Here is a 50,416-nt window from a genome sequence, read left to right as displayed (position 1 = left end):
TGGTGATTTCTCCAATTGATTTTCCGGTGTAGCGGTTTCCGACGTCTCGGAAAACCAAGTAGTTCTCTCAAAGTTACCTCTATTAACGACACCAAATTCAGAAGCTTTAGAAAAAAGTTTAAAAAAATAACATTGCGAGATTTAGCTAATAAAATTGAAGAAAAGTAAGAAAAAGTGCTCAAGTTTCCACAAATCGAGCCGAGAGGGCCAAATTGTATAGAAAACCAGCGAAAGGAAACAATTGAAGATAAGTTCGCAGACGATAGACGTAAGAATTAGAAGAGAAAAAGCCCCTTTTCCTTTGAGAGAACTGGGGCTAGGTTGGTCGCCAGAGCCTATGTGGAGATCAAGAGAAATGAACACATTTCCGGCATACCGAGTGCAACTTTACATTGAAAATGATTGGCAGGTGAGAGATGAGAGAGCCGCTCATTCTATTGTAAAGTTGCTTGCCAAAAGCCTGCATTCCCATCCACGTCTGAATGTATTGAGCACAGGCTAAGTAAACTACTGCAATAGTGACATTGCAGAGTTTGGCAACTGTTTCGCTTGAGCAAGAATCGATGTTCCTGCTTGTTGCAAAATTTGTGCTTTGGTCATTTGCGTGGTTTCTTTCGCAAAATCTGTATCTTTAATTCGGCTGTTCGATGCGTCAACGTTTTCTTGGATATTCGCCAAGTTGTTGATGCTGTGACTCAAACGGTTTTGCTTCGCACCTAAGTCTGCACGTTGCGAGTCTACGTATTTCAGTGCCGAATCCAGCACAGAAATCGCGTTTTGAGAACCTTGTACCGTGGTCATATCAATATCTTGTACTGACGTTCTGATAGGTTCATCACTCAGGCCAAGCTCAGATGCTAATCCACCAGAAATAGAAATCTCACCCTGAACGTTTGGATGCGCGACAAAAACTTGCAACTTGCCATCTTCACTTACAGACGCATTAATCATATCAGACTGACCATTAATGTAAGTGGCAAGCTCTTCGATGTCGTCGCCCGCTTTGGCATTAATGTTGATTTCTAGATCATCAACATTGCCGTCTTCGTCTTCACCCATACCTGGTAGCGTGATCTTCAAGTCAGATTTAGCTGGGTCAACACTCCAGTTTTTATCTTTACCGTTCTCAGATAAGAAGGTCACACCGCCCATGCGAGTATCGTCCGCACGAATGCTGGTGAGTCCCATGATCATGGCTTCACCTGAGCTCGCACCAATCTGGAATGCTGCTTCACCGAATGAGCCGTTCAATAGACGACGACCACCAAATGAAGTGGTTTCTGCAATACGGTTTAGCTCGTCAATCAATGCCATTGACTCTTCGTTGATCGCCTGACGCTCAGCTGGAGAGTTAGTACCGTTCGATGATTGAATCGCAAGGTCACGCATTCGTTGCATGACAGAGGTTGCCTCATTCATCGCACCTTCAGCGGTTTGTGCAATCGAGATACCATCGTTCGCGTTACGCATTGCGACATCTAGGCCACGAGACTGTGCAGTTAAGCGGTTAGAGATCTGTAGACCTGCCGCATCATCTTTTGCACTGTTAATCTTATGTCCTGAAGATAAGCGCTCCATCGACGTGTTTAATTCATCAGTCGCTTTGTTTAGGTAACGCTGCGCGGTCATCGCGGAGACGTTAGTACTAACTGTTACAGCCATTTTGCTCTCCTGTTGAGTTCGCAAGCTTTTGCGAAGCGGCCAGCTTTACTCTCATTTGGATAAGCACTGACCGTAAAAGTTACTTGCTAAATCTGCCTTAAACGCAGGGTTTAGAATCTCTAAATCTGTTCTGATATTTTCAATACAATTTGTGTGCCAACTTACGTAAATTATTTAACTACTTTTAAAAGAATCAGATAAACAATAAGTTAGCTTTATCATTAAGCTATTTCAGGTTTGTCAGACTCATCTTAGCCCAAGGGTATTGAACGCTGCCCTGTTGCCGCCCGACTTGCCTCCCGCCTCATTGCCGCTTTGGGTAAAATCGTGCCGCATGACATCTCAGACTCTCAGGTTACGCCGACTTATCGCGCTTAAGGCTTTGCACATAAGGCATCAAAATCAGACAATGTGTATGAGTGCCATACTAGATGTAGTTAAACAACGTTAGATCTTTGGTCTTACCGAATGCTTGTTGCGATGCCTGTAACGCTCGCGAGTTTTCACTGAACTCGATCACGGCTTTAGAGTAATCCAAGTCCTCAAAGTTGCTCTTCGCTTTTGCGAGAGACAAATTAAAGTCTTCATGATTTTGCTCTTGGATATCCAGCGTACTCAATCGAGCACCGGCATCTGTACGCGCTTTATTCAAATGGATAAAAGCAGCGTGGAATTCTTCTGTCATTTGGTGCAATTTGGCGGTCGCCGACGTATCCGAAACCGATTTGTCTGACCATGCCATTGCATCCTTGAAGGTATCGAAAATGCTGAACTCTGCCCGCTTTTCGATCTCAATGCTGTCACCAGGCGTAATTTGGCCTTTTACGTGCACTTTCAGGCCTTTGTATTCAATCCCTTTCTCTGGAGAAAACTCATCGGCATCCACTACTTTGCCGTTACGCTCTAATTGGTAACCAAATTTGCCGTTATTCATATCGACAAATGTCACGCGATACGCCGCATCATCCTTCGCGTCAACGTTAGTGGCTTTGTTTAGCAACAGCTCAGAGCCGTTTTGTAGATCGTAATTCGGCTGATAGTCGCCAAATGGGTTTGGTATCTCCATAAACAGCTTGCTGCCAGGATCGTTCATTGGCATCTCGAGCATGCTAGAGACTTTCATTTTGCGCTGATAATCGTCTCCAGCGTACTGAACACTACCGTCTTTATCGCGATAGAATGGTTGACTTTTTGGCTTAGTGCCCGCAAACACGTAGTTACCAGATTCATCTTGCGAGTTCACTAAGTTAAGGAAATTGTTCGCAATCTCTTCTAACTCACGCTTCTTTGCTTGTCGGTCTTCAGCAGAAAAGGCACCGTTAATCATCTCCATCGTTAAGCGCTTCGACTCGTCGGCAAAATTCTCCGCATTGGCGATATTAACTTCGTGGTTTTCTAGACGATTACGCACCAACACTATCGAGCTAAGATATTGTTGTAGCTGTTCTTGTTGCTGACTAATGTTTTGGATGTAATGCGCAGCGAGGGGGTCGTCACTAGGTTTCAGTAACTTTTTCCCTGAAGCAAGTTGCTCTTGGTTGTGGTGAACCTTATTCTCTTGACGACGCAGATCATTTTGTACGGACTGATAGTTATGGAAACTAGAAATTCGGGTTAGCACTTATCTCTTCTCCTTACCTCAGTTGTAAAATGGTATTGAAGGTATCATTCGCCGCTTGCATCACACGTGATGAAGCCATGTACGCTTGTTGAAACTTCATCATGTTGGCCGCTTCTTCATCGAGGTTAACACCAGAAATAGAAGCAACGCGCTCTTGCGCCGCTTCATGCTCTAAACGAGCGACGGAGGCTAAACGGTTTGCTGTAGAAGACTTCAGTCCAACTTCGGTATTGAGGTTATGATAAACATCGATCAAGGTACTGGATTTTCCATCCATCATCTTGTCTGTTTGGATCTTCTGCATTTTTCTCAAGTTGCCGTTACCACCTTCAGAAGGCACCAAGTTTGCGGTGAATTTATCATTCATCAGTGCGCCTTCGCTCAACTCAAACACGGTTGCATCGCCGTTTTTATACAGCGGATGGCTTTTCGGCACTGATATTTCAATCTTCGGGTTATCTTTATCTAACGGGTATGAGTATTTGTCCGATAGTAAATTACCCTTGTTATCCGTGATCTTTAACCACGGCTTATCATGCTTCTCGTCGGTTGGTTGTACGGTAACCTCAAACTCTTTAACATCCCCCGCCTCACGAATTTTAAACTTGGCGTTACCTTGGGCAAAAGTGGTTGAGGCTTCATAACTTTGTGCGGCAATAGCTTTTGCGTCATTGGTTTCCATCTTTATGATGGCTGCACCACTTCTCGTTGGGCGGAGCAATACGCGCTCACCGGCGGCAAGGCCTTCACCAATTTGCACTTTCATACCATCCAGAACAAATGACGAATCCGAACGGTCGATGTTCAACGACATTTGCTCACCTTTCGGTGTTGTCACGCTGTATTGGTCGCCATCAAAACGCAGCGAATATTCACCACCTTTGATCGCGGAAATGTCCTCGATGTAAACCGCAACATCAGCTTGTGAGTCAGGCGCAGCAAAAACTCGAGATTTTGCCACCAGCTCAGAGTTCACGTCGGTAAATACGTCTTTACCTATCTTGCCGTTGAGATCCAGACCTTGAGATTGCAGCTGATTAATTTTGTAGGAAAAGCCCGTCGCTAAACGGCCCATTTCATCTTGCAGTTGTGGGATGTGTTTGTCGCGCATTTCAAGTAAAGCGCCGATTTTGCCATCCATATCATCAGACTTGATCGCTTTAATGCCATTCCCTTCCACCATTGCTAATCGTCTTTGATGAACATCCGGATAGCCATCGATCATTTTGAGCTGGCTTGCTTCCGTGCCAGAAACAAGAGTGTGTCCATTGCCGATATGAACATTAAACCCTTCCGCATTTTTGCGTGGGGTTACGGTAACTTTGGTGTACTCTGACAGCTCAGTAACCAGCTTTTCATGCTGATCCATCAGGTCATTATGTGGACCGGGAGTACGCATCATCACTCGATGAATATCGCGAATTTCCAACGCAAGTTGGTTAACGCGCTCAATGCCCATATCCAATTTTTTATTGGTGACATCAGATTGCAGTCGCACGGTTTCGTGGAAATCATTTAATGTATCAGAGAAGATTTTCGCCTTTTCCAATACCACTTTTCGTGCCCCTAAATCGTTCGGGGTATCTGCCATGGTTTTTACCGCATCGAACCACTCATTCAGGTTCTCAGGAATTTTCTTCGATGCCACAGAGCTCAACATACTAGAGAGCATATCAAGATTGCCTTGGGTATCCGTTTTGTTGGCATTGTTGGTCGACGACAGGTTCAGTTCATTCACGGCAAACTGATCCCACGAGCGGCGAACATTTTCCACATGCACACCCATGCCGTAGGTAGAACCACCAAACATGCGCGGATCATTCGTGCCTTGGATAACAGACTGACGGCTATAACCCTCTGTATTAACATTAGAAATGTTATGACCAGTGGTGTTTAATTGTCTCTGAGCAGTAAGCACACTTTGAGTACCTACATTCAGAAGATCTGACGCCATACATGCCCCCGAAAACGAAATATAAATCGGCAAAACCGATCACCTAGACACATCAAAAGCAAAAGATGTGCCAAGTGATAGAAAGGCGTAGATGTTCAGATAAAGTGAAGGCTTGCACTATGGCAAGCCTTCGAGAACGTCATAAATTGTCGCAGAGACATTACATACTTTCGATTTTATCCTTCACCTGCAGGACTTTATCTGCGTAATTCGGATCGGTCGCGTAACCCGCACTGTGGATACCGCGAATAAACAACTCTGAATTCCCGCGTTTCTGCAATGCTGTCTCGTAACGTGGGTTGTCATTCAAAAATCGTACAAAGTCATTAAAGCTGTCTTCGTAACTTGAGTAGGAGCGAAACGCTGCCGTCTCTTTCACTGGCGTGTTATCGTGGAACTCTAAAGTTTGAGTCGTCACTTTGTCACCCTGCCAGCTTCGATCTGCTTTGATATTAAATAAGTTGTTGCTGCTGCCACGCGCGTTCTTCACGACCTTTTGTCCCCACCCCGTTTCCAAAGCGGCTTGCGCAAGTAGCAGAGATGGCTCGACTCCTAGGGCTTTCGCAGCTTTCTCCGCGTATGGCTTCATCGAGTTAACAAAGGATTCTGGTGAATCGAATCGAGTGGGTTCATTGCTTGGTCGAGATAGTTGACCAGATTCAATCAAGCGCTGTTCAATCTCGCGCGCTTTTTTCGGGTCAACACGACGATATTCCGCAGCATTGTTTGCCGCATCACGCATAGCCGTTTCTTTTTTGTCGTTCCCTTGCCCAGCCGTTAATTGCTTAACAATCATATCGGCCAGTCCCATTGAACCAGACGAACTCAATTCACTCGCCATCTGTTCATCCAACATTTGTCGGTAGAACTTCTCGTTTTGGCTGTTCATCATGTTGGACTCAAAGCCCTCATTGGCTTCACGCATGGATTTCAACATCATGGAGGTGAAGATCGATTCGAACTGACGAGCAGCCGCATGCAATGCTTCTTGCTCGCCATCTTTTCCCTCTTTCACTGCTTTTTGACGCAGAGTGTCCAGAGAACTGATGTCATGGATAAAACCAATGTCGTTAGGATTGTTCATTATACCTACCTCCTAACCATTAAATGATGATCAACTGGCCTTCAATGGCACCAGCTTGCTTCAATGCTTGTAAAATTGCCATCAAGTCCGAAGGCGCAGCCCCGACTTGGTTCACGGCACGGACCAAATCATCCAACGTTAAGCCTGGTTCGAACTTAAACATTTTGCCTTGCTCTTCGCTGACTTCGATATCCGAGTCTGGTACGACTACTGTTTGCCCACCAGAAAAGCCGTTAGGCTGGCTAACATTCAGGTTTTCTTTGATCGCAACCGTCATGCCGCCGTGCGTTACTGCTGCTGGTTTAAGACGCACATGCTTACCAACTACGATGGTGCCCGTGCGAGAGTTAACGATGATTTTGGCTGCACCATCTGCTGGGTCGAACTCTAGGTTTTCGATTGCCGATAAGAACGCAACACGCTGGCTGACGTCACGAGGAGCACGCACGCGCACTGATGTCGCGTCAACAGCGCTCGCCATTTGTGGGCCAAGGAAGTTGTTTACAGCATCCGCCATACGTTGAGCCGTTGTGAAGTCTGACTCAAGCAAGTTGAACGTGATGTAATCACCACGACCAAATGGGTTTGGAATTTCTCGCTCTACTGTCGCACCACTAGAGATAAGACCAACGGTTGGATTGTTACCTACGATTTTAGAACCGTCAGCGCCTTCAGCACTGAAGCCGCTCACCACTAAGTTACCTTGAGCAACCGCGTAAACTTGACCGTCGAGACCTTTGAGGAACGTTTGTAGTAGCGTACCACCACGCAAACTTTTAGCACTTCCGATGGAAGAGACTGTCACGTCCACTTGCTGACCCGGTTTAGAGAAAGGCGGCAATTCTGCCGTAACCATGACTGCGGCAACGTTTTTAATTTTTGGCTTTGTGCCCGGCGGCATCTGAATGCCGAAGTTTTGCAGCATGGCGGCGAAACTTTGCTCTGTAAACGGGTTCGCTTCACCCGTACCAGGTAAGCCTGAAACCAAACCATAACCCACGAGTTGGTTGCTTCGTACACCTGCCACTTGCGCGACGTCTTTGATACGTGCGGCTTGGGCTACGGTAGAAAACAGAGCAACGCTCATCAGTACTAAAAGGAGTTTTTTCATGCTTACTTATCTCTTGCAGTCAAATTGCCGTCAGCAGGGCGTGTTATAGCGCTACATTAAAGAATCGTGCCAAGAAGCCTGGCTCTTGCATATCTTGTTGCAAACCAGTGCCAGAGTACTGAATTCTTGCGTTAGAAACTCGATTTGATGCAATGGTGTTGTCGAAATTAATATCATCCGGACGAATAGTGCCACTTAAACGTATGTACTCATCACCCGTATTTAGCGTCATCCACTTCTCACCGCGGATCACGAGGTTGCCGTTTGCCAGTACTTCGATCACCTCAACAGTGATGTAACCACTGATGCTGTTGCTCTGCTTTGCAGAAGAGTCACCTGCAAATGAGTTGGAGTTGTTTAGGTCATAAGAGAAATTATATTTTCCGCCAATTTGCAGCTCTTCTCCGCCCACTTGAAGCGGGTCCATTTGCGCTTCATTGGTTTTCGATAAATCGGCATTTGCGCTTTTCGTCGCACTGGTTGTCTCATCCAGTGTTACGGTAATAATATCGCCAATACCACGTGGTTTAGAATCGTCGTAGAGATCGGTAATGTGCTCGGCGCTAAACAACGAACCTGTTGCAGCAGCGTAATGCTCAGGCTTGTTTTTCGGATGAATTGGAGCCCACGCAGGGTCGCCAGCAACCGGATCACTTCTACCACGTAAAGTATCTACAATACCGCTGCTCTCTTCTTTCGATTTATCGCCTTCTACTGCGTCGACCACAGTGGTTGCTTGTGTCACTTCATCCGTTTCAATCGGTTCCAACATGGCACAGCCCGACATCGTAGCAATCAAAGCGAGTAGGCAAATACGTTTCATCGTGAGCTCCTCAAATCTTGCTCTTAATCGTTACAATTGCTGGTTAACGAAGCTCATCATCTTATCGACTGACGAGATCACTTTTGAGTTCATTTCGTAAACGCGCTGGGCTTCGATCATGTTGACCAACTCTTCTGTTACATTCACGTTGGACGCTTCCAGCATGGATTGACGAATTTCCCCCAAACCGTCCAAACCAGGAACACCCTCTTGTGGATCGCCACTGGCACCCGTTGGTAAGTAAAGGTTCTGACCAATTGGCTCTAGGCCACCCGGGTTAACAAAGTCTGTAATGGTTAGCTGACCAACGACTTGGTTGTCTTGCTGACCTCGGACGCGAACCGACACTTCACCATCCGTACCGACAGTAATAGAAATCGCATCTTCTGGAATCACAATTTCAGGCTCTACAGGGTAGCCAGAACCCGACGTGACTAACGTGCCTTCACCATTTAGCGTGAACTGACCGTTACGGGTATAACCGATGTTGCCGTCCGGCAATGTCACTTGGAAAAAACCGTCGCCTTCCACCATCATGTCCAGTGCGTTGGTCGTTGTCTGTGCATTGCCGTGCGTGTGCACTTTTTGCGTCGCAACCACTTTAGAACCCGCACCTAACATCAAGCCACTTGGCAGTTCCGTGTTCTGAGATGACTGGCCGCCAGGCTGGTTGATGTTCTGATAGAACAAATCTTCGAATACTGCACGGCTCTTTTTGTAGCCGACAGTAGAAGCGTTCGCCAAGTTGTTCGAAATCGTGGCAATGTTGGTTTGTTGGGCGTCTAGACCTGTTTTACTTACCCATAGTGCTGGATGCATAGTGAACCTCTAACTCTGTTAACTCATACGAAGCAGTGAATCTGAAGATTTATCCATTTCTTCAGCTGTGCTCATCATCTTGACTTGCATTTCAAACTGACGTTGTAAGTCAATCAATGCGGTCATTTCACCTACGGCATTCACGTTACTGCCTTCTATCGCTCCCGTCTGGAGACTAACAGTCGCGTCTGCTTCGTAAGGTTGGTTTGGAGTTTTATGGCGAAATAAGCCATTGGTGTCTTTAAACAAGCTTTGATCATTAGGCTTAACGAGCTTAATGCGATCAACCGCTTGGAATTCTTCTGCCGGGGCACCTTGAGGAAGTACAGAGATGGTGCCATCCCGACCGATTTCAATTTTGGAGAGAGGGATAGGCAAAGTAATCGGCGCGTCGTTTTCACCCAGCACCAAATGACCACTTGCGTTGGTAAGCATGCCATTTTGATCGACTTTTAGGTTGCCGTTACGGGTCAACCCTTCTTTCCCTGTATGATCGAGTACCGATATCCAACCGCTGCCTTCAATCGTCACATCCAGATCACGCCCTGTTGTAATCACGCTACCTTGAGCAAAGTTATGCCCTGGACGCTCTGTCATGCTGAATACACGTGAAGGATGGCCTTCACCATAAGCCTGCATTGAGCGAGCCTGTGCTAAATCAGCCCGAAATCCGGTCGTGCTTACGTTAGCCAAGTTATTAGCGCGCAATTGTAGTGCCTGCATATTTTGCTTGGCGCCACTCATTGCGAGAAACAGTGCGCGATCCATAAATTACTCCAAAAAATCTCTCTGTACACGGAGTAGAAAGCAATAGTTATGCCAAAACAAAAATAGACTTATTAATCAATACTTTGAATTAAAAATCAACAATGAAAAGAGGTCAATAGAGGCAGAAAACTGTAACGAGAGGCAAGGTTTTGATCCATACGGCGGCAACAGCGGCAAATCGTAGATCAAAGCATGCTTAGCCTGAGTGAGGTGTATTCAGGCTAAGCATCAGATGAATGTCATGATGAAAATGAACAAAGCGGTAATTACTAAGAAGCAATCACACGCCATTGCTTACTCAAGCAGAGTATCGAATGACCCAGCTAGTGCTCTAGCGGATCTGTAAGATATTCTGTTGTAGTTGGTTGTGTACTTCTAGCGAACGTGAGTTTGCTTGGAAGTTACGCTGAGCAGAGATCAGGTCCACCAACTCCTGCGTCATATCAATGTTTGACTGTTCCAGCATACCGTTATTGATGGTGCCGAAAGAGCCTTTATTTGATTCACCCCAGATCTTGTCACCAGAGAACTGCGTTGAATCCCATTGAGTGCCGCCTTTCTTATCCAGACCTTGCTCGTTTGGAACACGTACGAGAGCAACACGACCCAATGTAACGTTTTCACCGTTTGAGTAAGTTCCCAATACGCTGCCGTTTTCATCGAAGTCAACTTTGGTTAGGAAGCCCGTCGTTGCACCGTCTTCGTCAAACTTAGTCAGTTCGAACGGAGCCGCAAACTGTGTTGCTGAGCCTAAGCCGAAGTTAAGCGTCTGCGCAGGATCGGCACCATTCATATCGACTGGTGTCGTGTTCGTCGCCGGATCGCCCAGAGCCACAGAAGTGATTGGCTGACCATTGTTCAAGCTCGCCAACGTACCATCGTTGTTGAACTTCATGGTATGCCCCACATGACCTGTTGGCGTTTGCGCATCACCAGCCGCAACATTTAAAGGCTTTTCACCTTCTTTATCTGTCACGGTGTAGTAAGTGTTCCATGTATTTGGCTGAGTCTGATCTTTCAAGTAATACGTCGTTAGCTTGTAAGACTGACCCATCGAGTCATAAATTGTCGAAGAGGTTGAACGGTTGTATGTATCTGGGTCTGAAAAATCAAACTGCGTTGGATCTTTCAAATCGCCGTTCGCTGGCAAGTTCACACCCACTTCAATGTTTGCTGTTTGTTTTGGCTTACCAAATTCAGCAGGAATATTGATGGGTTGTGGCTCGTATGAAGAAACCTCACCAGAGCTTGGGTCCACTTGGTAACCTAATAAGAACTCATCGTTCGCGGTCACCATGTAGTTTTCTTTATTTAAGTGAAATGCACCATTACGTGTCAGTTCATTCTGTTGTGGAGTTAGACGCTCTTTCGCTACAGCGAAAAAACCTGTCCCCGAAACACGCAAATCCATTGGGTTGTTGGTGTAAATGCTAGAGCCTTCATGGAACTGCTGTGCCACTTGGCTTGCTTGCGCACCACCACCCGGTGTGGTTTTTGCGTTAGTAAATAAAGAGTTAGAGTAGACATCAGCAAACTCAGCACGGGACTCTTTAAAGCCGTAAGTGTTGGCGTTCGCAATGTTGTTACTGGTGGTGTTCAAATCCAGTTGGGCGGCGGACAAACCGCTTAAAGATACATATGACATTCCAAAATCTCCTAATCTAGCGAGCTATGACTACGCTTTGCCGACTTCCAATACTTCTGCAAGTCGAACTGGCGATTCAAAACCAGCCAGATTGAGTAATACGTTTCCGTCACCTTTGCCAAGCAATACGCTGTTTACGTTGGCGTATGTCGATACTGGGAACTCTTGCGACTCCCCTTCAACTAAGCCAGACGCTTTCACTTTGTATTTGCCAGCTGGCAGTGGATTTCCGCTTTCATCTTTACCGTCCCAAAGCACACGCGTGTCGCCGGCTGGTTTCGCCCCTACCTCAAAGGTACGAACCAGTTGGCCAGCTTCATCCTCTACACGAACAAACAGATTATCGATAGATTGTGAAAGCTTAACCATTGCCGCCATTGGTGCGTCGTCCTGCTTCACACCTGCTGCTCCTGGGACCAATACGTCACGCCCTACCAAAGAGGAAGCTTGTAACGCTTGATTTGATGTCATTGACGAATTCAAACTCTCAAACTGAGTGTTCATCTTGCCAATGCCATCAACGGTCGCAAATGAAGCCATTTGCGCAATCATCTGGTCATTACTTACCGGCTTAAAAGGGTCTTGCTGAGACAGTTGCTTCGTGAGCAATGATAAGAAGTCTTCCTGTTTTAGGTCCTGCTTACCCGTGCTCTCTTCCGCTTTCTTGTTACTCTCTTGTAGACTTTTAAGCTGGTCGATATAGGACAAGCCGCTTTGACCAACGTTGTTAATTCCGGCCATACGCTACCCCCTTATCCTTATTGACCCATCTGCAGCGTACGCAGCAGCATTTGTTTACTAGAATCAGCGACCTGTACATTAGTTTGGTATGCACGAGAAGCTGAAATCATGTTTGCCATTTCTTCCATTACATTGACGTTAGGCTTGTAAATGTAGCCTTCTTCGTTTGCAAGGGGATGGTCTGGGTTGTACTCCGCACTCAGCGGTTTATCACTTTCTACAATACCCATCACTTTCACTGGCACCGTATCACCGCCACGCATGGCGTTACTTAACTCTGCACCAAACACTGCATGACGCGCTTTGTAAGTGTCTTTCGCAGAGCTGCTGACACTGTCGGCGTTCGCCAAGTTGCTTGAGGTAGTATTCAGACGAACGGATTCAGCGCTCATTGCGGAACCTGTCACATTGAAAACGTTAAATAAGCTCATCTAAATTATTCCCCTTTGATTGCTTTGGTTAAGTTCTTGAATTTGCTGCCTAGAAAGTCGAGTGATGCTTGGTGTCTGATTTGGTTTTGCATAAACAAGTTACGCTCTAAATCCAAGTCTACCGTGTTGCCATCTCCCGTATCTGGTTGCGTAGGAAGACGATATAACTTGTCCCCAACCAACGTTGTAGTGGCAGGAATATGCCGACCATCTGTGCGACTAAGACCAATGCTTGCCCCAGATGTTGCCGCTTGCAATTCCTTCGCAAAGTCTAAACCTCTTGCTTTGTAACCAGGCGTGTTTGCTTGTGCGATGTTGGTGGAAATCACCTCTGCATTGCGCTCACGTACGCCCACCGTGTGCTGGTGGATGCCTAGTGCATTGTCAAAAGATATAGCCATGTTTGCCTCTACAATTAAGAACTGACCGTGATTGATAACCAAAAAGCAATTAGCATGCCAAAACCTAAAGCATTACACCAACCTAGTGGTTACCGTGAATTGAAATAGCAATAAGTGAGCCAAAGTAACTGGAATGTCATGTCGTATCACTTTGTTCACTTAATAAAGATACACCGTGTTGAGGGCACAAGGCAAAAACGCGCTTCAACTAATTGAGTGATACATGAAGCGCTCGGCGCAGAAAGGTAACAAACAAAAAAGCCTGACACGAAGTCAGGCTTTTATATCAATGAAGAGATACCGCTATTTAAGCTTGTAAATGATGCCCGGATTACAGCGCACCATTTCAAATTTATCAGTCAGACCAGTTAGCGACTCTGATGCCCCTAACAGCAAGTAGCCACCAGGGTTTAAACTGCTCGCCATTTGGTTAAGCACTTTAGATTTCATTTCTGGAGAAAAGTAAATCAATACGTTACGACAGAAAATGATGTCGAACTTACCCATCAGTGCGTAACTGTCCATCAAGTTTTGTGGACGAAAGTTCACCAAACGCTTGACGTTATCTTTGACTTTCATGCGACCACCGTCCGCATTTTCAAAGAAGGTGCGACGACGTTCTGGTGAAAGCCCGCGACCCAAAGCCAAGTTGTCGTACACCCCTGCACGACACATCTCGAGCATACTTGCCGAAATATCTGTGGCTGTAATGGACACGTTTGGTAACAAGCCCGGCTTGCGCTGTTGCGTTTCCAGGATCGTCATTGCAATAGAATACGGTTCTTGGCCCGATGAACTGGCAGCAGACCAGATCTTAATTGGGCGCTTGCTTGCCGCTACTTCTGGCAATAATTTGTCAGCTAAAACCGTGAACGGATAAGTATCTCGAAACCACAAGGTTTCGTTAGTCGTCATCGCATCCACAGCGGCGACTCGTAATTCTCGATTACGCCCTGTAACAACATCACGTAGCAAATCTGATAACGATGCGAGCTTAAACTTCGTCACTAAAGGACTCAGTCGGCTACGCACGAGGTATTGCTTGCTATCACCTAACACGATGCCACATTGCGATTCTAGAAAACGGCTAAAGTCACGATACTCTTGATCACTGATTGTAATAGCAGTCATTAATGTCTCTTTTATTGTGTTAATGCAGATTTAACCGCGTTACCCAACTCATCTGGGTTAAATTTCGCAATGAAGGTGTTGGCACCTACACGCTCAACCATAGCTTGGTTGAATACACCACTTAATGAAGAATGGAGGATAACATAAAGGTCTTTCAAATCGGCATGTCTGCGAATTTCAGCCGTTAAGGTATAGCCGTCCATTTCTGGCATTTCAATATCGGAAATAACCAACGAAATTTGATCGTAGATATTGCCTTCTTGAGCCATTTCAATCAACTTATTGTACGCTTCTTTGCCGTCTTTGACAGATACGACCTCAAAACCGATGGATGTAATCGCACGCTCTACCTGTTTACGCGCGACCGTCGAGTCATCAGCAATCAGTATGCGGCGTACAATAGGCTTTTCTTGTTCTGCTTGTGCGATTTCTTCGCCAATAGCGGAATCCATCGTTTCATCAACTGGCGCAATTTCTGCCAGGATTTTTTCAACGTCAAGGATTTCAACCAGCTCATTGTCAATGTTTGTCACGGCAGTCAAGTAGTGCGCTTTACCTGCACCGTCTGGCGGTGGCAAAATCGCTTCCCAATGCATATTGATAATACGCTCAACCGATGATACCAAAAATGCTTGGATCGTACGGTTAAATTCTGCAATAACAACAAAACATTTATCTAAATCAGTGGTTGGGCGGCCACCAATTGCCAGGCTCAAATCAATAACGGACACGGTATGGCCGCGGATATGAGCGATACCTTTAACCAGAGGGTGTAGATTTGGCATTGAAGTCAGCTTAGGGCACTGTAGTACTTCTTTCACTTTGAATACGTTAATGCCGTAGCGCTGTCGGCCCATCAGTCGAAAGGTCAATAATTCCAATCGGTTCTGACCGACGAGTTGCGTACGCTGATTCACCGAGTCAAGAATCCCCGTCATATGCTCATCTCCATCTCAAACTTTTTGTTTTTAAATGATACTCTACCACTGGCAAGCACGATACCAGGGAGACAGTATGGCGTATTTCACTTTCACTTCGACACCATTGACTATGACAATATGTAGAGCGCTAATTACAAAGTACGCTAAGTCTATCGGCATTTTGCTCAGTATGTTTAGCTTTTTTGTTCATTCAGCTTCAGATAATCAGATCGAGCAAATAAAAACAGCAGCAGAACAACATATTCTTGCTACGGTTGATCAGCCTGATGGTGGCGAGCTATCTGTTAATGCGGCAGAGATCGACTCGAGAATAAAAGCAACGGATTGCCCTGTTCCATTAGATACATCTGCCTCTTCCACCAGCAGCACGAGAAGTAACATCAATGTGTTAGTGGAATGCCAACCGGATGACTGGAAAGTCTATGTCCCTGTGAGGATCTCGGTATCAGTACCAATGATCGTCGCGACACGAACATTAGGGAGAGGAGAAATCGTCAGCGCATCGGATGTTACCACTTCCATGATCGAGCTACAGCGCTTTCGTAAAGATGGATTTTCTAGCTACGATCAAGTGGTTGGGGCAAAGCTAAAGCGTAATGTTCGTTTAGGCGATGTCGTAGAGAGAAATGATGTTTGTGTGGTATGCCGAAATGAAAAGGTCATTATCAAAGCGGTGAATTCTGGCATGACGATCACAACGCAAGGCACAGCATTGCAGGATGGTTCAGCTGGCGATCAAGTAAGAGTGAAAAATGATAAGTCACAACGTATAATAGAAGGCATAGTGACTGACATTGCGGAAATCACTGTTAATTTTTAATACCCACTGGTAGCGTGTTTAAACTGATCAATAAAAATGCAAAAAATGACTAAAGTTATTTTTGCGCTGGTCGATAGTCTGGATACCAGTATTACGATACAAGGCAAAGGTTAAACATGGCAGGTATAGATAATATACGTTCAGGGCAAATGATGACGACAACAAGTCGTGCTCCTACACGTAACGATTCCAATGCTACCAGCACGACAGAATCAAAAAAGGCGCCAGCGCAACAAGACGCAGTATCACTCAGCCAGCAAAGTAAAGCCGTCAGTAAACTCCAGAAGGATATGGCAGCTTCTCCGGCATATGACAGCGCCAAAGTTGCAGCAATCAAAGAAGCTATCACAAACGGTTCATACAAAGTCGATCCTGAAAAATTGGCTGACAACATGATTAAGTTTGAAAACGAATTGCAAGGCAAAAGCTAACTGACTTAGGCCGAAGGTAAGTATTTTATGGCAGCATTAGTCGATCTCGTTAATTTCCAGCTAGAAAATGCTAAGGCACTTTCCGCTGTTTTACGCCAAGAAACACAAGCAATCACGGCGCGTGTCTCTACCGAGATTGAGAACATTGCCAAACAGAAGATGACGCTCATTGATCAGCTCAGAACAACTGATCAGCGAATCGCCTCTCACCCGCACGTCAATCAACTTACTGAAGATGAGCACCTAAGTCAGGTTGTTGCTCAAATCCAATCGATCGTCCTCGACTGTCAACAAGTTAACCAAGTAAATGGCGAATCGCTTAGTCGCGCACAGCTGAGCTTCAATAAACTCAACAACATGCTTCAGCGAACTCATGGCAAAGTTGGCATGACCTACAATGCGGGCGGAAAAACCCACACCATCTCGACGCTTGGCACCAATATAAAAGCTTAAACGTCACTCCTACCCTCAATTCCCGCGCTCACGTAGATATAAAAAAAGCGACTCATTGTTACCAATCAGCCGCTCAAAAAGATTATCTGTCTAGTGAAATGGTTTAAAACAAGGTTTGCTGACGCTTCTCAGGTACCTGCTGAACTTCTCCATAATCACGTAGCTTATCCATCTTACGGATATCCAGACGCAGCTCAGTCACATAACTGTCTTCAACAAGATAACTACGCACAACTTCTGCACCACGAATTACACCATCGACGGCACCAGTGGTGCTTTCAATACCCAAACGCTGGTCTTGCAGCTCTGCACGTCCACTAACACGCATGCCATAAACTTGCTCTGCTAGCTCACGATAAGCATCAATTTTTGATGCGCGCATTGCTCGTACACGCTTTTCTTCTACTGTGCGGCCTGTTTGCTCACTGACGCTGGCGTAACCCACCGCCACTAAGATTTCATCTTGACGCATCTGTTGTAATGGCTGACACCCAACCAATATCAGTGTGGCAACAATAAATAATAACTTCTTCATGCTTCTATCCTATGGACGGAGAATCACAGTGTACGGCTGACGAATGGTAGGGTCAGAACGAATCAACACACCATCTTGTGTGCGGATGCTATTTAACGTATCTAAGTCACGCCCAATACGGTCAGCCGGAAGGAAACCTTGCGCTGTCGCTACAACTACACGGCTTTGCATGCCAACCACGCGTGCATTGACAAGCACTCCGCCCTCTTGGCGCAGCATTGTTCCGGTCAGTACATACTGAATTTGCTGCTCTTGAGCTAAATCTTGCCAATCACGACTTAAAGCAAAATCGCCCTGCTGCGTCACTTGAATAGAGCCCGTAGTTTTGAAATCAACCACTTTAAACCCTCGGCGCTGAAACTGATGGATAAAACCTTCAGAGACCGAGTTACCTAACCAGTTTGTTGCATCCATATTTTGTAGATCAACAAACGAGGTAATCGCAATCGGTGTCCGCGCTGATACTGCCACATTAGAAACCATCAGGTCTTCTGTCATGCTCTCAATGAAAAAGTCCATCGTATGACGCGGACTATCCATCAGCATGAACTGGCTTCCCGAGTAAGGTTCTTTACCATTGTAAATCGGTGAGTACGCGCACGATGTCAGAAGCGTCATCATCGATGCGGCGACAAGCCACTTTTTCATGGTTTGATTCTCCAGATAATCTTAGGTGATACCGTTCTTTATTAATTCCTTTCCAAGAAAGTGAATATTGGAACAGTCTTTGCTTTTCTTTGTTTGCCTAACGAAGAAAAACCCACCAAACTTCACTGAATTTGTTAAAGCAATATTTATACCCGAACGGTTGTAACCAATGAAAAAAATATTAAACAGTCTGTTTTCAATCACTTTAGTGATGCTTGTGCCTTTTAAGGTAATGGCATCTTGGTATGAAGTCACAGGCGTTGCCACCATCGTTTCTTCAGAAGAGACGGCAAGGCTCCATGCGTTGGAAGACGCGCTGTTCAAAGCCGTCAATTTTTCGGGCGCAGATATTGGCAGTATTAGCAACTTGATGCCGCTATTAGAAGAAAGCCGCAACGAATACCAGTTTACCAATCATGAAGTCCGTTACATTTTGGTCGAGTCTGAACGCAAACGTCGCGGTAAAGTCGAGGTAAAAATCCGCGTTGATATTTATCCATCGGCAACGGGTTGCCACACCGATCAATACAAAAAGACAATGCTGGTCGGCAATATTGAGGTCGCATCACCACAACAAGCAGTGATGGGACAAATTTATCAAGTTGGTGACGATTTTAGCCACGTAGTGAACCGTCAACTTGATCAAACCTCACGCAGCTTTGTGTCTGTTGGTACAACGGACTACTCAATAAGCAGCAACTATCCTGCTCGCACTCAAATGATCGCACAAGACAATGGCGCACAATACATCATTGGAGGGGTCATAACCGATCTCACTGCAACGGTCGAATCTCAACTATTGCAAGATGACATCATCAATCGTCAGTTTGCGTTAGAAATGAAAGTATTTGATGGTAAAACTGGCCATGAAATCTTCAACAAAGCCTACCGTGAGGTCGCGCGTTGGCCATTTGCTAAGACGAGTCAAGTGGACACTCGTAGTGCACGTTTTTGGGCATCGACCTATGGCGAGATGATGCTTCGCGTTAGTCGCAATATTATGTTGGATCTGGAGTCGGAGCTGTCTTGCAAAATTACATTGCCAGAGGTTGTGGCAGTCTTCGGTAATACCGTAACGATGGATCTCGGCCGTATGCACGGCGTAAAAGAGGGAGACAAATTGCAGCTTTGGCACACCGCGTCGTTTATCGACCAAAATGGATTGCCAAGAAACAAAGTCTCGCAAAGCGAAATTACATTAACGGTATCACGCATATACGAACACGAAGCGGAACTGACGATTGATCAGCCAAATTTAGCATCTAGCGTTCAAATTGGCGACGTAATGAACAAGATCCTATAAAAGCAAACATTAAGTCTTGAGATATGCTCACTTTTGAATATCATAGGCAGCGCATCTTATTTGATTATACCAATGACCGTAGCGAATCGTTCAACGTGATGCTGATACAGATCTGGTAGATTGCTAGATTTGAACTCAGTAAAACAGTGCAATGAACTGCAACTATTGGTATTACGCCCCCATGGCACAGCTGGATAGCGCAGTCCCCTCCTAAGGGACAGGTCGTAGGTTCGAATCCTACTGGGGGCGCCATATCATAGCCTTAGCTCCCACTTGAGCTAAGGCTTTTTTGTATCTTCAATTTCAAGCCTCGCACTGCTCCCCCTAGTACACCGTGTTAGATAATCTTCCCAGTAATCAATATGATCGGATCGGGTGTTTCGGTTACGGGATAAACCCTTCTACTGATCTGACTTCTTCCCCTTGAAATCATTTCAACAAGCCCTATTTACAGTTTTGTATTTTATTACTTTAATTATCTATGAGTTTTGCTTACCCTTTTAGCTATTAATAAAATTATTAGTTAGCACTATGTCTAAGAGCAATTTAATAACTAACACTGGACACCGCTTTATTTCTAAAGGCAAGACAGCCTTTAAGATACATATCCATACCCCCGAGGATACGGTACTACACCGCTCGGTAGGATTTGTTCGTATTGGAGAAAAGAAAGGCTTACAAAAAGCCATTAAGCTGAGAAACGAGTTAGGCCGGCAAATGTGGGGCAAATTCTGGCGACGTCTTTTGAAAGACCCTTACTTAATGACCAGGCTTCCACATAGCGTTGAGCCTAAAATCGTTCACAAGCCTAACCCTACTCTTGAAAACCCTGACAACCGAGATACGTGTTACATCGCCAAGTGGCGAGAGTTCAATGATGACGGTGAGTATAAATATAAAACGGTGGTTCGCTCTATTAGTAAGTACGGCAAACTTGCCGCCTACATGCAAACCAAAAAAGCGTTGTTAGAAGCACATAAAGATAACTTGGAGATCCTGACATTTATGGGGCGTTTAAACAGCATTGATCTTAAGTAATACCTAGCCACTTTGAACATTTCAGTCAGTTTTTAAAGAGAAATAAAAAGCCCCAAAGAGCGAACTCTTTGGGGCTTTCAGCTTCAGTCTTCTATACTACGGTCGAATAGGAGCTTATTGCTGAACTTGGTATTCAAATTCTGGAACAACGATTTCTACGCGACGGTTTTGTTGACGACCTTCACGAGTGTCGTTTGAAGCGATTGGGTTGTTTTCACCTTCGCCACGAGCTTGGATACGTGATGAATCAATACCTTTTTCAACGAGCGCGTTAGCAACAGACTCAGCACGTTTTTCAGAAACCTTTAGGTTGTAAGCTGCTGGACCAGACGTATCTGTGTAACCTACAACTTCAACGTTCGCTTGTGGGTGCTCGTTTAGGAAAGCAACTAGGTTATCAAGTTTTGCAGCGCTCTCTGGTTTTAGAGTTGTGCTGTTTAGATCGAAGCTACCTGTGCCAATTGTTTGAGTTTCGAATGTTTTCGTAACTACAACTGGCTCTTCTACCACTTCTTCTACAACCACTTCTTCAACAACAACTGGCTCTTCTACGATTACTGGCTCATCGTTGCCGCCGAATTTGAAAGAAACACCTAGTGTTGCAGTGTTACCTGTCGCACGAGTTACATCGTTGCTGATGTCAGTCAGTGTTTGGTATTCCGCACGAGCTGTTACGTTTTGGCTTAGGTTGAATTCAAGACCAGCCGCGCCTAGGTAAGAGTAATCATCTTTGCCATCAAACATTACGTAAGCGCCACCCACTTTACCGTAAAGTGCGATGTCTTCAGTGATTGGTAGGCTAAATTTAGGAGCAAGAGTGATTGCTTCTACGTGGCCACCGAAAGAAGTTTGGTTAAAATCACCGATGTTGTCGAAACCCGCTTCTACTGCGAAGTATTTATTCATTTCGTAACCAACAAAAGCGCCAAGAGTAGAATCGTCTTTGTCACAAGCCTGGCCCGCTACACACGCGTCTTCCATCCATGACTTACCCATCTTACCACCAACGTATACTTCTGCTTGTGCTGCTGAAGCCATAAGTAGAGACGCTGAAATTACCGCTGCTAATTTTTTCATTATTGATTCCTCTAAAGAAGTTCTTTTGTTAGATGCCGAAATGCGCCGTCTGACTGACGTTGTATTTCAATTCTTTTTATTCATTCCTTGAGTGAGATACTTAGTCAGCTTCTTTTTATGCACATGCATTTTTTTTATGGAAGCAACTTACGTACATTTCCTGTTCAGTGATACATATCGCCATCTCGGTATCGCTGACGGGATGAACTATAACGCTAAGAAATCGCGAGAAAAATCCCAATTCTGTCAATTTATTGTCATCATAAATCTCGACAACATGTGATCTTAAGCAAAAAAATCCCCACGCAATCACCACGCAAACGTTTGCTTTAATTTTTGGAACAACATAGCTAAAGCAAAGGTTTTTCTTAAAAATGAGACAAACAAAATGGAACTTTAAGGAACATGGATAAAAATCAATCAGATATTTGATATATAATCGCTCGTTTTTTATTCACGCCAACGATGTTTGGATTAAAAAATCTTATCCATATTGAGGTAATATTACAGGTGAAACCATCTCTTCATTCACCAATATGAGAGAAAGTTTCTCGTTATCTAAATTGAAGATACAAAAAAGCCGCGGTTGCTCACCGCGGCTTTGTGACTATTTATTCAAAAAGAACGTTCAGTTCAAAGCAATTATGCGTTTGCTTCACGCTCAGCAATGAACTCAAGCGCCATCTTAATGCGAGCAATACAACGCTCTTTTCCAACCAGCTCCATTACTGCATCGACAGAAGGAGACTGACCGCCGCCTGTTACAGCAACACGTAATGGCATACCGATTTTGCCCATGCCGATTTCCAACTCTTCACATACTGCTGCGATAACGCCATCTTTGATGTTCGCTGTCGTCCATTCAGTTAGTGCTTCCACTTTCGCTAATGCAAGTTCTAGAGGCTCTTTAGCCACGCCACGCAGGTGTTTCTTCGCTGCGCCCGCTTCAAACTCAGAGAAATCTTCATAGAAGTAACGGATTTGCTCAGCTAGCTCAACTAGTGTGTTGCAACGCTCACCCACCAGCTTGATCACGTCAGTAATAGCAGGACCATTCGTTACGTCTAGTTTTTGTTGGTCTAGATGCCATTGTAGATGCTCAGCAACGTACGCAGGATCTGAGTTCTTGATGTAGTGGTTGTTCAACCATTGCAGTTTGTCAGTGTTAAAAGCAGACGCTGACTTAGATACTGCGTTTAGGCTAAATAGATTGATCATCTCTTCTTGAGAAAAGATTTCTTGGTCACCATGAGACCAACCAAGGCGCACTAGGTAGTTGTTTAGTGCCGCAGGCAGGTAGCCCATATCGCGGTATTGCATGACTGATACAGCGCCGTGACGTTTAGACAGTTTCGCGCCGTCATCACCCAGGATCATTGCACAGTGTGCAAATGTAGGTACTGGCGCACCTAGTGCTTCGTAGATGTTGATTTGACGAGGCGTGTTGTTGATGTGGTCTTCGCCACGAACAACGTGCGTGATACCCATGTCCCAGTCATCCACTACTACACAGAAGTTGTAAGTAGGTGAACCGTCAGTACGACGAATGATTAGGTCATCCATTTGATCGTTGCGGATTTCAATGCGACCACGGATTTGATCATCAAATACTACGCTGCCTTCTTTCGGGTTACGGAAACGGATAACACATGGATCGCCATCTTTTGCCGCTTCGTTTGCTGCTTTGATTTTTGGATGGTTAGCATCGTAGCGAGGCATTTCTTTATTTGCTTCTTGCTCTGCACGGATTTCATCTAGCAGCTCTTTAGACGCGTAACATTTGTAAGCTTTGTCTTCAGCAAGAAGCTTATCAACCATTTCGTTGTAACGGTCAAAACGTTGAGTTTGGTAGTAAGGACCTTCATCCCACTCCAAGCCTAGCCATTCCATACCTTCAAGAATTGCATCAACCGCTTCCTGAGAGTTACGCTCAAGGTCTGTATCTTCGATACGTAGAACGAATTCACCACCTTGGTTTTTAGCGTATAGCCAAGAGTAAAGTGCAGTACGCGCACCACCAACGTGTAGATAGCCAGTTGGGCTAGGAGCAAAACGAGTTTTAACCGTCATTTGAGTTCCTTAGGGGTAATGAGCAACGAGAGATCTCTCGTTGTAATGTCAAGGATAAAAGTGGCGACATTTTACCACCGTAAGTCAATTCTACAATCGGTTTGACAACAGAAATAAAAACAGGGCAGAACCAAAAAGGCACAGCCCTGCTATTTACTGTTAAAGCACGAGACGAAATTACTTCAGGTTACGCATTGCCCATTGCATAAATTCTTGCTGCTCTTCACGGCTCAATTCATTAAACGATGCTTTGATTGTTTTGGTTTCCGCTGGAGAAGACGCAATGCTTGCCTTGGTCGATTCTTTATTCATTGCGTTGTTATAGTCGGCAACTTCTCGTTCGTAATCACGAAAACCTTGCAAACCACCTTTACGAAGTTGAACCATAGAGAATGCCACTTCTTTTCCGTTTTTGTCTTTCAATACCACTTTAGGATCGAGTTCGAAGGCTCTCGCCTCTTCAATAGTACGGAATGTTTGATAAGTCAGAGAAAGCTCGGTGTCTTTTTCTGCATCAAACTCTAATACCAGCGGCTGCGAATCGAATTTACGGCGCTTTCCATCTTCAAATACAATTTGTCCAACCGTTACCGCCAATTGGTTTTCCCCATCTTTTAACTCGATGCTGTTATTCTTGGATATCCACTCAGGGTAGACGAACTCGCCGTTGAGAACGCGAGGAACTAATTCAGATTGCAGAGTGAGTTGAGCTGCAAAAGCTGGCGCCGAAAGCATTGCGCAAAGTCCGAGAAGTGTCGTTGTTTTTTTCATCATGGTTTCTCACTTTATACCAATTTAGATAAGCCTCTAAAACTTACAGGCCAGTCATTTCAAAGGCTTATTTGAATAAGTATCAAGATAAAAAGGGCGTTTCCGCCCTTTTAGCTGCTTCTTTAATTAGAAGTAGTATTCAACACCTACAGAGAACTCGTCGTAGTCAGCAGACTTCCAACGTGCTTCTGTTGGTTTATCTAATTGAGACGCACCGTCGCCAAAGTCTAGAGTACGAGCACGTACGTACAGCACTGCCGATGGGTCTACGAAATACATAACTTGTGCTGATAACACATCGTCCGCTGTATCGTTAATTTTCTTACCATCACGCTCGAGATCAAAGTTAGCGGCGTAAGCCAGTTTGTATTGCCAATCACCCGTGGTGTACATGATAGCGGCAGACATTGCATCTTGCTTTTCACTCACACCATTGCTTGCGTCCGCTTCCATGTATTTGTATTGCGCAAAGAAAGAGATCCCGTTATCAAACCAGCCTTGTGCCCCTATCAAGTACGTGTTGTTTTCCCACGTTTGGCTTTCCATCTTGATATTACGGTTACCTTCATATGCCGCATCTAACTGGATAGGACCAATTTTGTAGTGTGCTGCGATACCACCCCAGTAGTCATCCCCTTCACCTAGACCTGCTTTATCACCTGCACCAGCTGCGATATCTAGGGAGAATTTGTCAGCAAACATTGGAGAGTCCCAGCGGATAGTGTTTGATTGACGGTCTTGGTACTTGGCGCCACCAATAGCACCACCCCAGTCGTATACATCGCCGAGACCAGGGTTAGATGCTGGCCAGTCAACCAATTCGTACATAGGTGTCAAAACGCGACCCAGACGAATTTGACCCCAAGATGCACTTTCAAAACCGACGAATGTGTCACGTTCACCAAGACCTGCGCCCTCGCCACCAAAGCTAGGGTCTACATAACCGCCTTCGATTTGCCAAATAAAAGTAGGGTCGAAGTTAGCAAATTGTTTTTTACCACGGAAACCAATACGAGATTCGTTGTTTAGCTGCATGCCACCCAAATCATCGTCCGTTGCTTTGCTACCAGAATCGTAATCGCGGTACGCGGCCTGCATCGCGATGATTCCGTAAACTTCATAAGAAAATGAATCTTTGGTTAGAAACTCTTTTGCTGCGTCACTGTTTGCACCATCAGCAAATGCAGCACCACTGAACATCATGCCGGTAATTGCCGTGGCAAGTAGGCTTTTCTTTAGGTAAGACATTATAAACCCCTATATTTTTAGTTTTTTCCATTTTCAAATTCACTAACTAGGACATGGCAGGAACTTGAAACAGTGTTTGGACGGGGCAAATATGACAAACTTTTTTCGCACTAAAAAACTTTCGCTACAGCAATCTGAGCGACTTCAAAATGAGAAGATCAAAAATAAAATAAATCAATAAAAAACAATTGGTTAACATCAAATATAAAAAATAAAAAACGTTAAAAGTACGTTTTGACACTGAACTGACATTGAGAGTATCTAAAAAACGTGAGCGACTTCATTCATCTTTTAGGTGTTTTAACGGAACTTTATATTCAAAGAGAAAAAACCTTGAGATCACTCGCAAGTAAAATGACCGTGCACTTGTGGGATTCGAGAGATTTTGACGAAATTGTTGTGAGTAGCAAATGGGTATTGACCTTACCCTTGCAGGAAGGTTTAAGCTCATAGCATCACTACTATTGAGGTGCAGATTATGTATCAGTTAGTTATACCTTTATCAGGGCTCAACTGCATGGGCTGTGCGAGAAAAGTTGAGAAGGCTTTACATGCAAATCACGATGTGGAGATCCTCAATTTGTCCCCGACGCAAGTAGAGGTCAAAACCGAGTCTTCTCTTAAAGAGCTCGTCTCGTCGATTGAATCTCTTGGTTACCAAGCAGGAAATCACTACGAACTAAACCTTTCAGGCTTAAGCTGTGGCGGCTGCGTCAAAAAACTTTCATCTTTATTAGAATCTAATCAAGACGTTATTTCTTTTGAGGCTTCAACAACGCACTTAGAGATTCGTACCCTCCTCTCCGAGCAACAAGTGATCGACTTAATAGCAACACTCGGCTATACCGCCAACCTTGATTCTGTCGAAGTAGAGAACGAAAGCTCACCAGAGACCGAACAGGTAGAAAAGCAAAGCAATATTAAAGATACGCAGGTGCCACCAGCGAGTATTCAATTGCAAATGCTGATTCAAGGCATGACGTGTGCGAGTTGCGTCTCTTCAGTAGAGAAAGCACTTACTAACGTAGAAGGCGTTGAGAAAGCACAGGTCAACCTCGCAGAACAAAGCGCACTAGTATTCGCAAGCCAAGACTCTGATGACCTCCTTAACGCAATTGTTGAATCGGTAAAACAAGCCGGTTACCAAGCAGAGATCCTACAAGACGCCGCAACCCAGCAAGAAAAGCAAGCGCAGCAACAACGTCAGCAACAAAAACGCTTTAAACTGGATGCTATTGCTGGCCTTGTCGTCGGTGCCCCTTTAATGATTTGGGGCGTTGCTGGCGGCAATATGATGATTCGCAACACCAACGACCAATTAGCTTGGGGCGCGATCGGTATCGTATGTTTACTCCTTCTTGCCACAGCGGGGAAACACTTCTTCAGTAACGCTTGGTTAGCAGCTACTCACAAGCGCGCCACCATGGACACGTTAGTCGCGCTCGGTACTGGCGCAGCGTGGCTCTATTCGATGCTTGTGGTGATTTTCCCAGACTGGTTCCCTCTTGCTTCACGCCACGTGTACTTTGAAGCGAGTGCAATGATCATCGGCTTAATTTCTCTTGGTCACTATATAGAGGCAAAAGCCAAAGCAAACACAACACGCTCATTGCAAGCTCTGATTAACCTGCAACCTCAGCAAGCTACGGTAATTGCGGAACAAGGCGATCAACAAATCGCGGTTGAGCAAATCACGCTAGGCATGAAACTGCGTATCAAACCAGGCGAGAAAGTGCCTGTTGATGGTGTTGTGATTCAAGGTGAATCATACATTGATGAGTCGATGCTCACTGGTGAACCAGTACCAGTGTTAAAAGCGCAAGAGGCTCAAGTGTCTGCTGGGACATTAAATACCGATGGTGGATTAGTCATTGAGGCAACGGGCATTGGCGCAAATACCATGCTGGCTCGTATCATCCGCATGGTGCGCACAGCGCAAAGCAGTAAGCCAGCCATCGCGAAACTGGCAGACCAGATTTCATCGGTGTTTGTCCCTGTCGTTGTTGGCATAGCAATACTGGCCGCGCTCGTTTGGTTTGCCGTTGGCCCAGAGCCAAAAGCGAGTTATATGCTGGTGGTCACCACAACCGTCCTGATCATCGCCTGCCCTTGCGCTCTAGGCTTAGCAACCCCGCTTTCTGTCACGGTGGGAGTGGGTAAAGCCGCAGAGCTCGGCATTCTGATCAAAGACGCCGACGCCCTGCAATTGGCAAGCAAAGTCGACACGGTTGTGTTCGACAAAACTGGCACGCTTACCCAAGGTAAACCTAGCGTTCAGCAAGTGTTTACTCACGCCACCAGCCAAGAAGATCTATTGGCTTTAGCGTATGCGGCAGAGCGTCAGTCTGAGCACCCACTGGCAAAAGCGGTATGTGATTACGCCAAACGACACGACGCAAAGGATGTCTCATTAGACAAGTTTGAGAACGTTCGCGGGCGCGGCATTTGGGCGACGTATCAAGATAAACCGCTACTCATTGGTTCGCTTCAATTTATGCAAGCAGAGAACGTCGAGACTAGCACACTAAAATCTGCCATCGATGAATGCGCAAAAAATGCGTGGACTCCGGTAGCTGTGGCATTGAACGGCGAACTGATCGGTCTGATCGCCATTGCCGACCCGATCAAATCAGATGCGAAACAAGCGCTCTCTGCATTAAAATCGCAAGGCATCAAAACGGTAATGCTGACGGGCGATAACCAACACGTTGCCAATGCTATCGGCCAAGAACTTGGTATTGATGAAGTGATTGCCCAAGTAATGCCAGATGATAAAGCTCAGCACATTGAGCAACTTCAATCTCAAGGACATGTCGTGGCAATGGTGGGGGATGGCATTAACGACGCCCCTGCTCTCGCGTTATCCAACCTAGGTATTGCCATGGGTAGCGGCAGTGATGTCGCCATTGAAAGTTCGCAAATGACCATCCTGAACACGTCACCAATGGCGGTAGTACATGCGATTGAACTCTCTCGCGCTACACTTAAGAACATGAAGCAAAACCTATTTGGTGCCTTTGTTTACAACTCGTTGGGTATTCCAGTTGCCGCTGGTGTGCTTTACCCAGCGTTTGGATTTTTGCTCAGTCCTGTTGTCGCAGGAGCGGCAATGGCACTGTCTTCAATTACTGTCGTTAGTAATGCAAATCGACTACGACTGTTTTCAGTAAAATAACCACTTCTTTTTGAGGGTATTATGAAGTTGAAACTATTGACCTTTGCAATGCTTGCGACCGTGTCCGCCAACGTATTGGCAGCCGATGTCATTAACCATAAATCGCCATACTGTGACTGTTGTGGAGAATGGACAAAACACATGGAAGAGAACGGCTTTACGGTCGAAGAAAAATTGCACGATGACATGAACGCCATCAAACGCGATCTAGGCATCAAGAATGAACAGCTTTACTCTTGCCACACGGCAGAGATCAACGGCTATCTGTTTGAAGGTCACATTCCAGCCAAAGACATTAAAGCGTTTTTGAAAAATCCACCACGTAACGCAAAAGGCCTATCAGTACCGGGCATGCCAATGGGCTCCCCTGGTATGGAATATGGCGACAAAAAAGACAGCTACACCGTTTACGCCTTTAACGAAAAAGGCCAAGTGTTCGAATATAGCCACCACGAAGGCAACGACCAATAAAAACAAAGCCCAGCGAGATAAACCGCTGGGCTTTTTCTTAATGGACAGTTAAGACAAATATAAAATTAGAAGCCGTAAGAGGCACCAAATACAAAAGCGTTATTCACTAGGCTGTCACCACTCGCGTTTTCTGCACCATGTGCTTGACTACGGAACTCAAAGTAAGGTTGAACACCTTTACGAGTCCACGTTGCACGAAGCTCGTGGTCCATGGTTTCCGCTTCAATCATGTAGACGTTGTTGTAGCTTAGCGTCACATCCTCATTCATCACGTAACCGATGCGGTTGTCCATGCGGTAATCTGTATCCGCATCTGCGTCTGTCGCATCAATGTGCGCACGAGTACGGTTACTTAAGGAGATGCCGTTATCGAAGTTGTAACCGATCTTAACCAATGGACGGTACTGTACATTCTCGCCAGCAGAGAACAGGTGTTGGTAACCCGCGACAACCCATAAATGATCGGTAATATTAAATGACTGCTCACCACCCACAGTGATTGCTGGTGTTGTGTTACCTGCGCCACCGTTTTCTGTTTCCAGTTTACCCAACTGAATACCATCAAATTCGGTGTAAACCGTAAAGCCGCCGAATTGGTTATCAAAAGTATGACCAGCTTCCAGTGTAGACGTAACGTCCGAACCATGAATTCGACCATCATCGTGGAATTGAACATTACCTGTTACGTAAGAAGAACCAGCAAAAGCGTTAGAAGCGAAAGCGAGAGAAAGAGCACTCAGTGCAAAAATGTTTTTCATAATTACTGCCTTTATTTATTCACGTTATGCGATAGTTTTAGAGGGCATCTCTTCCCTTTTATCGCAAACTTTGGAATGTGCCTCCTTGGCGTTCGCAATATTGTTTCAATTAATTCGCGATGGAAAATAAAACATTTTAAAAAGTGATCTTGTTCAAACCGAGCTCAACAACCCTGATAAAAACATGGGAAATACAGGCACTTATCGTATTTTTATAAAATTATTCAAAAAATAGAAGTGTGATCATAAACAGGTTGTTTATTGATATTTAGCAGATTAAGTCGATCCAGTTCACAATAACCTTGACCATTACAACCAAAAACTTATTTATCAATGAAAAATAATTAGACATCGATCACGCTTAATTTCCTCAAAAAATAAAGAAAGCCCCAACATGATGTTGAGGCTTTGCCAAAAAATTAACTTACAAGAATCGAGTTATTTCACGCTGGTCACTCGACTTGCTTTCTCACCGGTTGCTGACACAGAACGGATAAACATTTCACCTTTCACATTTGGACGAGCATTATCTGCGTAAGTTAGCCAGTTCTTGCCGTCTAGAGAGTATTGAAGCTTCACACCCGGGAACTGAACGTTCATTGCCAGTTTACCCTCTTCAACTTTCGCGCCTGGTACAGGTAGACGGTAGTCGATACCTGATTTCTCTAGCTTAGCCAGTTCACGTTGGCCAAGTACGTTCGCAAAGCGGTTGTAGTCTTGGTTTAGCGCAGCTTTGTCTACTAGGTTAGAGCTTTGCGAGTATTCAACACCCACTTTGTAGTCGTTTTCCCAATCAGCACGGTGCCATGCACGCTCAGCTGCTGCTAGTACGCGAGGGAATACCATGTACTCATATTGCTCATCGTTGCGTACTGTCTCAGACCAAAGCTGTGCTGATAGGCCATAGAATGGTTTCGCTTCGATATCACCTTTACCAGTGAAGCCATTGCCATCACGGTCTACAGAGGTTTCTGCGTTCTGAGGCATGTTCTCTGGTGCAAAGCCAAACATCTTACGAGTATCTGTTGCACGTGTAGCCCAGTAGTAACCACGCTCTTTCGGGTCAACTTCGTACGGCATGTCCATGTACACGTAGTCTGGGTTAGAAACGATCACGTCGTAACCTTTCTTAGACCATTCGTACACTGATGATGTGCCACCCCAGTAAAGAACGTCCCAGAAGTTAACACGCGTGTTTTCTGTTGCGAACGCTTTCTCACCTTCACTGTATTTAAGACCATCTTGCCAAGCTTGGAAGTTTGGAATGCCTTTCTCTGCCACCATCTTCGACACTTCTTCTGCAAAGTGGCTTGGTAGATGAGCAAAATCGCTTACCGTACCGTCTGCAATTAGCGTCTGACATTGTGGAGACTGTGCGAATGGCTTGTCTTGCTTAGACAAATCAATGTTACCCTTCCAGCTTACTTTGTCTTCTGCGTTGATATCTTGCAGACCAGCGCCTAGCTTAATGTTCTTCGCTTCGTCACCACCGAAGTGCCATGTTGTTAGCGGCGTGCCTGCCTCTTGGTGCATTGCTGCTACTTCTGAAATCACCTTATCAACGAAGCGAGTTGAAGATTCCATACATGGGTTGATGAAGCTTTGCTTGTTGTAGAACTGAACCGTCGTTACGTTCGATGTATCTTGAGGATCCATCAGGCGGTACTCGTTCGCTTCTGCTTCTTTACCTTCTTCCATTAGACGGTCGTAACGTGCTTCCATTGATACCACTGCTGCACGAGCGTGCGCTGGCATATCAATTTCAGGGATCACTTCGATGTTACGCGCTTTCGCGTACTTCAAGATGTCCACGTAGTCTGCTTTGCTGAAGAAGCCAGAACCAAAGTTGTCTGTCGTTGCACCTGAGCCAAGCTGAGGCAGTAAACAGCTTTTCTCTTCCAAATCGAAACAACGGTTAGCACCCACTTCAGTCAGCTCAGGCAGACCCGGGATTTCTAAACGCCAGCCTTCATCATCCGTTAGGTGAAGGTGTAGTTTGTTCATCTTGTACGCTGCCATTTGGTCAAGCGTTGCAAGGATTGCGTCCTTAGAGTGGAAGTTACGAGCCACGTCCACCATCACACCACGGTAATCAAAACGCGGCGCATCTTTAATAGACAGTTGTGGTAGAGAATCAGCATTTTGGCTATCTACCAGGCCAAAGATAGATTGTACTGCGTAGAAAGCACCTGCTTGGTCGAACGCTTTAATCACAATACTGTCGCCTTTGATGCTCATTTCGTAAGCACCAGATTTTGCTAATTCACCGGTGAAGTCTGCAGGAACAACAGTGATGCTTACAGGAAGATCACCACGAACATCCACACCTACCACTTCTGCACGATCTTGAATTGCTGCGTATTGAGTCGCATCGAATGCGTCTTTAGGCAGCGCGATACCCGCCGCGATATCTACGGTACCTTTACCTGCTTCAACAGACAGTGGCGTTGGTAGTAACGTGGTTGATACGTCTTGTTTTACTAGGTCTTCGTTCTTCTCGAAACGAGACACAGCGTTTGCAAATACGTTGTTGTCATCTGGCGTACGTTTTAGGTTGTTCCCCTCAAGGCCAGTCACGAAAGATGCAACGTCTTCTGTGTTAAGAGAAGCAATCATCTTAGGCTCTGCATTTGGTGCAGCAACGAACGCGCCTGGCATGAAGTCAGTTTCAAATAGCTGCCAGTATTCAGCAACAAGAGGAAGCACAACCTCTTCACCCGCAGCAAAACCATCAAACTTATCTGTCGGTTCTAGTTTGTGTAGGTCACCCGTTACGCGAGAGATTTTGAACTGTTCGTTTTCAACATCCAGAATCAGACGAATGCTGTGGAAGTAAATAGCCCAATCTTTTGAGTCAACCGCTTCTCCTTGGTTAACCAACGTCATGTTTACCTTGTTACAAGACGCCCACTCAGCCCCTAAGCCCTGACAAGCAAGACCTTCGTTTGCGCCGTGGTTAGTCAACACTTGGTATTGAATATCAAGATTATTAGCCAACGAATTTACAACTTGTTGTTCAGAGCTTTGCAGCGCAGCGCAACCTGCTAATGTAGTGATAACAGAAATAGCAATCAGACTAGGTTTAAACATCTTACTTCCCCAAAAAAGTCAGTGGTTCAAAACGACAATGATAAAAATCTCGGCCCCTCAAATGCGAGGTACCTAACCGTTACATTCAACATACAACCTGTTATTTCTAAGCGTAAAATAAATAGAAATAGGAAGTGATCCAGCTCAAAAAATGACACTCAGCAAAAACAATAAAAACCTAATTTTCATGGAGTTACAATACACGTCAAAATCGAACAACTTGTTTTGACGAGTTTGCTGCGATCTAGGTCACTTATATTCATGAGTTACGACTGATTTTGTAAGATTTGGATCACGCCTAATTATTTTGTGAACCATTAGTAAGCGAATTACCTATTTACCTTTCGTGAAGTGACTCTCATTTATTCGTCGTCAAAACTCGTCAATATTTTTATAAATGACGATTTTGTCGAATACACCACTGGAGAAATTGCACTTAACCTCACGCTATTTTGCGTATAAAGTTTCAAGGTATCTTATCTGAGGACCATTCTATGTTTCGTCTCTTGACGCTCATATCATCTCTACTTGTTACTTTAACGCCTTTTTCATCTTATGCAGAGCCACAGCATTGGTTAGCGAAAAAAGGGGAAACCGAACTTATGATTATTGGCTCGGTACATGTGGGGGATAAAACGATGTACCCACTCCCTAGAACGGTCATCCAGTATTTAAGCCAAAGCGCAGGGTTGATTATTGAAGCAGACGTCAGGAATTCTGAAGGCTTGGTTTACCCACAAACAACCATTCTTTCTAAAGATGTTTTAGACAGAGCTCAACGTCGCCACTTAATTGAAATTGCCCAAGATTTAGGTTTGCCAGAAACTCAACTCCTAAATTCCCCACCTTGGATGGCTGCATTCACCATCCAACTCGCTTTAGTCAACAAACTGGGGTATGTCTCTGATAAAGGGGTCGACATGCACCTAATAGGACTCGCTGATAAAAAGCAAATCCCGGTCATTCCACTAGAGTCAGTGCAATTCCAAATCGATTTAATCGCAGGTCAATCAGAAGGCGGTAAAGAGATGCTTCTCTCGTCAATTGAAGAATATGATGGCGGAGAAGAGTTGGTTCAATGCTTGATAGAGAGTTGGAAGAGTGGTGATGGTAGCATGTTGGTCGAAGCCTCTTTGACCGATCATACAACAGAAGAGTTTAACCAAGCCTTTTTATACGAGCGTAATCGAGATTGGGCTAAAAAACTCGACACTGGCAGTGTTCTACCTCAACAATCGGGTCGCTTCACCGTTGTTGTTGGTGGCTTGCATTTAGTAGGTAAAGATAACCTGATTGAACTGCTTAAAAATCGGGGATTTAACATCAAACCACTGGGTAAGACGCGCCAAGCAAATTGTGATATCTAGTGATTGTGTGAAAAATGCCATTTAAATACAATTATTTAAATACAACCATTTAAAAATTCATTCAAACTTTCTTATAAAACGCCGTTAAGCTAAGTGGATACAAAACAACTCATATGAAATTTAAATATTTATTCCTATACACGATTGGAATTATGCTCACTTCTTCGCTGTCTTATGCTAAACCGCCATGCAACGTAGAAGCTTTTCAAGCTATTGATATAACTCCGGAAGTAAAAGGCGGTGTTTTAGATAAAGAGAGTGGTCAATTTCTTATTACCGAAAAACCAATGATGCGTTGCGCGAACATCACGTTTTCAACAGCCCACACTCGAAATCGCGTTGCACATATGATGAACCAAGGCTTTGAAGCGGTTTACTATGATGGAAATACAAGCAAATCTCACTCAGTAACGTTTGATGAAGACGATTTAAAAGCGGGTTACGTCAAGATTGGTCCAAATCACCCAAAGACCGCTTATGTCTGCTTCACTACTTCTGAAACTCCTATCAATACTATCTCGTGTGACATCAAGTAATAAATTTACTCACTCTAAAAAATGAAAAGGCCCTACATTTCTGTAGAGCCTTCCTCTCAATACGTGTCGGTGAAGTGCCATATTCGAACATCAGGCGAACCCCAATTTGATTCGATACTATTGAAGTCTAAAATTACTAGCGCTAAAAACGACGAAAGCCTGCTCATTGAGCAGGCTTTCTAAAAGTGGTCGGTGAAGAGGGATTCGAACCCCCGACCCTCTGGTCCCAAACCAGATGCGCTACCAAGCTGCGCTATTCACCGAGATGTTTAACTGAGGAATTGTCCCCGTCAACGAATGCGTATATTACGGATTCTGAACTGTGGCGCAAGTGCTTTTTACAAAAAAACCTTAGGTCTTAATTCGTTTGATGAATAACTGAACACTAGCACGTAAAATGTGACTGATAACTCACAACAAAATACAGTTTATTAACCTTAGCAACATAATTGATCCAGATCAGTGTGCAACAAGACACCGCCATTTAGTTTATTCCTGTCGGGAACATCTTGGAGGAAACGTATGGACTTTTGGCTTGATCTCCTATTTGGTAATGCAGTGGGTCTATCGTCAATGATAGTAATTTTTGGGGCAATTGGTCTGATGTTATTTTACGGCGGTTTCTTCATATACAAGATCATGAACGACAAATCTCCTCACTAGATCTCGCTTAGCTCTAGAAACGCTTTGCACCGGAGTCGGTTACTTGCCTACTCCGGTTTTTTATTTGATCTCAATGCACCACTCATTGATATAATCCTATTATTCTTCCCTGTTCTTAATGAGATTACTGCTATGTCTCACGACGACGATTTTGATCTATTTCAACAGATGATGGGCGATGTAAAGCCAATCACTCAAGACACCACCGAACACAAAAAAGTACACCAAGTAACAGAAGCACAGCTCGCAAAACGCGAAGCAGCAATCTGGTTAACGGAAGATGACCCAGAATACCTATCACTTGATCACGCTGAAATGCTCAAGCCAGAGGACTTTGTTGAGTTCAAACGTGATGGTGTACAGGACGGGGTTTACCGCAAACTTCGCCTTGGTAAGTATCCAATCCAAGCTCGCTTGGATTTGCACCGTAAAACATTGAAAGAAGCACGTGATGAAGTCGTGACGTTTTTAAAGCAATGCCTATCAATGGACATTAGAACCGTCGTTATCGTCCATGGTCGAGGAGAACGCTCAAATCCACCTGCAATGATGAAAAGCTTTGTTAGCAGTTGGCTACGACAAATAAAGGAAGTCCAATGCGTCCATAGTGCGCAACGCTTTCACGGTGGAACTGGAGCCGTTTACGTCCTACTTAGAAAAAGTGCGGAAAAGAAATTAGAAACCCGCGAACGTCACCAAAAACGGTTAGGCTAAATTTCACCCTAATGCTAGAATGCCCGCCCTTATTCTTCCTTCCCCTTAGAGGAAGGGAGCTTCATTCGCCGTTGTGAAACGTTAGGAGACAAAAATGTCACAAGACAACGCTAAACGATTAAATAAATTCATCAGTGAAACGGGGTTTTGCTCACGCCGTGAAGCAGACAGACTGATTGAGCAAGGCCGTGTCACCATTAATGGCAACAAACCTGAAATGGGGACAAAAGTGCTACCTGGTGATGATGTTTGTGTGGATGGTAAGCCAGTGGCAGCAAAAGAGAAGCCGATTTATATCGCTCTCAATAAACCAACAGGCATCACCTGTACAACTGAGAGAGACGTCCCTGGAAACATCGTTGATTTCATCGGCCACCAAAAACGTATCTTTCCGATCGGCCGCTTAGACAAACCCTCCGATGGTCTGATCTTTTTGACCAACGATGGCGATATCGTCAACAAAATCCTCCGTGCTGGCAACAGCCACGAAAAAGAGTACGTTGTGCGCGTGGACAAACCGATTACAGGTGAGTTTCTCAAACAGATGTCGAGCGGCGTTAAGATTCTCGACACAGTCACCCTACCTTGTAAGGTAACGAAAGAAACTAAATTCTCTTTCCGTATTGTGCTCACTCAAGGACTTAACCGTCAGATCCGTCGCATGTGTGAAGCGCTGGGCTATGAAGTATTCAAGCTGCGTCGCGTACGCATCATGAATATCTCTCTTGATGGTATTCCGAATGGAAAATGGCGTTACCTAAGTGACGAAGAAGTGGCAGAGATCCTAGCAATGTGTGAAGGCTCTGTAGGTACAGAAGAAGCATCAAAAACAGACTCTAGAGGTCGCAACATTCGTAAAGCGACCGACGCGAAGCTGTTTGATAGCCGTGAAGAAAACCAAGATTCTACTGCTCGTCGTAACCAGAAGACACGAACTTTCCGCGGTAACAATGCTGATGAATTCCGTCATGCACCAAACTCGAAAAAAGGTCAACAAAAGCGTCGTCAGCGTGATGATGAAGGCGGACGTCCAGCTAAAGAACATTACAAAGCGAAACCACAAGGTGAACGCAGCAGACCGCAAGGCGAGCATGGTAAATCACACCGTAAACCAGATGCATCGAGCAATACGCATTCAGCAAACAAGCCTCAATCACCGAGTAAGCCTAAGCAGCATTACATGAACCCAAATGCCGCGAAACCAAGTAAACCAGCTAAACGCACTGGTGGTACATTGAGTCTGAAGAAGTAACGCTTCACTGACAGGCAAGATCAAAAAAGGACGCTCATGAGCGTCCTTTTTATTTGTCATGAGTTTACAAACAAAGAGGTGCAAACTGACCGCGAGTTAAGTTCAGCAAATCTCTCGGGGCTAACTCAATTTCTAAACCACGTTTACCAGCACTCACACAGATTGTGTCTTGCTCTACTGCGCTTTCGTGCAAAAAAGTAGGTAAGGCTTTCTTCTGCCCTAGTGGGCTAATTCCACCAACGACATAACCTGTGGTCTTTTGCGCGATTTCCGGATCAGCCATATCGGCCTTTTTGCCCTTCGCTGCTTTCGCCGCCAGTTTTAGGTTCAGCTTTTGATCAACAGGGATAATCGCAACCGCAAGGTTCTTTGGCTCCCCGTTCAAGCAGAACAACAAGGTTTTAAATACTGTTTTCGGATCCTGCCCCAGTACTTCAGCAGCCTCCAAGCCATAACTATCGGCTCTAGGGTCATGCTCATACTGATGAATCGTGTGTGGAATTTTTTTCTTTTTCGCAAGATTAATGGCCGGAGTCATCAAGATTCTCCTCATAAAAACAAAAAGCGCAGACTGAATTGGATCTGCGCTTTTAGTTAATGATATCAGCGAGTTTGAGTCAATCGCTTTTTCTCTGTTGGGTTACTGATCAATCGCCGTATCAACTAAATACGTGATTTCACCTGAAGGGGCATACTCATTAACATCAATAGGGCTGTGTGTTTCTAAATAATCCTTCAGAACCTCAGCATCGGTAAAACCTGTATTTACATACCCTGGATGATCGTCGATTTTAGGGTAACCATCTCCACCAGCAGCATTATAGCTTGGTACGGTAAAGCGGTAATTACCATCTAAGCGAAGTTGCTTATTACCAATGAACACATTGGTTACCTCACCATTATTGATACTCATCGCAATGCCGGCAAACTGTGCATAAGCCCCAGAGTCAACAGGCTTAGTTGCAACGACATTTAGATAATCTAATACCTCTTTACCCGTCATATCAACGTAAGAAACCATATTGCCAAATGGCTGAACAGTGAGCACGTCTTTATAAGTAATATCACCCGCAGCAATCGAATCTCGAACACCACCAGAATTCATTACAGCGAAATCTGCTTTCGCACGTTCCATGTGAGCCGTTGCAATTAATCGACCTAAGTTTGTTTGCTGGTAACGAACCACATTGCGGTCACCCTCAAGCTTACCGTTAGATTCTGCAATCTTCACGTTTAGCTTGCCCTGACCTTTTTCTTGATAAGGACGAAGAAACTCAAGCATCATTTCGTCTTGTTTAATCTCTTCTTGGATAAAGACTCGTTGCGACTGCCCATCAACTTTAACTTTCTTTTTCAAGTTTACAGGGATCAGATCGTAGCTCACCATCGAGAGTTCGCCATTACGAAACTCGTAATCGGCGCGTCCCACATATTTCCCCCACTCATGTGCCTGAACAATAAAGGTACCATTTTGTTTATCGGGCTGACATTCATCACCTGGTTTAAAGTTCTTTTTGATAACGTTTGGACCTTCCATGCACACAGGTTCTTGTGAGTGTCCTCCAACGATCATGTCGAGATCGCCGTCATTCAAATAACGAGCTAACGCCACATCGCCAGGAGCATTGATGCCTCTATTACCATTTTCATAGTGTCCCATATGCGTGACAGCAAAAATCAGATCTGGATACTCTGTCTCTTTCAGTTCTGCAATCAACTTCTTGGCTTCTTCTTTTGGGTCACGGAAGTCAATTTGTTCAATGAACTCAGGGTTGCCAAGTTTCGCTGTGTCTTCGGTTGTAAGACCAATGACCGCAATTTTAATGCCCTGCTTGTTAAACATCGCGTATGGTTGGAATAAACGCTTGCCAGTATTTTTATCGTAAATATTGGCAGACAACATCGGAAAGTTTGCCCACTCTTGCTGCTTGAATAGCACATCCAATGGATTATCAAACTCATGATTACCTAGAGCCATCGCATCGTAACCAATTTTGCTCATGCCTTTGAAATCCGGCTCGGCATCTTGTAAATCAGACTCAGGTACTCCTGTGTTGATGTCACCACCAGAAAGCAATAACACGCTCCCCCCCTCAGCCTGTATTTCTTCGCGCAAATCATCGATTAACGTTTTACGCGCCGCCATGCCATATTCACCGTATCGATTTTGCCAAAAGCGACCATGATGATCGTTAGTGTGCAATACGGTCAATTTATAGGTTGTATCGGCATTCCAATCTGGTACAGGTTGCGTAGCACACCCAGCTAACGAGGCCAAGATAGCGGCACTCAAAACAGTTTTGATCATCAGACGCTGATTCATTTATTTACCTTTTTCTTATTGGGATTACTGACGCACATTTTAAGCATTGGATCTATTTGAAAACCACGTGCACCCTAACACATTGATTTAATAATTATGATGCATTGTTTAGCAATAACAAATTCATCAGTAACAAGTTTGAGAATTCACGGCTTTTCAGATAAAAAAATAGCCAACATCGGTTGGCTATAGTATTTGTTACCACCAGTCATCTGGCGTTTACTTGATATCTATATCTGCAAAGCTCTTGATCAGATCATCAAGCGATTTCATTTGTGCTAAGAATGGCTCTAACTTGTCTAGAGGCAGTGCAGATGGGCCATCACAACGCGCTTGGTCTGGGTTTGGGTGCGCTTCGATAAATAGACCTGCGATGCCTGTCGCTAGACCCGCTTTAGCAAGCTCAACTGTCTGCTCACGACGGCCGCCAGATGCTGCGCCTGATGGGTCACGCATTTGTAGTGAGTGCGTTACGTCAAAGATGATTGGGCTACCTTTCGAAGCATTTTTCATCACACCAAAACCAAGCATGTCTACAACTAGGTTATCGTAACCGTGGCAAGAACCGCGCTCACATAGGATGATCTTGTCGTTACCGCATTCTGCGAACTTCTCAACGATGTTACCCACTTGACCAGGGCTCATAAATTGAGGTTTCTTCACGTTGATAACCGCACCTGTTTTAGCCATAGCTTCAACAAGGTCAGTTTGACGAGCTAGGAATGCAGGAAGCTGAATAACGTCTACCACGTCAGCGACAGGTTGAGCTTGTGCTTCAGTGTGAACGTCCGTGATGATCTTTACACCAAAAGTGTCTTTCAGCTCCTGAAAGATTTTCATACCTTCTTCCAGACCTGGACCACGGTATGAATGAACAGAACTGCGGTTTGCTTTGTCAAACGACGCCTTAAATACGTAAGGAATACCAAGTTTTTCCGTTACTTTTACGTAGTGCTCACAGATCTGCATCGCAAGATCACGAGACTCAAGAACGTTCATACCTGCAAATAGGGTGAATGGCTTGTCGTTAGCAACCTGAATGTCGCCGATATTAACGATTTTCTGTTCCATTTTGATTCTCTTTTTCTGTCCACGATACGCCACAGTTCGGCACATCGATAAAATTAGTGAAGTGTGACGTGCGTTTCACTCATCACATTAACTTGTGATTTTAGTAGCTCGGAAGCCGGATCGTCAGGGCATTGGTCAATAAAGTACTGAAAATCTGATACCGCTACTTGAGGGCACTCTAGCTGTTGGAAAATAAAACCACGGTCACGAATTTCGTATGGGTCATCTGGCACAAATGTTAGAGCAAGATTTGTACAACGTAATGCCAGCGTATAATGCTCTTCACGCAACATCGCACTTTTAATCAACGCCAACCAGCGACCAATAATTGTTGGGTTGTCAGCTTCCTCAAAATGTTCAGGCTTTAGCTGAGCTAGCGGTCCTTCTTGGCCAATAAGCCAAGCTTGAAGAATCCTTTCACCTACATACTCACCATTAAATGGGTTGATGTAGTCTGGCTTCTTATGCATCCAGTCGACTTTTAACAGGAACTGAGTAGGGAAAGTAACTCCCTTCAACGGGAACCCCAGCTTTTTGCCTAGGTATAACAAAATCGAACCTAAGCTCACAGGAATACCTTTTCTGCGCTCCAACACTTTATCGATGAAGCTGTTGTCCGAAATAAAGTATTCCTGCTCGTCGCCTTTGAACCCCCACTCGTGGAAAAACAGTCGTAGGAATGCATCAAATCGTTGCTCTTCATCGGTTTCATGAACAAGCGTGGCTTCTGCATCTTTGTAAAGACGCTCTAACTCTTGTTTCGCCCAATGTACTTTGGTTTCTGGGTTAATCGCTTTGTTTAGCTCAAGCGCACCTTCCACCAACGGTATATTGTCAAAATCTTCGTCAAAAAACTCTAACATGACGTCTATCCAAATAACGTAGGGCTCTTAGACACAGCAATGTTTGCAGCCATGACCAACCAACCTAATGCGCCGAAAAAGCCAAATATCTTCAGTAGGTTGTTTTTCGCAAGTTTCAATGAGAAGAATCCAAGCGCAATGTACGCCAGTACGCAGGTGATTTTGTTTGTTAACCACGGTGCGGCATCGGTAAACGGGATGAAACCCGTAATGAAAATAAGCGCGATACCTGACACTAGCAATGCAGTATCAACGATGTGGGGAAACACTTTCAAAAAGCGATTATTTCGCTTCGGTGAGTTCATCATCATTAACACGAATCGGATCGATAGTAGCGTCGCGCTGAGAGCGATCGTCACTAAGTGTATGTGTTTTAGAGCTACGTACATTTTTCTTCTCTTTTTAGTTAGTGTTTGCTGACTTCCATGATTAACTGGCCAGACAACCAAGTGTTACTCGATCGTTACCGCCATAATCTTTTTCCGTAGCGACCTGTTGGTAACCAAAGCCACGCATTATCTCACGCACCGCCTCACCTTGATCATAACCATGTTCAAATGCCAGCCAACCGCCCACTTCAAGATACTGACGAGCAAGATCCGAGATATGACGAATATCAGCTAAGCCATTCTCTTTAGCAACTAATGCAGATTTTGGCTCAAAGCGCACATCGCCTTGGGATAAATGTGGATCTTTTTCATCAATATATGGCGGGTTGGAGACAATTAAAGCAAACTTCGTACCTTCTGTAATAGGCTCAAACCAACTGCCTTGAGCAAAGGTCACATTTTTGATGTTTAGCTGCTCAGCATTGTACTCTGCAAGTGCTTTCGCTTCTTGCTTAAGGTCTACGCCCATCACTTGACGCTTTGGCATTTCAGATGCAAGCGCGATGGCGATAGCTCCCGTCCCCGTTCCAAGATCTAAAATAGGCCCAGTCTGCTCGTAGGTCTTATCGAGTGCAACTTCGACCAAACGTTCTGTATCCGGTCTTGGGATCAAGGTAGAGGGAGAAACTTTGAATGGTAAAGACCAAAACTCTCGCTCACCAATAATATAAGCGACGGGTTCACCAGTTAAACGTCGTTCAAGTAGAGCGTCAAACTGAGATTTTTGCTCTGCTTCTAATGCTTTTTCTGGCCAGGTCAGCAGGTAAGTTCGTGGTTTGCCAAGGACATGGCAAAGGAGTACAGCTGCATCGAGAGAAGGCGACTCTTTGCCGCCTTCTGCCAGTTTCGCCGTCGCACTTTTCAGTGCTTGCTCAATCGATTGAACTTGGCTCATCGATTAGCCGTTCTCTGCGAGCGCCGCAAGTTGGTCTGCTTGGTGCTCTTGAATCACAGGATCAATCAAGCTCTGCAGGTCACCTTCCATCACTTCGTTCAAACGATAGATGGTCAGGTTGATACGGTGATCAGACACACGACCTTGTGGGTAGTTGTATGTACGAATACGGTCACTACGGTCACCAGAACCTAGAAGGTTACGACGTGTATCAGACACTTCTGCGGCACGACGCTCTTCTTCCGCTTGAACGATACGAGCAGCAAGAACCGCCATTGCTTTCGCTTTGTTCTTGTGCTGTGAACGCTCATCCTGACACTCTACTACCGTACCCGTTGGTAAGTGGGTAATACGAATTGCAGAATCCGTGGTGTTAACGTGCTGACCACCCGCGCCAGATGCACGGAACGTATCGATTTTCAGGTCTGCTGCTTTGATTTCAGGCAGATCCGCTTCAGGGATTTCCGCCATTACTGCTACTGTACAAGCAGAAGTATGCACACGGCCTTGAGATTCAGTTGCAGGAACACGCTGTACACGGTGACCGCCTGACTCAAATTTCAACACGCCGTATGCACCGTCGCCGCTTACTTTCGCGATCATCTCTTTGTAACCACCGTGCTCTGCCTCGTTTGAAGACATGACTTCGATGCGCCAGCCACGCTTTTCTGCGTACTTGCTGTACATACGGAATAGATCACCCGCGAAGATACCCGCTTCGTCGCCACCCGCACCTGCACGAATTTCTAGGAAACAGTTACGATCATCGTTCGGATCTTTTGGCAGAAGAAGAATCTGTAACTCATCAGTAAGACGCTCAATCGTCGCTTTCGCTTCTTTGATTTCTTCTTGCGCCATTTCACGCATTTCTTCGTCGTCTTCGTTTGCCATCTCTTCAGCGGCGACAAGATCTTCTTGTGCTTGTTGATAAGCTTGGAAGCACTTGGTTACTTCTTCTAGCTGAGAGTACTCTCTTGATAGAGCACGGAATTTGTCCTGATTTCCAATTACATCAGGATCACCAAGAAGATGTTGAACTTCTTCGTAACGTTCTACTAGCGTTTCTAGCTTAGTCAGAATAGAGGCTTTCATAGTGTCGTTTTCTTAATAAAAAGCGTGAGTTATAGATCATCCAAGCCAAGTGTTTGGCGGATAATCGTTAATTTTGCTGGTTCGCCTTGCTCTGCTGCACTTTGCAATGCGCGAGTTGGAGCGTGAATCAGTTTGTTGGTGAGTTTATTACTCAGCTCGCGCAGCACTTTCTCCGGATCTGCGCCTGCCGCTAAAGATTGCAAACTTTTGCTCAGTAACTCTTCACGAATTTCGTTGGCTGATTTGCGATAGTCGCGAATACTATCGACGGCTTGCAGTGAACGCAACCATGTCATAAATGCAGCGCTTTCTTCACTAACAATCGCTTCAGCTTGAATCGCTTCGACTTTACGCTGCTCAATGTTGCTGTCGATGATAGATTGCAAGTCATCAACAGAATACAGATATGCGTCGTTCAGTTCACCGACTTCCGACTCCACATCTCGCGGCACCGCAATATCGACTAACAAGATAGGTTGATGTCGGCGCTGCTTTAGAGCCGTTTCGACCATACCTTTGCCAATAATAGGCAATGGGCTCGCCGTTGAGCTAATCACAATATCCGCTTTCGCCAAATGTTCAGGAATTTCGTTCAAACTGATCACTTCTGCGCCAAATTGGTCCGCTAAGCCTTGCGCGCGCTCTTTAGTGCGGTTCGCGACAATCATTTTTGTGCAACCGTTGGACGCTAAATGCTTCGCGACCAATTCAATCGTCTCGCCCGCACCAACTAAAAGCACGGTTGAATCTGATAACGACTCAAAAATATGTTTTGCCAGTGTACATGCCGCATAAGCCACGGACACGGCATTACCACCAATATCTGTCTCTGTTCTTACCCGTTTGGCGACTGAGAACGTCTTTTGAAACAGTTTATCAATCGAGGCATCGACAGCTTGATGATCTCGCGAGTCAGAAAATGCTTGCTTTACCTGCCCCAAAATTTGAGGCTCACCCAACACCAGAGAGTCAAGACCGCACGATACGCGCATCAAATGCTTTATTGCAGCTTGTTCTTCATGAACATACAAACTCGGCATTAAATCTTCGCGGCTCACTTGATGAAATTGAGCAAGCCAATCGATCAACTTGTTTCGCGCTCCTTGCTTAACATCGCAGTACAACTCAGTTCGGTTACAGGTTGAAACAATCACACTGCCGTTAACCGCTTCGTGCTCTCTAAGTTGCTCGAGTGCAGGGCCGAGTTTATCCGGACCAAACGCCACCTTCTCTCGCAAGTCGACAGACGCTGTATTGTGATTAATTCCAATAGCAAGCAAGGACATCTAACGTGGTATCTCTGGGATAGGTTATAAAATAGGTCCAGAATTTTACTGTAAGCACGCATTTATTGAAAGGGTAAGCCGGATTTGTTTTCCTAAGTGCGACTTTTCAATGCTATAGTTGTGAGCGATTCCCGATGAAACTGATTAATAAGCCATCAAACATGACGTTACGCTCCTTTATTCTTTTTTTCTTGTCGAGCTTACTGCTCGCTGGTTGTTCGTCCGTTCCTGAAAGTGTTACCAGCGTTGAATGGCAAGCTCATGAGCAGCGACTCGAAACCATCCAAGATTTTCAAGCAACGGGGAAACTTGGTTATATTGGCCCAGACCAAAGACAAAATTTAAACTTCTACTGGAAACATTCTTCAGCACTAAGCCAGTTGCGTTTAACAACGATTCTCGGACAAACGGCATTAAAGCTCACCATCACCCCACAAGGCGCCACAGTAGAAACTTACGATGATCAGGTCCTTTCTTCTCGCAGTGCTAATCAGCTGATTTACCGTCTTACAGGGTTGATGATGCCCGTCGATCACATGCCTGACTGGCTATTAGGTCTACCGACCGATGCCGACAAATTCCAACTGTCTCCAACCAATACACTGCAAGCGTTAAACAAACAAATTGGTTTAAATGATTGGAGTATCGCTTATCAACGATATGGCGACGTTCAATGGCATGAACAGTCTCTCCCTCTGCCAAATAAGCTGAAACTCACCACAGCTGATGTCAAAATAAATCTAGTGATCACAAAATGGAACATCACCCAATGATTGAACTTTCAACACGCTGGCCATCACCAGCGAAATTGAATCTCTTTCTATATATCAACGGCCGTACAGAGAATGGCTACCACGAGTTACAAACCTTATTCCAATTCGTCGATCACGGCGATGAGCTCACCATTCAAGCGAACCATTCTGGTGATATTACGATTTCTCCAGAGATAGAAGGTGTGCCTCTTCAAGACAATTTAATTTGGAAAGCAGCAACCGCGCTTCAAGCTTACTCAAACTGCCCTTTTGGCGCGCATATTGAGCTACAGAAAGTGCTGCCTATGGGTGGAGGCATTGGTGGGGGCTCATCGAATGCAGCTACAGCATTAGTGGCACTGAATTACTTATGGCAACTGAATCTAACTGACGACGAACTGGCTGAAATAGGTTTAAAACTAGGCGCAGACGTGCCCGTATTTGTGCGCGGATTTGCAGCTTTTGCTGAAGGTGTTGGTGAAAAACTCTCTCCTGCTTATCCCGAAGAAAAGTGGTATTTAGTCGTCAGACCCAATGTATCTATAGCAACCGTCGACGTTTTTTGTCATCCAGATCTAACGCGAAACACCCCAAAACGAGATCTAGAAACACTTTTAAATACGCCAAGCGTAAACGATTGCGAAAAAATTGTACGAATGCTCTACCCAGAGGTTGATAAGCAACTTTCTTGGCTGCTACAATACGCGCCGTCAAGATTGACGGGGACAGGATCTTGCGTTTTTGCTGAATTTTCGAGCAAATCTGAAGCAGAAACTATCCTTGCACAACTCTCTGATAAAGTCTCGGCATTTATCGCTCAAGGGCGCAATATTTCGCCATTAAAAGAGACTTTGGCTGAATACCAATCAGCCTCACACCGACCTATTTAAACTGGACGCAAACCCGAGGTTTCCACCGTGCCTGATATGAAGCTATTTGCTGGTAACGCAACACCTGAACTAGCCCAACGTATTGCTGATCGTCTTTACATCTCTCTTGGTGATGCATCTGTTTCTCGCTTTTCTGATGGCGAAGTTGCAGTTCAAATCAATGAGAATGTTCGTGGTAGCGATGTTTTCATCATTCAATCCACTTGTGCACCGACTAACGACAACCTAATGGAATTGGTTGTTATGATTGATGCAATGCGCCGTGCTTCAGCAGGCCGTATCACTGCAGTTATCCCTTACTTCGGCTACGCTCGCCAAGACCGTCGTGTACGTTCTGCGCGTGTGCCAATTACTGCAAAAGTTGTTGCTGATTTCCTATCTAACGTTGGTGTTGACCGCGTTCTAACTATCGACCTACACGCAGAGCAAATTCAAGGCTTCTTCGATGTACCTGTAGACAACATCTTCGGCACGCCAGTGCTACTTGAAGATATGCAGGCTCGCGGTCTAGATAACCCTGTAGTGGTATCTCCTGACCTAGGTGGCGTTGTTCGTGCTCGTGCAACAGCAAAAGCACTAGGCGACATCGACATCGCAATCGTAGATAAGCGTCGTCCACGTGCAAACGTTTCTGAAGTAATGAACCTAATCGGTGATGTTGAAGGTCGTGACTGTGTGATCGTTGATGACATGATCGACACAGGTGGCACACTATGTAAAGCAGCTGAAGCACTAAAAGAGCGCGGTGCTAAGCGTGTATTCGCTTACGCTACTCACGCAGTATTCTCAGGCAACGCTGCGGATAACATCAAGAACTCAGTTCTTGACCAAGTTATCGTAACTGACTCTATCTCTCTGTCTAAAGAGATGGCTGCAACAGGTAAAGTGACAACACTAAGCCTATCTCGCATGCTGGCTGAAGCGATTCGTCGTATCAGCAACGAAGAGTCAATCTCTGCAATGTTCAACTAATACGAACATTTCAGTTACACTGATTTCAAAAGCACCCCTCTTTGGGGTGTTTTTTTATTTGTACTGATAACTAGAAAATCCCTTGGTCGCCCACCGCGAGTTTTCTGTGCTATCATACTGCGCTTTTTGAGATTCCAGAGAGATCCTAACCTTGAGTCAACAAATCAAACTTCTTGTTGGTCTTGCTAATCCAGGACCAGAATACGCCAGAACTCGTCACAATGCGGGCGCTTGGGTTGTAGAAGAATTAGCACGCGTTCACAACGTTACACTGAAGAACGAACCAAAGTTTTTTGGTCTAACAGGACGCATTATGGTCAATGGCCAGGATCTCCGTTTGCTTATCCCAACCACCTTCATGAATCTATCAGGTAAATCGATCGCAGCGCTTGCGAAATTTTATCAAATTAAACCTGAAGAGATCATGGTTGCTCATGACGAGCTAGACTTACCGCCAGGTGTCGCTAAGTTTAAAAAAGGTGGGGGTCACGGTGGACACAACGGTCTGCGTGACACCATTAGCAAACTGGGCAATAACAAAGATTTTTATCGTCTTCGTATTGGCATTGGTCATCCGGGACACAAAGATAAAGTGGCGGGTTTTGTATTAGGTAAAGCGCCAGCTAAAGAGCAAGAGCTTTTAGATGCAGCAGCTGATGAGGCTGTTCGTTGTCTAGATATCCTGATTAAGGATGGCCTATCTAAAGCACAAAATCGCCTCCACACGTTCAAAGCTGAATAAGGTTACTATCATGGGTTTTAAATGTGGCATCGTTGGTCTACCTAACGTAGGTAAATCAACTCTGTTCAACGCACTAACTAAAGCGGGTATCGAAGCAGCAAACTTCCCGTTCTGTACCATTGAACCAAACACTGGTGTGGTTCCTGTGCCAGATCTACGTCTAGACGCACTAGCTAAGATCGTTAACCCACAGAGAGTTCTTCCAACGACGATGGAGTTCGTGGACATCGCTGGTCTTGTTGCTGGTGCATCACGTGGTGAAGGTTTAGGTAACAAATTCCTAGCTAACATCCGTGAAACAGACGCGATTGGCCACGTTGTACGCTGTTTTGAAAACGAAAACATTGTTCACGTTTCAGGTAAAGTTTCACCTATCGAAGATATCGAAGTGATCAACCTTGAACTTGCAATGGCTGACCTTGATTCTTGTGAGCGAGCGATTCAACGTAACGCGAAGAAGGCAAAAGGCGGCGATAAAGACGCAAAATTTGAACTAACCGTACTAGAAAAACTGTTACCAGTACTAACTGAAGGCGGCATGGCACGCACAGTTGAACTATCTAAAGAAGAGTTAGCAGCAATCGGCTACCTAAACTTCCTAACACTGAAGCCAACTATGTACATTGCAAACGTAAACGAAGATGGCTTCGAAAATAACCCATATCTAGATGCGGTTCGTGAGTTCGCAGAAAAAGAAAACAATGTCGTTGTACCTGTATGTGCAGCTATCGAATCTGAACTATCTGAACTAGAAGATGAAGATCGCGAAGAATTCCTAGCAGATATGGGGATCGAAGAGCCGGGCCTGAACCGTGTAATTCGCTCTGGTTACGAACTACTGACTCTACACACCTACTTCACAGCAGGTGTTAAAGAAGTACGTGCTTGGACAATCCCTGTTGGTGCAACTGCGCCTCAGGCGGCAGGTAAGATCCACACTGACTTCGAGAAAGGCTTTATTCGTGCAGAAGTAGTTGGTTACGACGATTTCATCCAATTCAATGGTGAAAATGGCGCAAAAGACGCAGGTAAATGGCGTCTAGAAGGTAAAGACTACATCGTAAAAGATGGCGATGTTGTACACTTCCGCTTCAATGTTTAATTAAATGAATGAATTCTAAACACTTCATTTACACTAAAAGCCAGCTGTTAAGCTGGCTTTTTTAATACCTTAAGTAAATGAACAAAAATAAATTACGCAACTGCAAGCTAATTTATTTCCAGTTTTAGATCATAAACACGCCTCTTTGTTTAAAAAGGAAGCGAACGAGGTTTTTTCCGAAATTTATTAAAAAAAACTGTTGACGGATCTCACTCAACTTCGCATAATGCGCGCCGTTCCCAACGACAAGGCAACAAAGCGTTGAGAACAAAAAATATGGTTTTGGCTACGTAGCTCAGCTGGTTAGAGCACATCACTCATAATGATGGGGTCACAGGTTCGAATCCCGTCGTAGCCACCATAAACAACGTTATTTAGGTTTTTACCAATTACCTTGATAACTACAGAATAAGTTGCGGAAGTGGCGGAATTGGTAGACGCACCAGATTTAGGTTCTGGCGCCGCAAGGTGTGAGAGTTCAAGTCTC

At 44.9% G+C, this 50,416-nt stretch carries 47 protein-coding genes and 3 tRNA genes; 19 read left to right on the top strand and 31 right to left on the bottom strand.

The genetic code is table 11. The features are described 5' to 3' along the window. Positions 1-507: 507 nt before the first annotated feature. From R7M72_RS21605 to R7M72_RS21540, 14 genes are all read right to left on the bottom strand, one after another. Positions 508-1,662 carry a flagellin gene (locus R7M72_RS21605; RefSeq protein WP_005382038.1) on the bottom strand — a complete coding sequence of 385 codons (1,155 nt, stop codon included), beginning with the start codon at positions 1,660-1,662 and terminating at the stop codon, positions 508-510. A 427-nt stretch (positions 1,663-2,089) separates the two neighbouring features. After that, positions 2,090-3,283 (bottom strand): flagellar hook-associated protein FlgL, encoded by a 1,194-nt coding sequence (flgL, locus tag R7M72_RS21600; RefSeq protein ID WP_005382037.1) that lies wholly within the window; start codon positions 3,281-3,283, stop codon positions 2,090-2,092. Positions 3,284-3,296: 13 nt separating this feature from the next. Next, positions 3,297-5,237: a flagellar hook-associated protein FlgK gene (gene flgK / locus R7M72_RS21595; RefSeq protein ID WP_318056320.1), complete on the bottom strand. Its 1,941-nt coding sequence runs from the start codon at positions 5,235-5,237 to the stop codon at positions 3,297-3,299. 160 nt (positions 5,238-5,397) lie between these two features. Beyond that, a complete protein-coding gene (gene flgJ / locus R7M72_RS21590; RefSeq protein WP_042522768.1) occupies positions 5,398-6,324 on the bottom strand; it encodes a flagellar assembly peptidoglycan hydrolase FlgJ in 927 nt (308 codons plus the stop codon). 16 nt (positions 6,325-6,340) lie between these two features. Then, a complete protein-coding gene (locus R7M72_RS21585; RefSeq protein ID WP_005393118.1) occupies positions 6,341-7,432 on the bottom strand; it encodes a flagellar basal body P-ring protein FlgI in 1,092 nt (363 codons plus the stop codon). Positions 7,433-7,475: 43 nt separating this feature from the next. After that, positions 7,476-8,255, bottom strand: coding sequence for a flagellar basal body L-ring protein FlgH (gene flgH, locus R7M72_RS21580; RefSeq protein WP_005382033.1), 780 nt, complete (start codon positions 8,253-8,255; stop codon positions 7,476-7,478). Between the two features lie 30 nt (positions 8,256-8,285). Next, the gene (flgG, locus tag R7M72_RS21575; RefSeq protein WP_005382032.1) at positions 8,286-9,074 is read right to left on the bottom strand and encodes a flagellar basal-body rod protein FlgG; all 789 of its coding nucleotides are present in this window, start codon (positions 9,072-9,074) and stop codon (positions 8,286-8,288) included. Between the two features lie 18 nt (positions 9,075-9,092). Next, entirely contained in the window at positions 9,093-9,842 is a 750-nt protein-coding gene (gene flgF, locus R7M72_RS21570) for a flagellar basal-body rod protein FlgF (protein WP_005382031.1), read from the bottom strand. Between the two features lie 331 nt (positions 9,843-10,173). Beyond that, entirely contained in the window at positions 10,174-11,487 is a 1,314-nt protein-coding gene (flgE, locus tag R7M72_RS21565) for a flagellar hook protein FlgE (RefSeq protein WP_005382030.1), read from the bottom strand. Between the two features lie 30 nt (positions 11,488-11,517). After that, positions 11,518-12,228, bottom strand: coding sequence for a flagellar hook assembly protein FlgD (gene flgD / locus R7M72_RS21560; protein WP_005382029.1), 711 nt, complete (start codon positions 12,226-12,228; stop codon positions 11,518-11,520). A gap of 17 nt (positions 12,229-12,245) precedes the next feature. Continuing rightward, positions 12,246-12,659 carry a flagellar basal body rod protein FlgC gene (gene flgC, locus R7M72_RS21555; RefSeq protein WP_005393132.1) on the bottom strand — a complete coding sequence of 138 codons (414 nt, stop codon included), beginning with the start codon at positions 12,657-12,659 and terminating at the stop codon, positions 12,246-12,248. A gap of 5 nt (positions 12,660-12,664) precedes the next feature. Beyond that, positions 12,665-13,060 carry a flagellar basal body rod protein FlgB gene (gene flgB / locus R7M72_RS21550; RefSeq protein WP_005382026.1) on the bottom strand — a complete coding sequence of 132 codons (396 nt, stop codon included), beginning with the start codon at positions 13,058-13,060 and terminating at the stop codon, positions 12,665-12,667. 303 nt (positions 13,061-13,363) lie between these two features. Then, the gene (locus R7M72_RS21545; RefSeq protein ID WP_005382024.1) at positions 13,364-14,191 is read right to left on the bottom strand and encodes a CheR family methyltransferase; all 828 of its coding nucleotides are present in this window, start codon (positions 14,189-14,191) and stop codon (positions 13,364-13,366) included. Positions 14,192-14,202: 11 nt separating this feature from the next. Then, positions 14,203-15,129 carry a chemotaxis protein CheV gene (locus tag R7M72_RS21540; RefSeq protein WP_005382022.1) on the bottom strand — a complete coding sequence of 309 codons (927 nt, stop codon included), beginning with the start codon at positions 15,127-15,129 and terminating at the stop codon, positions 14,203-14,205. A 76-nt stretch (positions 15,130-15,205) separates the two neighbouring features. Between R7M72_RS21540 and flgA the strand changes: the two genes are divergently transcribed. The 3 genes from flgA (at position 15,206) to R7M72_RS21525 (ending at position 16,836) form a co-directional block, all read left to right on the top strand. After that, positions 15,206-15,952, top strand: coding sequence for a flagellar basal body P-ring formation chaperone FlgA (gene flgA, locus R7M72_RS21535; RefSeq protein ID WP_005382020.1), 747 nt, complete (start codon positions 15,206-15,208; stop codon positions 15,950-15,952). Between the two features lie 116 nt (positions 15,953-16,068). Continuing rightward, positions 16,069-16,383, top strand: coding sequence for a flagellar biosynthesis anti-sigma factor FlgM (flgM, locus tag R7M72_RS21530; protein WP_017819976.1), 315 nt, complete (start codon positions 16,069-16,071; stop codon positions 16,381-16,383). A 27-nt stretch (positions 16,384-16,410) separates the two neighbouring features. Then, complete coding sequence (locus tag R7M72_RS21525; RefSeq protein WP_005382015.1) at positions 16,411-16,836, top strand: flagella synthesis protein FlgN; 426 nt, start codon at positions 16,411-16,413, stop codon at positions 16,834-16,836. Between the two features lie 103 nt (positions 16,837-16,939). Here R7M72_RS21525 and flgP read toward each other — a convergent pair whose 3' ends face one another. Both flgP and R7M72_RS21515 read right to left on the bottom strand, forming a co-directional pair. Then, a complete protein-coding gene (gene flgP / locus R7M72_RS21520; protein ID WP_005382014.1) occupies positions 16,940-17,371 on the bottom strand; it encodes a flagellar assembly lipoprotein FlgP in 432 nt (143 codons plus the stop codon). Positions 17,372-17,380: 9 nt separating this feature from the next. Next, positions 17,381-18,019: a FlgO family outer membrane protein gene (locus R7M72_RS21515; RefSeq protein ID WP_005382013.1), complete on the bottom strand. Its 639-nt coding sequence runs from the start codon at positions 18,017-18,019 to the stop codon at positions 17,381-17,383. Positions 18,020-18,188: 169 nt separating this feature from the next. Here R7M72_RS21515 and R7M72_RS21510 point away from each other — a divergent pair, with 169 nt between their 5' ends. The 3 genes from R7M72_RS21510 (at position 18,189) to R7M72_RS21500 (ending at position 20,360) form a co-directional block, all read left to right on the top strand. Next, positions 18,189-19,322 carry a flagellar assembly protein FlgT gene (locus R7M72_RS21510; protein ID WP_005382012.1) on the top strand — a complete coding sequence of 378 codons (1,134 nt, stop codon included), beginning with the start codon at positions 18,189-18,191 and terminating at the stop codon, positions 19,320-19,322. 175 nt (positions 19,323-19,497) lie between these two features. Beyond that, positions 19,498-19,574: transfer RNA gene (locus R7M72_RS21505), tRNA-Arg, on the top strand. A 279-nt stretch (positions 19,575-19,853) separates the two neighbouring features. After that, positions 19,854-20,360, top strand: a complete 507-nt coding sequence (locus R7M72_RS21500) for a hypothetical protein (protein WP_005382011.1) — start codon at positions 19,854-19,856, stop codon at positions 20,358-20,360. Between the two features lie 114 nt (positions 20,361-20,474). On the opposite strand, the gene R7M72_RS21495 is transcribed toward R7M72_RS21500, so the two are convergent. The 4 genes from R7M72_RS21495 to chiP form a co-directional block, all read right to left on the bottom strand. Next, positions 20,475-21,437 carry an OmpA family protein gene (locus R7M72_RS21495; protein ID WP_006743033.1) on the bottom strand — a complete coding sequence of 321 codons (963 nt, stop codon included), beginning with the start codon at positions 21,435-21,437 and terminating at the stop codon, positions 20,475-20,477. 642 nt (positions 21,438-22,079) lie between these two features. Then, positions 22,080-23,507, bottom strand: coding sequence for a glutamate--tRNA ligase (gltX, locus tag R7M72_RS21490; RefSeq protein ID WP_005384075.1), 1,428 nt, complete (start codon positions 23,505-23,507; stop codon positions 22,080-22,082). 177 nt (positions 23,508-23,684) lie between these two features. After that, complete coding sequence (locus R7M72_RS21485) at positions 23,685-24,281, bottom strand: DUF2057 domain-containing protein (protein ID WP_005382008.1); 597 nt, start codon at positions 24,279-24,281, stop codon at positions 23,685-23,687. Positions 24,282-24,404: 123 nt separating this feature from the next. After that, positions 24,405-25,526 carry a chitoporin gene (gene chiP, locus R7M72_RS21480; RefSeq protein WP_033906930.1) on the bottom strand — a complete coding sequence of 374 codons (1,122 nt, stop codon included), beginning with the start codon at positions 25,524-25,526 and terminating at the stop codon, positions 24,405-24,407. Positions 25,527-26,004: 478 nt separating this feature from the next. Here chiP and R7M72_RS21475 point away from each other — a divergent pair, with 478 nt between their 5' ends. After that, the gene (locus R7M72_RS21475) at positions 26,005-28,701 is read left to right on the top strand and encodes a copper-translocating P-type ATPase (protein WP_318056319.1); all 2,697 of its coding nucleotides are present in this window, start codon (positions 26,005-26,007) and stop codon (positions 28,699-28,701) included. A gap of 21 nt (positions 28,702-28,722) precedes the next feature. After that, positions 28,723-29,172, top strand: coding sequence for a DUF411 domain-containing protein (locus R7M72_RS21470; RefSeq protein ID WP_318056318.1), 450 nt, complete (start codon positions 28,723-28,725; stop codon positions 29,170-29,172). Between the two features lie 65 nt (positions 29,173-29,237). Here R7M72_RS21470 and R7M72_RS21465 read toward each other — a convergent pair whose 3' ends face one another. Continuing rightward, the gene (locus R7M72_RS21465) at positions 29,238-29,930 is read right to left on the bottom strand and encodes an oligogalacturonate-specific porin KdgM family protein (RefSeq protein WP_115385798.1); all 693 of its coding nucleotides are present in this window, start codon (positions 29,928-29,930) and stop codon (positions 29,238-29,240) included. Between the two features lie 438 nt (positions 29,931-30,368). Continuing rightward, a complete protein-coding gene (locus R7M72_RS21460; RefSeq protein WP_115385797.1) occupies positions 30,369-33,020 on the bottom strand; it encodes a beta-N-acetylhexosaminidase in 2,652 nt (883 codons plus the stop codon). 494 nt (positions 33,021-33,514) lie between these two features. Between R7M72_RS21460 and R7M72_RS21455 the strand changes: the two genes are divergently transcribed. Then, the gene (locus R7M72_RS21455; RefSeq protein WP_318056317.1) at positions 33,515-34,387 is read left to right on the top strand and encodes a TraB/GumN family protein; all 873 of its coding nucleotides are present in this window, start codon (positions 33,515-33,517) and stop codon (positions 34,385-34,387) included. A 152-nt stretch (positions 34,388-34,539) separates the two neighbouring features. After that, positions 34,540-34,923 (top strand): hypothetical protein, encoded by a 384-nt coding sequence (locus R7M72_RS21450; protein ID WP_005384085.1) that lies wholly within the window; start codon positions 34,540-34,542, stop codon positions 34,921-34,923. A 186-nt stretch (positions 34,924-35,109) separates the two neighbouring features. Here R7M72_RS21450 and R7M72_RS21445 read toward each other — a convergent pair. Further along, positions 35,110-35,186 (bottom strand) — tRNA-Pro (locus R7M72_RS21445). 259 nt (positions 35,187-35,445) lie between these two features. On the opposite strand from R7M72_RS21445, the gene R7M72_RS21440 reads away from it, so the two are divergent. From R7M72_RS21440 to rluF, 3 genes are all read left to right on the top strand, one after another. Then, positions 35,446-35,586, top strand: coding sequence for a DUF3149 domain-containing protein (locus tag R7M72_RS21440; protein ID WP_005382236.1), 141 nt, complete (start codon positions 35,446-35,448; stop codon positions 35,584-35,586). 132 nt (positions 35,587-35,718) lie between these two features. Beyond that, positions 35,719-36,300: a DNA endonuclease SmrA gene (smrA, locus tag R7M72_RS21435; RefSeq protein ID WP_005382233.1), complete on the top strand. Its 582-nt coding sequence runs from the start codon at positions 35,719-35,721 to the stop codon at positions 36,298-36,300. A gap of 94 nt (positions 36,301-36,394) precedes the next feature. Then, positions 36,395-37,552 carry a 23S rRNA pseudouridine(2604) synthase RluF gene (rluF, locus tag R7M72_RS21430; RefSeq protein WP_064377052.1) on the top strand — a complete coding sequence of 386 codons (1,158 nt, stop codon included), beginning with the start codon at positions 36,395-36,397 and terminating at the stop codon, positions 37,550-37,552. A gap of 64 nt (positions 37,553-37,616) precedes the next feature. Here the strand turns inward: rluF and ybaK are convergent, their stop codons facing one another. The 8 genes from ybaK to hemA all read right to left on the bottom strand — a co-directional run bounded on the left by ybaK (position 37,617) and on the right by hemA (position 45,471). Beyond that, positions 37,617-38,090 (bottom strand): Cys-tRNA(Pro) deacylase, encoded by a 474-nt coding sequence (ybaK, locus tag R7M72_RS21425; RefSeq protein WP_064377051.1) that lies wholly within the window; start codon positions 38,088-38,090, stop codon positions 37,617-37,619. Positions 38,091-38,192: 102 nt separating this feature from the next. Further along, positions 38,193-39,875: a bifunctional UDP-sugar hydrolase/5'-nucleotidase UshA gene (gene ushA, locus R7M72_RS21420; RefSeq protein WP_064377050.1), complete on the bottom strand. Its 1,683-nt coding sequence runs from the start codon at positions 39,873-39,875 to the stop codon at positions 38,193-38,195. 219 nt (positions 39,876-40,094) lie between these two features. Beyond that, a complete protein-coding gene (kdsA, locus tag R7M72_RS21415) occupies positions 40,095-40,946 on the bottom strand; it encodes a 3-deoxy-8-phosphooctulonate synthase (RefSeq protein ID WP_005384095.1) in 852 nt (283 codons plus the stop codon). 53 nt (positions 40,947-40,999) lie between these two features. Continuing rightward, positions 41,000-41,809, bottom strand: a complete 810-nt coding sequence (locus R7M72_RS21410; protein WP_005384098.1) for a SirB1 family protein — start codon at positions 41,807-41,809, stop codon at positions 41,000-41,002. Between the two features lie 5 nt (positions 41,810-41,814). Further along, the gene (locus R7M72_RS21405) at positions 41,815-42,198 is read right to left on the bottom strand and encodes a SirB2 family protein (protein ID WP_005382225.1); all 384 of its coding nucleotides are present in this window, start codon (positions 42,196-42,198) and stop codon (positions 41,815-41,817) included. Between the two features lie 40 nt (positions 42,199-42,238). Beyond that, on the bottom strand, positions 42,239-43,093 hold the full coding sequence (gene prmC / locus R7M72_RS21400) for a peptide chain release factor N(5)-glutamine methyltransferase (RefSeq protein ID WP_017634841.1): 855 nt from the start codon (positions 43,091-43,093) through the stop codon (positions 42,239-42,241). A gap of 3 nt (positions 43,094-43,096) precedes the next feature. After that, on the bottom strand, positions 43,097-44,185 hold the full coding sequence (gene prfA, locus R7M72_RS21395; RefSeq protein ID WP_005382222.1) for a peptide chain release factor 1: 1,089 nt from the start codon (positions 44,183-44,185) through the stop codon (positions 43,097-43,099). A gap of 29 nt (positions 44,186-44,214) precedes the next feature. Further along, positions 44,215-45,471 (bottom strand): glutamyl-tRNA reductase, encoded by a 1,257-nt coding sequence (gene hemA / locus R7M72_RS21390; RefSeq protein ID WP_005384104.1) that lies wholly within the window; start codon positions 45,469-45,471, stop codon positions 44,215-44,217. Between the two features lie 134 nt (positions 45,472-45,605). Here hemA and lolB point away from each other — a divergent pair, with 134 nt between their 5' ends. The 6 genes from lolB (at position 45,606) to R7M72_RS21360 (ending at position 50,290) form a co-directional block, all read left to right on the top strand. Continuing rightward, entirely contained in the window at positions 45,606-46,244 is a 639-nt protein-coding gene (lolB, locus tag R7M72_RS21385) for a lipoprotein insertase outer membrane protein LolB (protein ID WP_017634843.1), read from the top strand. Further along, positions 46,241-47,113 (top strand): 4-(cytidine 5'-diphospho)-2-C-methyl-D-erythritol kinase, encoded by an 873-nt coding sequence (gene ispE, locus R7M72_RS21380; RefSeq protein ID WP_017634844.1) that lies wholly within the window; start codon positions 46,241-46,243, stop codon positions 47,111-47,113. The genes lolB and ispE overlap by 4 nt, the downstream gene beginning before the upstream one ends. A gap of 27 nt (positions 47,114-47,140) precedes the next feature. Beyond that, entirely contained in the window at positions 47,141-48,085 is a 945-nt protein-coding gene (locus R7M72_RS21375; RefSeq protein ID WP_005393176.1) for a ribose-phosphate pyrophosphokinase, read from the top strand. A gap of 151 nt (positions 48,086-48,236) precedes the next feature. Continuing rightward, complete coding sequence (gene pth, locus R7M72_RS21370) at positions 48,237-48,827, top strand: aminoacyl-tRNA hydrolase (protein ID WP_005384112.1); 591 nt, start codon at positions 48,237-48,239, stop codon at positions 48,825-48,827. 10 nt (positions 48,828-48,837) lie between these two features. Further along, positions 48,838-49,929 (top strand): redox-regulated ATPase YchF, encoded by a 1,092-nt coding sequence (ychF, locus tag R7M72_RS21365; protein ID WP_005393178.1) that lies wholly within the window; start codon positions 48,838-48,840, stop codon positions 49,927-49,929. Between the two features lie 284 nt (positions 49,930-50,213). Next, a tRNA-Met gene (locus tag R7M72_RS21360) sits at positions 50,214-50,290 on the top strand. Positions 50,291-50,416 lie beyond the last annotated feature (126 nt).

It is taken from the genome of Vibrio sp. YT-18 (genome assembly GCF_033337345.1).
In the GTDB taxonomy this organism is placed as follows: domain Bacteria; phylum Pseudomonadota; class Gammaproteobacteria; order Enterobacterales; family Vibrionaceae; genus Vibrio; species Vibrio alginolyticus.
The sequence above is the reverse complement of the archived record's forward strand: the minus strand, read 5'-3'. Positions and strand labels throughout refer to the sequence as shown.

Excerpts from the sequence above, each read along its gene's own strand:
- R7M72_RS21605 (WP_005382038.1), bottom strand. The coding sequence starts at position 1,662 with ATGGCTGTAACAGTTAGTACTAACGTCTCCGCGATGACCGCGCAGCGT.
- flgK (WP_318056320.1), bottom strand. The coding sequence starts at position 5,237 with ATGGCGTCAGATCTTCTGAATGTAGGTACTCAAAGTGTGCTTACTGCT.
- R7M72_RS21585 (WP_005393118.1), bottom strand. The coding sequence starts at position 7,432 with ATGAAAAAACTCCTTTTAGTACTGATGAGCGTTGCTCTGTTTTCTACC.
- flgH (WP_005382033.1), bottom strand. The coding sequence starts at position 8,255 with ATGAAACGTATTTGCCTACTCGCTTTGATTGCTACGATGTCGGGCTGT.
- flgG (WP_005382032.1), bottom strand. The coding sequence starts at position 9,074 with ATGCATCCAGCACTATGGGTAAGTAAAACAGGTCTAGACGCCCAACAA.
- flgF (WP_005382031.1), bottom strand. The coding sequence starts at position 9,842 with ATGGATCGCGCACTGTTTCTCGCAATGAGTGGCGCCAAGCAAAATATG.
- flgE (WP_005382030.1), bottom strand. The coding sequence starts at position 11,487 with ATGTCATATGTATCTTTAAGCGGTTTGTCCGCCGCCCAACTGGATTTG.
- flgD (WP_005382029.1), bottom strand. The coding sequence starts at position 12,228 with ATGGCCGGAATTAACAACGTTGGTCAAAGCGGCTTGTCCTATATCGAC.
- flgC (WP_005393132.1), bottom strand. The coding sequence starts at position 12,659 with ATGAGCTTATTTAACGTTTTCAATGTGACAGGTTCCGCAATGAGCGCT.
- flgB (WP_005382026.1), bottom strand. The coding sequence starts at position 13,060 with ATGGCTATATCTTTTGACAATGCACTAGGCATCCACCAGCACACGGTG.
- R7M72_RS21545 (WP_005382024.1), bottom strand. The coding sequence starts at position 14,191 with ATGACTGCTATTACAATCAGTGATCAAGAGTATCGTGACTTTAGCCGT.
- R7M72_RS21540 (WP_005382022.1), bottom strand. The coding sequence starts at position 15,129 with ATGACGGGGATTCTTGACTCGGTGAATCAGCGTACGCAACTCGTCGGT.
- flgA (WP_005382020.1), top strand. The coding sequence starts at position 15,206 with ATGGCGTATTTCACTTTCACTTCGACACCATTGACTATGACAATATGT.
- flgM (WP_017819976.1), top strand. The coding sequence starts at position 16,069 with ATGGCAGGTATAGATAATATACGTTCAGGGCAAATGATGACGACAACA.
- R7M72_RS21525 (WP_005382015.1), top strand. The coding sequence starts at position 16,411 with ATGGCAGCATTAGTCGATCTCGTTAATTTCCAGCTAGAAAATGCTAAG.
- flgP (WP_005382014.1), bottom strand. The coding sequence starts at position 17,371 with ATGAAGAAGTTATTATTTATTGTTGCCACACTGATATTGGTTGGGTGT.
- R7M72_RS21515 (WP_005382013.1), bottom strand. The coding sequence starts at position 18,019 with ATGAAAAAGTGGCTTGTCGCCGCATCGATGATGACGCTTCTGACATCG.
- R7M72_RS21510 (WP_005382012.1), top strand. The coding sequence starts at position 18,189 with ATGAAAAAAATATTAAACAGTCTGTTTTCAATCACTTTAGTGATGCTT.
- R7M72_RS21500 (WP_005382011.1), top strand. The coding sequence starts at position 19,854 with ATGTCTAAGAGCAATTTAATAACTAACACTGGACACCGCTTTATTTCT.
- R7M72_RS21495 (WP_006743033.1), bottom strand. The coding sequence starts at position 21,437 with ATGAAAAAATTAGCAGCGGTAATTTCAGCGTCTCTACTTATGGCTTCA.
- gltX (WP_005384075.1), bottom strand. The coding sequence starts at position 23,507 with ATGACGGTTAAAACTCGTTTTGCTCCTAGCCCAACTGGCTATCTACAC.
- R7M72_RS21485 (WP_005382008.1), bottom strand. The coding sequence starts at position 24,281 with ATGATGAAAAAAACAACGACACTTCTCGGACTTTGCGCAATGCTTTCG.
- chiP (WP_033906930.1), bottom strand. The coding sequence starts at position 25,526 with ATGTCTTACCTAAAGAAAAGCCTACTTGCCACGGCAATTACCGGCATG.
- R7M72_RS21475 (WP_318056319.1), top strand. The coding sequence starts at position 26,005 with ATGTATCAGTTAGTTATACCTTTATCAGGGCTCAACTGCATGGGCTGT.
- R7M72_RS21470 (WP_318056318.1), top strand. The coding sequence starts at position 28,723 with ATGAAGTTGAAACTATTGACCTTTGCAATGCTTGCGACCGTGTCCGCC.
- R7M72_RS21465 (WP_115385798.1), bottom strand. The coding sequence starts at position 29,930 with ATGAAAAACATTTTTGCACTGAGTGCTCTTTCTCTCGCTTTCGCTTCT.
- R7M72_RS21460 (WP_115385797.1), bottom strand. The coding sequence starts at position 33,020 with ATGTTTAAACCTAGTCTGATTGCTATTTCTGTTATCACTACATTAGCA.
- R7M72_RS21455 (WP_318056317.1), top strand. The coding sequence starts at position 33,515 with ATGTTTCGTCTCTTGACGCTCATATCATCTCTACTTGTTACTTTAACG.
- R7M72_RS21450 (WP_005384085.1), top strand. The coding sequence starts at position 34,540 with ATGCTCACTTCTTCGCTGTCTTATGCTAAACCGCCATGCAACGTAGAA.
- R7M72_RS21440 (WP_005382236.1), top strand. The coding sequence starts at position 35,446 with ATGGACTTTTGGCTTGATCTCCTATTTGGTAATGCAGTGGGTCTATCG.
- smrA (WP_005382233.1), top strand. The coding sequence starts at position 35,719 with ATGTCTCACGACGACGATTTTGATCTATTTCAACAGATGATGGGCGAT.
- rluF (WP_064377052.1), top strand. The coding sequence starts at position 36,395 with ATGTCACAAGACAACGCTAAACGATTAAATAAATTCATCAGTGAAACG.
- ybaK (WP_064377051.1), bottom strand. The coding sequence starts at position 38,090 with ATGACTCCGGCCATTAATCTTGCGAAAAAGAAAAAAATTCCACACACG.
- ushA (WP_064377050.1), bottom strand. The coding sequence starts at position 39,875 with ATGAATCAGCGTCTGATGATCAAAACTGTTTTGAGTGCCGCTATCTTG.
- kdsA (WP_005384095.1), bottom strand. The coding sequence starts at position 40,946 with ATGGAACAGAAAATCGTTAATATCGGCGACATTCAGGTTGCTAACGAC.
- R7M72_RS21410 (WP_005384098.1), bottom strand. The coding sequence starts at position 41,809 with ATGTTAGAGTTTTTTGACGAAGATTTTGACAATATACCGTTGGTGGAA.
- R7M72_RS21405 (WP_005382225.1), bottom strand. The coding sequence starts at position 42,198 with ATGTACGTAGCTCTAAAACACATACACTTAGTGACGATCGCTCTCAGC.
- prmC (WP_017634841.1), bottom strand. The coding sequence starts at position 43,093 with ATGAGCCAAGTTCAATCGATTGAGCAAGCACTGAAAAGTGCGACGGCG.
- prfA (WP_005382222.1), bottom strand. The coding sequence starts at position 44,185 with ATGAAAGCCTCTATTCTGACTAAGCTAGAAACGCTAGTAGAACGTTAC.
- hemA (WP_005384104.1), bottom strand. The coding sequence starts at position 45,471 with ATGTCCTTGCTTGCTATTGGAATTAATCACAATACAGCGTCTGTCGAC.
- lolB (WP_017634843.1), top strand. The coding sequence starts at position 45,606 with ATGAAACTGATTAATAAGCCATCAAACATGACGTTACGCTCCTTTATT.
- ispE (WP_017634844.1), top strand. The coding sequence starts at position 46,241 with ATGATTGAACTTTCAACACGCTGGCCATCACCAGCGAAATTGAATCTC.
- ychF (WP_005393178.1), top strand. The coding sequence starts at position 48,838 with ATGGGTTTTAAATGTGGCATCGTTGGTCTACCTAACGTAGGTAAATCA.